The sequence below is a fragment of the Streptomyces uncialis genome (assembly GCF_036250755.1).
GTDB classification, from domain to species: domain Bacteria; phylum Actinomycetota; class Actinomycetes; order Streptomycetales; family Streptomycetaceae; genus Streptomyces; species Streptomyces uncialis.
Map to the genome: position 1 here is coordinate 3,045,606 of NZ_CP109583.1, position 57,671 is coordinate 3,103,276.

Sequence of the window (57,671 nt, forward strand, 5' to 3'; positions counted from 1 at the left end):
GTCGGTGTCGTCCACCGTCTGGACGCTGGGGCTGGCGTTCGTGGTGACGGTCGCCCTCGGGATGCTGATCAGCACCCTCGCGAAGAACGACTTCGACTCGCTGAGCCCGCAGGACCGGCTGACCTTCGACCCGACCCTGGTGAGCTTCGCCGGGATGAGCCTCGGCCAGCTCGCGATGATCGTGTTCGGGGTGCTGGTGGTGTCCAACGAGTACAGCACCGGCATGATCCGCACCTCGCTCGCGGCGGTGCCGCAGCGCGGGACGTTCCTGTTCGGGAAGCTCGCGGTGGCCACGGCACTGGCCCTCGTGGTCGGGCTGATCACCAGCTTCGTGACGTTCTTCCTGGGCCAGATGATCCTCGGCGAGTACCGCGCGGACCTCTCGGACCCCGGGGTGCTGCGGGCGGTGATCGGCGGCGGGCTGTACATGGCGCTGATCGCGATGTTCTCGATGGGGGTGGCGGCGATGCTGCGCAGTCCGATGCTGTCGCTGGGCATCCTGATGCCGTTCTTCTTCCTGATCTCCGCGATCCTCGGCAATGTGTCGGCGACGGAGAAGGTCGGCCGGTTCCTCCCCGACCAGGCGGGCAGCAAGATCATGCAGGTGGTCCAGCCCCTGGACGACGACACCCCGTACGGGCCCTGGGGCGGTCTGGGGATCATGGTGCTGTGGGTGGCCGTGGCGCTGATCGGCGGGTACGTGCTGCTGAAGCGCCGCGACGCGTAGCGGACGGGCACGGTACGGCGGTCCCGGTACGGGCGGTCCTGGTGCGACGGTCCTGGTACGGCGGTCGCGGCCCGGTGGGCGGGGCGGTCGGGGACCGTCGTCCGGGGGGTCCGGCGGGGGCCGGGCGGCGGGGACAGTAGGGACGGACGGGGACAGAAGCCCACGGCCCGGCCCTGTCCCCTGTTTTGGCTGGAACCGTCAGCTCCCGGATATCCTCCTAACCCTTACGGGGGCGTGTGCCCCGACGTCCTGAGAACCTGTGAATGGGTGCGGAGCATGATCGAGGCAGTCGGCCTGACGAAGCGCTACGGTGCCAAGACAGCCGTGTACAACCTTTCCTTCCAGGTGAAGCCCGGCACCGTCACCGGATTCCTCGGGCCCAACGGCTCGGGCAAGTCGACGACGATGCGCATGATCCTCGGGCTCGACAACCCGACGTCGGGCCAGGTCACCATCGGCGGCTACCCGTACCGCAGGCTGCCGAACGCCCCGCGTCAGGTCGGCGCCCTGCTGGACGCCAAGGCGGTGCACGGCGGGCGGCACGCGCGCAACCATCTGCTGTGCCTCGCGCAGCTCTCCGGGATCCCGGCCCGCCGGGTCGACGAGGTCCTCGGGGTGGTGGGTCTCCAGGAGGTCGCCCGCAAGCGCTCCCAGGGCTTCTCCCTGGGTATGGGGCAGCGGCTCGGGATCGCGGCGGCCCTGCTCGGCGACCCCCAGGTGCTGCTGTTCGACGAGCCGGTCAACGGACTCGACCCCGAGGGCATCCTCTGGGTCCGCAATCTGATGAAGTCGCTCGCCGCCGAGGGCCGTACCGTCTTCGTCTCCTCGCATCTGATGAGCGAGATGGCGCTGACCGCCGACCATCTGATCGTGATCGGCCGCGGCCAGCTCCTCGCCGACATGAGCGTGCGGGACTTCATCTCGCACAACTCCGCCGACTTCGCCCGGGTGCGCACCCCCGACAGCGAGCCGCAGCAGCGCGAGAAGCTCACCGCCGCGCTGACCGAGGCGGGCGGCCAGGTGCTGTCCGAGCCGGACGGCGCGCTGCGGATCATGGGGCTGCCGCTGCCGCGGATCAGCGAGCTGGCCCACACCACCGATGTCCGGCTGTGGGAGCTCTCGCCGCACCAGGCGTCCCTGGAGGAGGCGTACATGCGGATGACCCAGGGCGTGGTCGACTACCGCTCCACGGTCGACGCGAAGGCCGGTCTCCAGCAGCAGCTCCCGCCGGGCGCGCAGCCCCCCGTCGCGATGCCCGTCGCGGGCCAGGGCCAGCCCGGCTGGTACGCGCCGCCGCCGCCCCAGCAGGGCGGTCAGCCGTTCGCGATGCCGCAGGCCCCCGCCGGCCCGCCCCAGCCGAACCCGTACGCCGCTCAGCCCGCCGACGCCCCCGCCGCCGCGGGGGCCGCCACCACCGAGATGACGAAGCCCGACAGCGAGGGACCCCGATGAGCACGCCGCCCCAGCAGCAGAACCCCGCGGCCCCGGCGCCCCACTGGCAGCACCCGGAGGGGGCGTACACCTCGCCGATCCCGGTCACCCGCACGCATCTGGGGCACGCGCTCACCTCGGAGTGGACGAAGATCAAGTCCGTGCGCTCCACGATGTGGACGATCGGGGTCTTCCTCGCCCTGGTCATCGGCATCGGTCTGCTGGTGTCCGCGCAGACCACCGGCATGGACTACGAGGACGCGCCCTACACGATCCCCGCGTTCTTCGGGCTGGTGCTGGGACAGCTCTGCCTGATCACCCTGGGCGTCCTGGTCATCTCGTCCGAGTACGGCACGGGCATGATCCGTACGACGCTCACCGCGTCGCCCGCCCGCTGGCGGGTGCTCGCCGCGAAGTTCATCATCTTCTTCGCGCTGGCCTACGTGGTGTCCGCCTTCGCGATCGGTTTCGTGGGCCTGGTGACGGCCGGGATGTACGGGGACGCCAGCAACGTGCCCTGGCTCGGCTCGGTCTTCAAGGGCGCCCTGTACGTGTCGCTGCTCGGTGTCCTCGCGCTGGCCGTCGGCGCGATGCTGCGGCACTCGGCGGGCGCGATCACCGCGATGCTGGGTGTGGTGCTGGTCCCCGCGATCCTGCCCGCGTTCCTGATGATCTCCCCCAGCACCCAGCGGGTCGGCGAGGTCATGATGGACTACGCCGCCCCGAACGCGCTGGCGAAGATCTTCGCCCTCGACACGGAGGGCACCGGCGGCCCCCAGCTGGTGTTCCTGATCATCGTCACCGGTGCCGCGGTCGCGGGCGCCTTCACCCTGCTGGACCGCCGGGACGTGTGACCGCGCCCCGCGTCGAAGTGACGGCTGTGCCCCCGCCCGGACTCCTCCGGGCGGGGGCACAGCCGTACCGGTCAGTAGCGGGGCATGCCGCGGCCCCGCTGCACCCGGGTGGCCCGGCGGTCGCGGGCCGACCAGCACGCCTTGTGCCAGTGCCGGCGGTCGTCCACTCCCGCGTACTGCGGCCAGGTGACGACATGGGGCACCCCGGACGGGATCACCTGGTCGCACCCGGGGCAGCGGTACGTCTTCCCGGCGGTGCTGGCACCCGCCACATGGCGTACCGACCACTCCTCACCACGCCAGGTCTGGGTGGACTCGAACCCCCCGTAGCGCTCATGGTCGTCCCCGGGCCCGGCTCCTCCGGAGTCCGTGGCTCCTTTGGGACGATTACGGCGCGGGGACACGGGCACACCTCACGGATCGCGGAAGAAGTCGGCATCGGGCCCGACCAGCCTACGCGCCGCCCCGGGGGCACACGCCTGGTGCGAGCTCCGCGCAATCCCCCCGCAATACACAGACAATCCGTCAATCTTTCCCGCCGCCCGTGCCTTTGGCACGTGTCGGACGTTGTTGCCGTTGAGCCGGTACCTGGGGGAGCGCCGAGGCCGGTTGCCGAAGGAGGCAGGAGTGCGATGCGTGTAGGAAGTTTCGTCCTGGCGGCGCAGTTCCCGGGACAGGGCCAGGGGGAGGCCCTGCACCGGGCGGTGCGGGCCGCCGAGGTGTCCGAGGAGTCGGGACTGGACTCGGTGTGGCTCGCCGAGCACCACTTCGTCCCGTACGGCACCTGCCCCTCGGCCGTCACCCTGGCGGCGCTGCTGCTGGGACGCACGAGGACCCTGCGGGTGGGGACGGCGGTCAGTGTGCTGCCGACCGTCCATCCGGTGGCCCTCGGCGAGCAGGCGGCCCTGCTGCACATCACCTCCGGCGGACGGTTCTCGCTGGGGGTGGGCCGGGGCGGTCCCTGGGTCGACCTGGAGGTGTTCGGCACCGGGATCGAGGCGTACGAACGCGGATTCCCGGAATCCCTCGATCTGCTGCTGCGCTGGTTGACGCAGTCCCGGGTGGACGCCGACTCGCAGCGGTTCCGCTTCCGCGCGGTCGATGTCGTACCGCAGCCGTCCCAGGCGCTCATCGGCGGGATCGGGCCGGAAGTGGTCGTCGCGTGCACCTCACCGGGCACCGTACGGCTGGCCGCGGAGCGCGGACTGCCGATGCTGCTCGGGATGCACGTGGACGACGAGGAGAAGGCCGCGATGATCGGACTGTGGCGCTCGCACGCCCACGAGTCGGGACGCGACCCCGACGAGGTACGGAACGCCGCTCATGTCTCGGCGGGCGTCGTACAGATCGCCGACCGGGGCCCCGAGGCGTCCGCGGCGCTGCTCAAGGCGATGCCGGGCTGGCTGCGGCAGGGCCTCGCGGCACATGTGACCGTCGACGACCGCGCCCGTACGATGCGCGACCCCGTCGCCTACACCGAACTGCTGTGCTCCCTCCATCCGGTGGGTACCCCGCAGCAGTGCGCCGACTCCCTCGCGGCCACCGCGGAGCGTACCGGCGTCACCCGCTTCGCGCTGCTGGTCGAGGGCTCGGGCGAGCTGGTCGCCACGGAGGAGAACATCCGCAGGCTGGGCGCCGAGGTACTGCCGCAGCTCGGCTGACCCACGGGCACACCGGGGCCCGCCGTCACCGCACCCATGGGCCCCGGTGTGCCAGGGGGCCGGGCGTCCGGCGACGGCGGGCCTGGTGCCGCTGCCGTCAGCAGTCCCGCAGTTCCGGCGACTGGTTCAGGAGCTGGTTGCGCACAGAGGTGAAGCGGACGAGCGTCTCGTCCACCGCCGGGTCCAGCGGGAAGACCGCCAGGCGGTGGCAGTTCTGGAAGGCCAGCCGCACTCCGAAGTGCCGCTGGAGCGCGCCCCGGATCGCGTCACTCGCGAGCGCGCGAAGCAGCTGGCCACGTGCCTGCTCGTCCGGCGGCGGCGTCTCGTTGTCGGCGAACTCTCCACCGTCCACCTTGAGCTGGGCCACCAGGGAGCTGACCATCTCCCACGCGTAGGGAAGGGAGGTCCGGACGCAGTCGACGAAGGCTGCTTCGTCGACCTCGCCTCGCTCGGCCTGTTCCAATAGGGCCGGTGAGACGTCGAGCGACATGGGTTCTCCTCTCGCACCCCCGGAGCCGGGGGCTTGCGGACAGGGAGGGAGTTCGCATACGCAGCGTGCACGCTTCGCGACCTCCCGCGTCCACCGTAAGCATCGCGGCTCAGCGGCACCAGAAGAATGCGGCCACAACCGGCCACGCACGTACGGGGTCCTTCCAGGGCGAATCGCGTGGACCACCGGACGTCCAGTAGCGTTGCCGACCATGCGTCTCGTCATCGCCCGCTGCTCCGTGGACTACGCGGGCCGGCTCACCGCCCATCTTCCGTCGGCCCCCCGCCTGATCCTGATCAAGGCGGACGGCAGTGTCTCCATCCACGCTGACGACCGGGCCTACAAACCGCTCAACTGGATGTCGCCTCCCTGCACCCTCAAGGAGGGCACCGGGGACGAGAGCGGCGTATGGACCGTCATCAACAAGGGCGGCGAGAAACTCATCATCACCATGGAGGAGATCCTTCATGACTCGTCCCATGAACTCGGCGTCGATCCCGGTCTCATCAAGGACGGCGTGGAAGCGCACCTCCAAGAACTCCTCGCGGACCGCATCGACACCCTGGGCGAGGGCTACACCCTGATCCGCCGGGAGTACATGACCGCGATCGGCCCGGTCGACATCCTGTGCCGGGACGCCGAGGGCGCGACGGTCGCGGTGGAGATCAAGCGGCGCGGGGAGATCGACGGTGTCGAGCAGCTCACCCGCTATCTGGAGCTGCTGAACCGCGACCCGCATCTCGCGCCGGTCCGCGGGGTCTTCGCCGCCCAGGAGATCAAGCCCCAGGCCCGGGTCCTGGCGACCGACCGCGGCATCGGCTGCACGGTCCTCGACTACAACGCCCTGCGAGGCATCGAGGACGACAAACTCCGCCTGTTCTGACCCCCGGCCACCCCGCCAGACAACCCCGCGCCCGGCGAACCGCCCAAGGTGGGCGCCCCAAAGGGTCGCGGGGAACCGCGCACCCCCGAGCAACCCGCACAGGAACAAGCACACCCAGCACGGGAGACCTCAGGGGCGCGAGGAACTGCGCGAGCAACCCCGGGCAACCCACAGCCGAACAAGAACCGCAGGCGGCGCGACCCAAGGGGCGCGGGGAACTGCGCACCCCCGAGCGACCCGCACAGGACCAAGTGCGTCCAGCACGGCAGACCTCAGGGGCGCGAGGAACCGCGCACCCCCCGAACGACCCCCACAGGAACAAGTGGGCTGAGCCCCGCGAACCTGGCGGCGCAAGCGGAGGCGACCCGCACAGGGACAAGTGGGCCCAGCCCCGAGAACCCGGAAGCGCAAGCGAAGGCGACCCGCCGGGAACGGGCTAGAGCACGGACTCCCCCGGCCCCGCCCCACCCGAGGGCGTCCCACCGGGCCCCGCGGCGGAATCGGACCCGGACGGCGAGACGGACGCCGTAGGCGTGGGCGCGGGCGGCGACGTCCCGGGGCTGGAGGCACTGGGCGACGGCGCCGTGGGCCGCCCCGTGGGCGACGGCGGCGGCGTGGTGGGCCGCTCGCTGGTCGGCGGACGGCCACTGCTCGGGGGCCCGCTGGAGGGCTCCCCGGGACCACCCGGGCCCCCCGGACCACCGGGCCCGCCGGGCTCACCCGTACCGCCCGGGTCACCAGGCCCGCCCGGGGAACCGGACCCACCGGCCCCGCCGGAACCCCCCGCACCGCTCCCAGGGCCCCCACCGGGCCCACTGGACCCCGGCACGGGCGAGGACGCCCCACCGACCCCGGCGCCCGGCACCGCGTCCGTGGGGGCCGAAGGCACCCCGGACGGACCCGCCCCGCCGGGCCGGCTCGTGGAACCGGTGTCCGCACCCCCGGTGCCCTCGCGCTGCCCGCCCTCGGGCCCCGCCTCGTCCACCCCGGCCGCGTCGTCCACGTCCTGGCTCGCGGACGGGTCGCTGCCGACCCGTCCGGCCGGCGGGTCGTCCGTGTCGGAGATGACCCCGAGCGTCACCACGGTGCCCAGCAGCGCCGCGAGCAGCCCGCCCGCGCCCGCGGCCACCAGATTGCGCCGGGTACCGCTCAGCACCGTCCGGCGGGCGCCCCGCAGCCGGGAGGCGAACCCTCCGGCGGGTCCCCGTCCGGAGACCAGGGTGTCGGCCGGATCAGGTGCCTCCGGGGCGCCGGCGGAGGCGCCGGCGGCGCCGGGAGGCAGCGCGAACACCCGGGTGAGGCCCCCGGGCGGCGACACGGACTCCTCACGCCGCGCCCCGGACATCGCGTCCCCGGCCGTCGCCTTGCCCGCGGCGGAGCGGTCGTCGACCAGGGCGAGGGCCCGGCGGCCCGCGACGGCGCCGCGCTTGTCGGCGACCGCGCCCCGCAGCCCGATGGACGCCTCCAACTCGGCGCGGGCCCGGCCGTCGCGGCCCTCGCACAGCGCGAGGACGCCCAGCTCATGGTGGAAGTACGCCTCGTCGGCCACCTCACCGGTGTGCCGGGCGGCGGCCGTGCCGAGCCGCAGCACATGCTCCCAGGCGTTCCAGTCGGCCCCGGCGGCCAGCGCGGGCGCGGCGGCCCGCGCGAGGCCCACGGACGCGCTGGGCCCGTCGGGTTCACCGGCGGGGTCGAGCAGCGCGGAGAGGGAGTCGGCGTCGGCGGAGCCGTTCTCGGCGGCGTTCAGCGGGGCGGCCAGGACGGCGATGACCGCGTCGGCCTCGGCGGCGACCCGCGCGGGGGTGACCGAGGGGTGGCCCGTCCACCAGGCGTAGTGCCGGGCGGCGGTGAGCAGCCGTTCGGCGGCGTCGTCGGCGTATCCGGCGCCCTCCAGCTGGGTGCGCACCCCGGTGGCCAGCCGGTAGCGGGGGCCGACGGGGGTCACGAGGGCCACCCCGACGAGTTCCGCGAGGGCCGCGTCGGCGTGGGTGTCCCCGATCAGCGCGGGCAGATGCGCCTGGTGCGGGACCTCGCCCTCCAGCGCCACGGCGAAGCGCAGCGTGGCGCGGGCCGCGCCGCTGAGCCGGGACGCGAGCAGCGCGGCGGGCGCGGCACCCTCGGCGAGCGAGGGAAGGGGTACGTCGGGTTCGTCACCGTCGCCGTCGTGGCCGTCGTCGCCGGTCCGGTGGCCGGTCCGGTCGGAGGCGGCTGTGTCCCGGTCGGGGGAGGCGCTGTCGGGGCCGTCGCCGGGGCCGTCGTACGTGAAGGCGTCGGGGTCGGCGCGCAGCGCGTCGCGCTGCCGGAGCAGGGCCGCGGCCTGGACGAACCGCAGGGGCAGGCCCTCCGACTCGAACCAGAGGTCCCCGGCCCAGCTCGCCTCGTCGTCGGAGAGCGGGCGGCCGGTGGCGTGTGCGAGGAGGGCGACGCCCCCGGCGCGGCTGAGGCCGCCGAGGAACACCTCCTCGACGGGCGCGTCCGTGCGGGGCGGGGTGACGTCGGGGTCGGCGGCGAGCACGAAGGCGCATTCGGGGGTGGCGTCGAGGAGTTCGTCGAGCGCGGCGCCGCCGAAGGCGAGGTCGTCCACCACGACGACGGCGCCGATACCGCGTACGTGGTCGAGGACGCCCTGACGGTCGGGGTGCTGTCCGGGGCCGCTGAACACGGCCGCGTACAGGTCGTACAGCAGGTCGGTGACGGTCCGGCGGAAGCCGGTGAGCCGGATGACGCCGTCGGGGGCGAGGTCCGCGCAGTCGTCGGCGACGGCGTCGAGCAGCGCGGTGCGTCCGCATCCGGCGGGTCCGGTGAGCCGTACGGAGCGGCCCCGGGCGATGAGCCGGACGGCGCGTTCGCGTTCCTCCTGGCGTTCCAGCAGCGGCGGCCTGGCGAGTGCGGGACCCGGCGGTACGGGAGGGGTGGCGGCGCGGCGGACCTCTTCGCGGGTCCGCGGGGCGTGCCGTTCGGGGGGCGCCGGGTGGTCTCCCGGCGGGCGCCGCTCGATCTCGCTGCCGTCCACGGGGTTGACGGTCAGGAGGAGTTCGCCGCAGCTGAGGCGGACCGTGCGCGGGGTGGTCGGCGCGCCGGCGAAGTCGGAGGTGAGCGGGTCGCGGGGGGCCCGGGGGCGGGGCGGGGCGCCGGGGTCGGGCAGCGCGGGGAGCGGCCGGTCGCGGTTCTCGCGGAGGGCCGGGAGGTAGGGGTTGTCCCGGGCGTCCGGCGCGGCGGGTCCGGGGTGCGGCCCGGGTATCTCGTCGGCGGCGTACGGCTGGTCGCGGTCCTCGGAGGCCGTCCCGTCCGTGGGGCTCCGGTGCTTCGCGGCGGGGTCGGCGCGGTCGTGGCGGCCGCCGCCGGAGCGGTCGCGCGATTCCCGGGGCCCGGGGTCGTCCTGGCCGTACGGCTCGGGTTCCCGGTCGGTCGGGTCCATGGTCGAAGCCCCCCAAGAGCGTCGTGTGCGGCGGCCCCGGCCGGCCGTGCGCACACCGCGCCGTCGCTTCCGGTCCGCTCCCGTTCCACCGGTCCCGGCGCGGGGAGATCCGGGCCGGGTGTCCGGGCCCTGGGCCTGCCGTCAGTATCCATGAACGGACGGGGTGCCGGACGGCCGTGGACATCACGGTCCGATGAGAATCGGGGCGGTCGCGGGGCGCGGGGGCCGGGGTCAGACCCTGGGCAGGGACTCGACCCCGATCCCGCCCTCGATGGCGAGGATGCGGTGCAGCCGGGTGGCGACCAGCAGCCGCTGCATCTGCGGGGGTACGTCGCGCAGCACGAGCCGCCGTCCGCAGCGCCCCGCGCGGCGGTGGGCGCCCATGATGACGCCGAGTCCGGTGGCGTCCCAGGAGTCCAGTTCCGACAGGTCGAGCACCAGGTCACCGGTGCCGTCGTCGACGGCCGAGTGCAGGACCGTCCGGGCGTCCGCCGCGCTGCGGACGTCGAGGCGGCCCCCGACGACCAGCTCGGCGTGGTCGCCCCTGATGTGCATATGCGCTCCCGGTGTCCGCGTGCGGTGACAGATGGTCGGTGAGAAGTCTGCGTATGGGTGTTCCGTGGGCCGTCCGGCTATGTCACTGCAACTGACGGCCCGTGGGCGACCAGGGTTGCTGGTTGTAAGCGAACCGATATCGAATTCACCCCGAGGGGTGATCCCCGGGGTGACGGAACATCAATGCGGAGCCGGGGGGAAGGACGGCCGCCCGGTGTCCGTCCCCCCGCTCCTGGGCGTGCGCCCGGCACCCTCGCGGTGCTTGATCCGGTGCCGTGCGGGCGCGCTCGCCGTGGATTCGCTCAGTGCTTGTAGAACCCCTGCCCGCTCTTGCGTCCGATGTCACCGGCGTCAACCATCCGGCGCATCAGCTCGGGCGGGGCGAACTTCTCGTCCTGGGACTCGGTGTAGATGTTCTCGGTGGCGTGCAGCAGGATGTCGACGCCGGTGAGGTCGGCGGTCGCGAGGGGTCCCATCGCGTGGCCGAAGCCCAGCTTGCAGGCGAGGTCGATGTCCTCGGCGCTGGCCACCCCCGACTCGTACAGCTTCGCGGCCTCGACCACGAGGGCGGAGATGAGCCGGGTGGTGACGAAGCCCGCGACGTCGCGGTTGACGACGACACAGGTCTTGCCGACGGATTCGGCGAACTCCCGGGCGGTGGCCAGGGTCGCGTCACTGGTCTTGTAGCCGCGCACCAGTTCGCACAGCTGCATCATCGGGACGGGCGAGAAGAAGTGCGTGCCGACGACCCGTTCGGGGTGTTCGGTGGCCGCGGCGATCTTGGTGATGGGGATCGCGGAGGTGTTGGAGGCGAGCACGGTCCCGTCGCCGACGATTCCGTCGAGGGCGCGGAAGATCTCGTGCTTGACCTCCAGCTTCTCGAAGACGGCCTCGACGACGATATCGGCGTCGGCCACCGCGTCGAGGTCGGTGGTGGCGGTGATCCGGGCGAGCGCGGCCTCGGCGTCGGCGGGGTCCAGCCTGCCCTTGGCGACGAACCGGTCGTACGAGGACCTGATGCCGTCGGTGCCCCGGGTCAGCGCCCCGTCGGTGACATCACGCAGGACGACGTCCCAGCCTGCCTGGGCGGATACCTGCGCGATTCCGGAACCCATGAGTCCGGCTCCGATGACGGCGAGCTTCCGTGCCACGTTTCAACCCCTAACCCGCTGTTTACGTTGAAGTTTCCCGTACCTGTGGCGGACCCTAGCGTCAGTGAAGGCCCAAGTGACGGCGAAGAGATGCGCGTCACGTCTCACATGACGGACATCACACCACCACCGCCGCCCGTACGGAGCAGCGGCGGCGGACGGGGTCATCCCCGGGCGCGTACGGCGTAGTTGAGGACCCGTTCGCCGAGCAGTTCCGTGATGTCGTCCAGGGCGTCGAGCGCCTCCCGGGACACGGCCTCGGGGGTGCGGCCCTCGATCAGTCCGCAGCGGATGACACCCATGACCGTCCGGTGCGCCCAGTCGATCTGACCGGCGACCAGGCTGGGCAGCCGGTCGCCGGGCGCGGCCCCGGTCTCCTCGCGCAGCGCCCGGTCCAGGTTCACGAGCACCTCCTGGTCGAGCTCCTGGAGCCGGGAGCGCAGTCCCGCGGCGTCCTCCACGACGACGAGGAAGCGGTCGTATCCCGTCATCAGCCCGACCCGGGGCGACACCGCCTCGATCTCGGCGTGCAGTTCGCGCAGGACGGCCCGCGCGGCGGACTCGCCCGGGGCCCGGCCGCGCACCCAGCCGGCGAGCCGGTCGGCCACCGAGGACGCCCGGTCGAGGAACAGGTCCTCCTTGGCCGGGAAGTAGTTGTAGACCGTGTTGACGGAGACCTCGGCGGCGTCCGCGATCTCGGCGACGGTCACCGCGTCGAACCCGCGTTCCAGGAACATCCCGGTGGCCAGGTCGGAGATGTGCTGCCGGGTCCGGCGCTTCTTGCGCTCCCGGAGCCCTTCGCGGGCCTCCGGCCCACCGGCGCTCCCGCCGCGCCCGGTCGCGGGCGCCGCGCCCCGCGTCCGGTCCTCGCCGTGTGTGCGGTCCGCTGCCCCTTCGCCCATGGCAGCAGCCTAACCGCCCTGGTGGGCGCCCGGATCGGTGCCGTCGGCGGGGAGTCGGAAGGGGTGCCGGAGGGCTGTGCGGGGCGGTCGGCACGGGGCCATGGGGTATTTTTGGAGTCATTGCAAATTTTCAGCGGCTCTGTTTTTCTGGGGGCATGGCAGTCATCACGGTGTCCGGCCTCGCCCGGACCTTCCGCACGCCCCAAGGCCCCGTCGAAGCGGTCCGGGGCATCGATCTGCGGGTCGGCCGGGGCGAGATCCTCGCTCTGCTCGGCCCCAACGGCGCGGGCAAGACCACGACCCTGCGCATGCTCACCACCCTGCTGCGGCCCACCGCCGGCAGCGCCACGGTCGCGGGCCACGACCTCGTCACCGACCCGGCCGGGGTCCGCGCCCGCTGCGGCTATGTCGCCCAGTCGAGCGGCCTGGACCCAACGCTGACCGGCCGCGAGGAACTGGTGACCCAGGGGCGGCTCCACCGGCTCGGCAGGGCCGAGGCGAGCGCGCGGGCCGGGGAACTGGCCGGGCTCCTCGGGCTGGACGGGCTCCTCGACCGCCCCACGGCCGCCCTGTCCGGCGGCCGGCGCCGCCGCCTCGACCTCGCGATGGGGCTCACCCACCGCCCCGAGGTGCTGTTCCTCGACGAACCGACCACCGGGCTCGACCCGGCGGGGCGCGCCGATCTGTGGGAACTGGTCCGCCGGGTCCGCGACGACCACGGCACGACGGTCGTGCTCAGCACCCACCATCTCGACGAGGCCGACGAACTCGCCGACCGGCTGGTGGTCATCGACCAGGGCGCGGTCGTCGCCGACGGCACCCCGGGCGCGCTGCGGCTGGCCCACACCGGGTCGCTCGACTCCTCGCTCCAGGACACCTACCTCGCGATCACCGGACGCGGCCCGCTCACCCCGGACCCGGCACCCGTCGCCGTATGACCGCGCCGCACTCCCCCGCCCCCGCACGCCGCCGCCGCACCCGTAGCCGTCCCCGTCGCCGTCCCTGTTACCGAGGAGCCCCCGTGCCCGCCCTGCTCTCCGACACCGCGCTGATCTTCGGGCGGTACGCCCGCAAGACGCTGCGCTCCCGGTTCCAGATGCTGTTCGGCATGCTGATGCCGCTGCTGTACCTCGTCCTCTTCGGCCCGCTGCTGACGCGGCTGCCGCTGGACAGCGACCGTTCCTCCTGGCAGGTGCTCGCCCCGGGACTGCTGCTCCAGCTCGCGCTGTTCGGGGCGTCCTTCGCCGGGTTCGCGATCATCGTGGAGAAGGGGCAGGGAGTGGTGGACCGGATGCGGGCGACCCCGGTCAGCAGGCTCGCGCTGCTCCTCGGCCGGGTGCTCCTGGACGCAGCCCTCCTCACCTTCCAGGCGGTGCTGCTGATCGCCGCCGCCCTGGTGATGGGGCTGCGCGCGCCGGTGGCGGGGCTGCTCGTCGGATTCGCGTTCGTGGCGGTGCTGACGGTCGCGCTCAGCTCGCTGTCGTACACCCTGGCGATGCGGCTGTCCGTGCCGCACGCTTTCGGGGCCACCGTCAACGCCGTGACACTGCCGACGATGCTGTTGTCCGGGCTGATGCTCCCCATGACCCTCGCCCCGGGCTGGCTCGACACGCTCTCCCGGTTCGCACCGCTGCGCCATCCGGTGGACGCCGTACGCGACGCGTTCGCGGGCCGGTACGCCACCACGCCCATGCTGTACGGGGTGCTGGTCGCCGTCGGGCTCATGGCCCTGGCAGTGACGGTCGGCACACGGGCCTTCCGGGCGGACCGCGCGTAACTACGCTGGGGTCATGGTCAATCTGACGCGCATCTACACCAGGACCGGGGACAAGGGCACCACCCACCTCGGCGACATGAGCCGCACCGCCAAGACGGATCTGCGGATCTCGGCGTACGCGGACACCAACGAGGCCAACGCCGTGCTCGGTACCGCCATCGCGCTCGGTGACCTCGCGCAGGACGTCGTCGCGGTGCTGACCCGGGTGCAGAACGATCTCTTCGACGTGGGGGCCGATCTGTCCACCCCGGTGGTCGAGGAGCCCAAGTACCCGCCGCTGCGGGTGGAGCAGTTCTATGTGGACCGGCTGGAGGCGGACTGCGACCTGTTCAACGACCGGCTGGAGAAACTGCGGAGCTTCATCCTGCCCGGCGGGACCCCCGGGGCGGCCCTGCTGCACCAGGCGTGCACGGTCGTGCGGCGGGCGGAGCGGTCCACCTGGGCGGCGCTGGAGGTGCACGGCGAGACGATGAACCCGCTGACCGCCACCTATCTGAACCGGCTCTCGGACCTGCTGTTCATCCTGGCCCGGGTCGCCAACGAGTCGCGCGGGGACGTGCTGTGGGTGCCGGGGGGCGAGCGGTAGCCGTTGCCGGGGGCCGGGCGGCGGCCCTCGCCGCGGTCGCTCAGCCGGAGGTGCGGGAGGACTCGCGGTCGGGGGACGGCGGCGGGTCCACGGGGGCTTTTTTCGGCCAGATCGCGTAGCAGAGGGCGACCAGGCCGTGGATGCCCACCACCCGCAGCGCGGTGAACTGCCATCCCCGCAGGGACGACACATCGCCGCCGTCGCCCACGTACCAGATCGCGGCCTGGAGGAGTCCGCAGGCCACGGCCGCCGCGACCACGGTACGGCCCCACATCACGCCCTCGTGCCGGGCGCGTGCCGCCCCGTACTTCGGCGGCTTCGGCGGCGGCGGTCCGCCCGCGAACCGGTGCTGGAAGTGCCCGTCGATCCACTTGATCGTGTAGTGCCCGTAGCCGACGGTGTAGCCGATGTAGACGGCGGCCAGCCCGTGCTTCCAGTCCGGTGCCGCGCCGTTCCTGAGGTCGGTCGCGGTGACCACCAGCAGCACCACCTCCAGCACCGGCTCGCACAAAAGCACCGCCGCCCCGGCCCGGGGCATCCTCGCCAGGTACCGCAGGGACAGCCCCAGGGCCAGCAGCACCCAGAAGCCCACCTCGCAGACGATGATCAGTGTGACGATCACGCTGTGCTCCTCCCGTTCGGCCCCGCCGGCTCCCCGCCACCCGCCACCCGCCACCCGCCACCCGCCACCGCTACCAGACTTCCGCACCCGGGGGCCCGGCACGTCGTCACCGACGACGAACCGTGACTGCACCCTTGGATGTACCGGACGCGGGAACCGGTCCGCCCGCGCGTCGACGCGGCCCGGACACGGAGCGTGTTGGATGGACGTATGCCGTCCTCATCCCCTCCGCCCCCCGGGGACACCGCGCGCCCGGCGGCCGAGGCCACCGCCGTCCGGCCTCGCCGCCGGCCGCGGGACATCGGGCTGCTGCCGCACCACGTCGACCGGCTGATCGCGGCCGTCGGTCTGGGCGGCGGCACCGCCATGTGGGCCATCGGCCTCCACACCCAGAACCAGCGGCCCCTCGACGGCGCCTGGGTCCTGCTGCCGCTCGCCGTGATGGCGGGCACGGAGCTCCTGCGCAGGACCCGTCCCCGGATCGCCCTGCCGGTCGCGACCCTCGCCCTGGTCGCCGACCAGTTCACCCAGGGCAGTCTGGCGACGCTGGTGATGTTCACGGACATCGTCTACGCGGCCGTGCTGTACGGGCCGCCCGTCGACGCCCGGCGCATCCCGGTGACCACGGGGCTGCTCTCCCTGGCCGTCACCATCGGGTTCCTGGCGTGGTTCCGGCGGCCCGAGGCGGTCCTGATCGGGGTGGTCACGGCCCTGCTGTCGTTCGCCCCGGCGGCCACCGGTGTCCTGGTCCGCACCCATCGCGACACCGCGGACACCGAACGGCTGCGGGCCGAGCAGACCGCGCTGCTCGCCGAGATGGACCGGGTGCAGGCCGTCGCCGCCGAACGTGCCCGGATGGCCCGTGAACTGCACGACATGGTCGCCAACCATCTGTCCGCGATCGCCATCCACTCGACGGCCGCGCTGTCCCTCGACGACCCCCGCACCACCCAGACCGCGCTCGAGGTGATCCGCGAGAACAGCGTGCAGGGACTCGCCGAGATGCGGCGCCTGATCGGGATCCTGCGCGACTCCTCCGAGGACCGCGAACCCGCCGTCGCCCCCACCCTCGACGGACTGGCCGCACTGGCCGCCGGAGCACGCGTCAACGGGCTGGACGTGGCACTGGAGGACACCCGGGCGGAGGGTTCGGGCAAACTGCCCGCGCCCGTGGAGCTCGCCGCGTACCGGATCGTCCAAGAATCACTCACCAACGCCCTCAAGCACGCCTCTCCCGGCCTGGTGACGGTCCGGCTGACCCAGGACACCACCACCCTGTCCGTGCGGGTGACGAGCCCGTACGGGCACCGGGACGGGCCACGGGCGCCGGGCTCGGGGGCCGGACTGATCGGGATGCGGGAGCGGACGGCGCTGCTGCGCGGGACGTTCGAGGCGGCGCCCCGGGCGGCGGACCCGCGTTCGGGGGACAGCGCCGAGGTCTGGTGCGTGTGCGCCACCCTCCCCATCGACACGGCCGGGAATCCCGGCGAAGGAGTGACAGCGTGATCCGTGTACTGGTGGCCGAGGACCAGTCCGCCGTACGGGCCGGACTGGTCCTGATCCTGCGCAGCGCCCCGGACATCGAGGTCGTGGGCGAGGCCGCGGACGGCGAGCGGGCGGTGGAGCTGGCCCGGGAGCTGCGGCCCGACCTGGTGCTGATGGATGTGCAGATGCCCCGGCTGGACGGGGTGTCGGCGACCCGGCAGGTGGTCGCGGAGTCCCTCGCGGACGTGCTGGTGCTGACCACCTTCGATCTGGACGAGTACGTGTTCGGGGCGCTGCGCGCGGGCGCCTCGGGCTTCCTCCTCAAGAACACCGAGGCCAGGGATCTGCTGGAGGCGGTCCGGGCGGTGGGGCGCGGGGAGGGGCTGATCGCGCCCGCGGTGACCCGCCGGCTGATCGCGGAGTTCGCGCGGCCCGGTCGCCCCGCGGCGGGTCCGGGCACCGATCCGGCGGTGCTGGCGGCACTGGATTCGCTCACTCGGCGTGAGCGTGAGGTCCTCGGGCGCATCGGCGAGGGAATGTCCAACGCGGAGATCGCGGTGCGGCTGGAGATGGCCGAGGCGACGGTCAAAACTCATGTGAGCCGGCTGCTGGGGAAGCTGGAACTGCGCAGCCGGGTGCAGGCGGCGGTGCTGGCACGGGAGTTGGGGCTCACCCCGTAGACCCTTGCGGTGTGCCCTCTTTACGGGGTGCGCGAGGTGACGCCCGACACAGGACGACGGGGTCCGGCAGAGAGAAACCGCAGCTCAGGGGGCCGGTGTCGGGCTGCCGTGAAAGAGCGGCCGCTGGCGGTTCGGCGGCTTCACCGACGGGGCCGAAGGGGCCTGTGGGACAGTGACGGCGCGGGTGAATGCGGGTCTCACGCCACGGAGGATGAGGCTGGGTCAGCTGTCAACTCCTGGGAACACCGGGTGCCTTGACCAGGGGGAACCACCCTCCGATGGTCCAGACCTCTTGACCGATGGTCCAGACCTTTCTATTCTCGCCGCACTGCGGTGAGCGTGTCATGGCCATGAGAGTCGTCACGGCGCGTACTCACGGGCGGCGCAGGTTTGGTTCCACCTCCCCACTGGACCTCACCCAAGGAGGCGCAGAATGCGCTTCAGACACAAGGTAGTGGCAGGGCTCACCACCCTGGTGCTGCCGTTCGCGGCGATGGTCGGCCTGGCGACGCCGGCATCAGCGGCGGCCAACGCCACTGCCACATTCACCAAGACGCAGGACTGGGGCAGCGGCTTCGGCGGAAGCTGGACCGTCAAGAACACCGGCACCACCACGCTCAGCTCCTGGAACGTGGAATGGGACTTCCCCACCGGTACCCGCGTAGCCTCCTCCTGGGACGCCACGATCACCAGCACCGGTGATCACTGGACCGCCAAGAACCTGGCCTGGAACGGGACGCTCGCCCCCGGCGCCACCGTCACCTTCGGGTTCAACGGTGTCGGCCCCGGCTTCCCGAGCAACTGCACCCTGAACGGCGGCTCCTGTGACGGAGGCGTCGTCCCCGGTGACGAGCCGCCCTCCGCCCCTGGCACCCCCACTGCCTCCGGCATCACCGACACCGCGGCGAAGCTGACGTGGGCCGCGGCCACGGACGACAAGGGCATCAAGAACTACGACGTCCTGCGGGACGGCGTGAAGGTCGCGACGGTTCCCCCGGCCACGACCGGTCCCACGTCGTACACGGACAACACGCTGTCCGCCGGCACGGACTACTCGTACACGGTCCAGGCCCGCGACACGAAGGACCAGACCGGTCCCGTCAGCGCGTCGGTCGCCGTCCGCACCACCGGCAACGGCAACCCCGGCGGTGGCGGCAGCAAGATCAAGATGGGCTACTTCACCCAGTGGGGCGTCTACGGGCGCAACTACCACGTGAAGAACCTGGACACGTCCGGGACCGCCGCGAAGATCACGCACATCAACTACGCCTTCGGCAACGTCCAGAACGGCAAGTGCACCATCGGTGACGCTTACGCGGACTACGACAAGGCGTACACGGCGGACCAGTCGGTCGACGGTGTCGCGGACACCTGGGACCAGCCCCTGCGCGGTAACTTCAACCAGCTGCGCAAGCTGAAGGCCAAGCACCCGCACATCAAGATCCTCTTCTCCTTCGGCGGCTGGACCTGGTCCGGCGGCTTCACCCAGGCCGCGCAGAACCCGGCTGCGTTCGCGCAGTCCTGCTACGACCTGGTCGAGGACCCCCGCTGGGCCGATGTCTTCGACGGCATCGACCTGGACTGGGAGTACCCGAACGCCTGTGGTCTCACCTGTGACAACAGCGGCCCGGCGGCCCTGAAGAACCTCGCCGCCGCGACCCGGACCAAGTTCGGCCCGAACTACCTGGTCACCGCTGCGATCACCGCCGACGGTTCCACCGGCGGCAAGATCGACAAGGCCGACTACGCCGGGGCGTCCGCCAGCTTCGACTGGTACAACGTCATGACGTACGACTTCTTCGGCTCCTGGGCGACGAAGGGCCCGACGGCCCCGCACTCCCCGCTGACGCCGTACCCCGGCATCCCGCAGCAGGGCTTCAGCTCCTCCGAGGCCATCGCCAAGCTCAAGGCGCAGGGTGTGCCTGACAAGAAGCTGCTGCTCGGCATCGGCTTCTACGGCCGCGGGTGGACGGGTGTCACCCAGGACGCGCCGGGTGGCGTCGCCACCGGGCCCGGACAGGGTACGTACGAGCAGGGCATCGAGGACTACAAGGTCCTCAAGACCACCTGCCCCGCGACCGGCACCGTGGGCGGCACCGCCTACGCCAAGTGCGGCAACAGCTGGTGGAGCTACGACACCCCCGCCACGATCCAGACCAAGATGGCGTGGGCCAAGAACCAGAAGCTCGGCGGAGCCTTCTTCTGGTCGGCGGACGGTGACACCAGCAATGGTGAGCTGGTGAACGCGATCCACACGGGTCTGCAGTAAGCACATAGGGGTACCGGCGCTCGCCGGTACCCCGGTTCCGAGGCGGTCGGTCCCACACCGGTCGCGCCCGGTACGGAGCCGGGGGGCCAGGAACGCCCCCCGACCCCCCGGCTCACGAGCCCGGTACGCCCCAGACGCGTACCGGGCTCTCCGGCGTCCCGGCTCGCCCGGGGGTCTCCTGTGCTGGACGCACTTCGTTCCTGTGCCGTCGCTCGGTGGTTCGCGGTTCCCCGCGGGTCGCCTTCGCTTGCGCTCCCGAGGTCTGTCCGGCTGGGCGTACTTCGTTCCTGTGCCGTCGTTCGGTGGTTTCGCGCAGTTCCCCGCGCCCCTATCGGGGCGCCGTCTGCTTGTTCTTCGGGTCGGTGCCGGTCGGGATTCTCCGTCCTCGATCCGACACGCTCGGTACGACGTCCAGCGGAGCTACTGAAGAGCATCGGAGTCTGCGAGCAGAGATTCCCGCCCACCCCCTTACGTGAGTCCTGCGACTGCGCGAGGAGGGGGTCAGCACCCAAAGGGCAACCCCAGGAGGCGCCCCCAAAGGGGCGCGGGGAACTGCGCAAAAACGAGGGCAGACCCGCACCCGACGGTCAACGGACCGGGGCAGCATCCAGGGGCGCGAGGAACTGCGCACCCACGAACGACCCGCACAGGAGCAAGTACGCCCCGCACAGGAAACCTAGGGGCGCGGGGAACTGCGCACCCACCGAGCGACGGCACAGGGACAGGTACGTCCAGCCGGACGGAGCTCAGAAGCGCGAGCGAAGGCGTTACGCCACGTTGACGCGTTGGCCGGGGGGCGCGGCCTCCAGCCAGGCCAGGAACCCCGTGAGCGCGTCCTCGCTCATCGCCAGCTCCAGCCGGGTCCCGCGGACAAGACACGCCAGGACCACCGCGTCGGACAGCAACGCCAGCTCCTCCTCGCCCGCCGGCTCCCGCCGGCCCAGCACCTCGATGGCCGACCGGTCCAGGACCCGCCGCGGCCGGTGCGCGTAGGAGAAGACCCGGAACCACTCGATCCGGTCCCCCCCGTAGCGGGCGATCCCGTACCCCCAGCCCTTGCCGGACGAATCGACCGAGCCCTCCGCGGAGGAGGGCTCGGGAAGGTTCCAGCGCAGACTGCAATCGAAGGTGCCTCCGGACCGCTGGATCAGCCGACGGCGTACACCGAAGGCGAAGAGACCGACCACAACCAGTGCGACTACCGCGATACCGCCTACAAGCAGAGCGAGGATCATCGGCACCGACCTCCTCGCCTCATCAGTAACGTGAACAGCGGAACGTATCCAGCAATCGCCTCAGCCGCGGACCGGGCCGGAGAGTATCCGGACCGCGCCGCGGCTGAGTCACTTCCTACAGTGCGCCAGGTCAGCGCACCGCCACCGCACGCAACCGCACATCGGCGCGGCGCTCGGCGGCGGCATCCGCGTCGCCCTGCGCCCGCTCCAGTGCCCGCTCCGCGCGCTGGACGTCGATCTCGTCCGACAGCTCGGCGATCTCCGCCAGCAGGGACAGCTTGTTGTCGGCGAACGACACGAAACCACCGTGAACGGCGGCGATGACGGTCTCGCCGTCACTCGTACGGATCGTCACCGGGCCCGACTCCAGCACACCGAGCAGCGGCTGGTGACCGGGCATGACGCCGATGTCGCCGGAGGTGGTGCGCGCGACGACCAGGGTGGCCTCGCCGGACCAGACATTCCGGTCCGCGGCGACCAGCTCGACGTGCAGCTCAGCAGCCAAGGGTGCTCCTCGGGTCACCACCCGGCGGGCAGGCCGGGTGTTGGGTCAAAAGTGTAGAGGCGTGGGCGAGGGGGCCGGTCGGGGCCCCCTCGCTCAAGGGCGCGGGGCTCAGCTGACGCCGAGCTCCTTGGCGTTCTTGCGGAGGTCCTCAAGACCACCGCACATGAAGAACGCCTGCTCCGGGAAGTGGTCGTACTCACCGTCGCAGATCGAGTTGAACGCGGCGATCGACTCGTCCAGCGGCACGTCCGAACCGTCCACACCGGTGAACTGCTTCGCCGCGTGGGTGTTCTGGGACAGGAACCGCTCGACACGACGGGCGCGGTGGACAGCGAGCTTGTCCTCCTCGCCCAGCTCGTCGATACCGAGGATCGCGATGATGTCCTGGAGGTCCTTGTACTTCTGGAGGATCGTCTTGACGCGCATGGCGGCGTCGTAGTGATCCCGCTCGATGTACCGGGGGTCCAGGATGCGGGACGTGGAGTCCAGCGGGTCCACGGCCGGGTAGATGCCCTTCTCCGAGATCGGACGGGAGAGCACCGTCGTCGCGTCGAGGTGGGCGAACGTGGTGGCCGGGGCCGGGTCGGTCAGGTCGTCCGCGGGGACGTAGATCGCCTGCATCGAGGTGATCGAGTGACCACGGGTCGAGGTGATGCGCTCCTGGAGGAGACCCATCTCGTCGGCCAGGTTCGGCTGGTAGCCCACCGCGGAGGGCATCCGGCCGAGCAGGGTCGAGACCTCGGAACCGGCCTGGGTGAAGCGGAAGATGTTGTCGATGAAGAACAGCACGTCCTGCTTCTTCACATCGCGGAAGTACTCCGCCATGGTCAGACCCGCGAGGGCCACGCGCAGCCGGGTGCCCGGGGGCTCGTCCATCTGGCCGAAGACCAGCGCCGTCTTGTCGAGGACGCCGGACTCCTCCATCTCGTCGATGAGGTCGTTGCCCTCACGCGTACGCTCACCGACACCCGCGAAGACGGAGACGCCCTCGTGGAGGTTGGCGACACGCATGATCATTTCCTGGATCAGCACGGTCTTGCCGACACCGGCACCACCGAAGAGGCCGATCTTTCCACCCTTGACGTACGGGGTGAGCAGGTCGACGACCTTCAGACCGGTCTCGAACATCTCGGTCTTCGACTCGAGCTGGTCGAAGGCCGGCGCCTGGCGGTGGATCGCCCAGCGCTCACCGACGTTGGCGTTCTCCTCGGGGTGGTTCAGCACCTCGCCGAGCGTGTTGAACACCTTGCCCTTGGTGAAGTCGCCGACGGGCACCATGATGCCCTTGCCGGTGTTCGTCACCGCGGCCTGGCGGACCAGACCGTCGGTGGGCTGCATCGAGATCGCGCGGACGATGCCGTCGCCGAGGTGCTGGGCGACCTCAAGCGTCAGCAGCTTCTTCTCGCCCTCCTTCGCCGGGTCTGCGACCTCGACGTGCAGGGCGTTGTAGATCTCCGGCATGGCGTCGACGGGGAATTCCACGTCGACGACCGGGCCGATGACCCGGGCGACGCGGCCCGTGGCAACGGCCGTCTCAACTGTCGTCGTCATTACCTGTCACTCCCCGCGTTCACGTCGGACAGGGCTGCGGTGCCGCCGACGATCTCGCTGATTTCCTGGGTGATTTCGGCCTGGCGGGCCGCGTTGGCAAGTCGGGAGAGCGTGTTGATCAGCTCACCCGCGTTGTCGGTGGCCGACTTCATCGCGCGTCGCGTGGCGGCGTGCTTGGAAGCGGCCGACTGGAGCATCGCGTTGTAGATCCGGCTCTCGACGTACCGCGGCAGCAGGGCGTCGAGGACGTCCTCCGCCGACGGCTCGAAGTCGTACAGCGGAAGGATCTGGCCCTTGGTGGACGCCTCCTCGGCGACCTCCTCCAGGCTCAGCGGCAGCAGCCTGCTGCCGATCGCGTTCTGCGTCATCATCGACACGAACTCGGTGTAGACGACATGCAGCTCGTCGACCCCACCGTCGGCCGTGTCCCGCTCGATCGCGGCGATGAGCGGTGCGGCGACCGTCTTGGCATCCGCGTACGTCGGTTCGTCGGTGAAGCCGGTCCACAGCTCCACGACGGTCCGCTCGCGGAAGTTGTAGTGGGCCACACCGCGGCGGCCGACGATGTACGTGTCGACCTCCTTGCCCTCCGCCTCAAGGCGAGCGGTCAGCTGCTCCGCCGCCTTGATCGCGTTGGAGTTGAAGGCGCCGGCCAGTCCGCGGTCGCTCGTGAGGAGCAGCACCGCGGAACGGCGAGCCGTCTCCGCCTCCGTGGTCAGCGGGTGCTTGGTGTTCGAACCCGTTCCCACCGCCGTGACCGCGCGTGTCAGCTCGGTCGCGTACGGCGCGGAGGCCACCACCTTGCGCTGTGCCTTGACGACACGCGAGGCGGCGATCATCTCCATCGCCTTGGTGATCTTCTTGGTCGCGGTGACGGATCGGATGCGACGCTTGTAGACCCGGAGCTGGGCTCCCATGAGTCAGGTCCCTTCCTTACGTCACTTGGAGACGTTGACGGCAGGCGCGTCCTCGCCGAGGAGCTTGCCGTCCGAGGTCTCGAACTCCTTCTTGAACTCCGCGACCGCGTCGGAGATGGCGGTGATGGTGTCGTCCGACATCTTCGCGCCCTCCTTGATCGAGGTCATCAGGCCCTGCTCGTTGCGGTGCAGGTAGGAGAGGAGCTCGGTCTCGAAGCGGCGGATGTCGACGACGGGGACGTCGTCCATGCGGCCCGTGGTACCGGCCCACACGGAGACGACCTGGTCCTCGGTGGCCATCGGCTGGTACTGCGGCTGCTTCAGCAGCTCGACCATCCGCTGACCGCGCTCCAGCTGCGCCTTCGACGCGGCGTCCAGGTCGGAACCGAAGGCGGCGAACGCCTCCAGCTCACGGAACTGGGCCAGGTCGACACGGAGCCGGCCCGACACCTGGCGCATCGCCTTGTGCTGGGCGGAGCCACCGACGCGGGAGACCGAGATACCGACGTTCAGGGCCGGGCGCTGGCCGGCGTTGAACAGGTCGGACTCCAGGAAGCACTGGCCGTCGGTGATGGAGATGACGTTGGTCGGGATGAACGCCGAGACGTCGTTCGCCTTGGTCTCCACGATCGGGAGGCCCGTCATCGAGCCCTTGCCCATCTCGTCGGAGAGCTTGGCGCAGCGCTCCAGCAGCCGGGAGTGCAGGTAGAAGACGTCACCGGGGTACGCCTCACGGCCCGGCGGACGGCGCAGCAGCAGGGACACGGCGCGGTAGGCGTCGGCCTGCTTCGACAGGTCGTCGAAGATGATGAGGACGTGCTTGCCCTCGTACATCCACTGCTGGCCGATGGCCGATCCGGTGTACGGCGCGAGGTACTTGAAGCCGGCCGGGTCGGACGCCGGGGCGGCGACGATGGTCGTGTACTCCAGCGCGTTGGCCTCGTCCAGCGAGCGGCGCACCGCGGCGATGGTCGAGCCCTTCTGGCCGATGGCGACGTAGATGCAGCGCACCTGCTTGTTCACGTCACCGGTGCGCCAGTTGTCGCGCTGGTTGATGATGGTGTCGACGGCCAGGGCGGTCTTGCCGGTCTGGCGGTCGCCGATGATGAGCTGACGCTGGCCACGGCCGATCGGCGTCATCGCGTCGACGGCCTTGTAGCCGGTCTCCATCGGCTCGTGCACGGACTTGCGCTGCATGACCGTGGGGGCCTGCAGCTCAAGGGCGCGGCGGCCGCTGGTCTCGATCTCGCCGAGGCCGTCGATCGGGTTGCCGAGCGGGTCGACGACGCGGCCGAGGTAGCCCTCGCCCACCGAGACGGAGAGCACCTCACCGGTGCGCTGCACCGGCTGGCCCTCCTCGATGCCGCTGAACTCGCCGAGGACGACGGCACCGATCTCACGCTCTTCGAGGTTCAGCGCGAGACCGAGGGTGCCGTCCTCGAACTTCAGCAGTTCATTGGCCATGGCCGAGGGCAGTCCCTCGACCTTCGCGATGCCGTCGCCGGCAACGGTGACCGTACCGACCTCCTCGCGCGAGGCCGCGTCCGGCTTGTACGACTGGACAAAGTTCTCCAGCGCGTCCCGGATCTCCTCCGGCCGGATCGTGAGCTCCGCCATCTTGGGTTCCCTGCTCTCCTTGTTGGGCCCGAAGTTCTTTGGGGGTCTGGGGGCGACCCCCAGGAATCCTTCTGCACGGCCCAACCAGGGCCGTCGGACGTACGTTGTTCTGTTGCTCAGCCGGCCATGCGGCGGCTGGCTTCGTCGATGCGGTCCGCGATGCTGCCGTTGATGATCTCGTCGCCGACCTGGACCCGGATTCCGCCGAGGACCCCGGGGTCCACGTCCAGGTTCAGGTGCATCGCACGGCCGTAGAGCTTCGCGAGGGACGCGCCCAGGCGCTGCTTCTGCTGATCGCTCAGCGGTACGGCCGAGGTGACGATCGCGACCATGCGGTCACGGCGCTCCGCGGCGAGCTTGGAAAGGGATTCGAGTCCCGCCTCCAGGCTACGTCCCCGCGGGCGGGTCACGAGTCGCGTGACCAGCCGGGTGGTCTCCGCCTTGGCGCGGCTGTCGAGCAGGGTGCCCAGCAGCTCGCTCTTGGCGGCGGCCGTCGCGGACCGGTCGGTCAGCGCGGCGCGCAGCCCGGGGTCCGAGGCGACGATCCGGCCGAACCGGAAGAGCTCGTCCTCGACGTCGTCCAGCGTGCCCGCACGCTGGGCGGCCGTGAGGTCGGCGGTGTCCGCCAGCTCCTCCAGGGAGTCCACCAGGTCACGCGAGCGTGACCAGCGGGAGCGCACCGTACCGGCGACCAGGTCGGCGGCTTCGCCGCCCACCTGGGTGCCGAGGAGGCGGCCGACGAGGTCGGCCTTGGCCTCACCGGTCTGCGCCGGGTCGGTGAGGACCCGGCGCAGCGAGACCTCGCGGTCCAGCAGCGCGGTGACGGAGGCCAGGTCGGCGGCGAGCCGCGTCACGTCGACGGACGTGTTGTCCGTCAGCGTGTCGAGCCGTTCGCGCGCCGCCGCCAGGGCTTCGCGGCTGGCTCCGTGCAGCGCACTCATCGAGCGGCCTCGGCCTTCACGTCGAGCTCGTCGAGGAACCGGTCGATGGTGCGGCTCTGCCGGGCGTGGTCCTCAAGGGACTCACCGACGAGCTTGCCGGCCAGTTCGGTGGCGAGCTGACCGACGTCCTGGCGCAGCGCCTGAGCGGCGGCCTTGCGGTCGGCCTCGATCTGGGTGTGACCGGCGGCGACGATCTCCTCGCGCTGCCGCTGGCCTTCCGCGCGCATCTCGGCGATGAGCGTGGCGCCCTGCTCCTGCGCGTCCTGCCGCAGCCGGGCGGCCTCGTGCCGGGCCTCGGCCAGCTGCGCCTTGTACTGCTCAAGGACGCTCTGGGCCTCGGTCTTGGCGGCCTCGGCCTTCTCCATGCCGCCCTCGATGGCCTCACGGCGCTCTTCCAGAACCTTGTTGATGTTCGGGAGGAGCTTCTTGGCGAGGATGCCGAAGACGATGACGAAGGCGATCAGGCCGATGACGAGCTCAGGGATCGGCGGGACGAGGGGGTTCTGGACCTCCTCGGCCGCCAGGATGAGCGACTGGCTCATGTCAGTGCCTTTCGTCTAGTGGTCTGGTCGTGTTCAGATCACACGCCGTAGACGAACGGCATGACCAGGCCGATGAGGGCGAGCGCCTCACAGAAGGCGAAGCCGAGGATCTGGTTGGCGCGGATCAGACCGGCGGCTTCGGGCTGACGGGCCAGCGCCTGGGTGCCGTTACCGAAGATGATGCCGACGCCCACGCCGGGGCCGATGGCGGCGAGGCCGTAACCGATGGAGCCGAGCGAGCCGGAAACAGCGGCAAGGGTCTGGGACATGCCAGTTCTTCCTTTTCTTTACCGGACCGGTGGGGGTTGGCCACCGGACGAATATTGGAGAGGAGGGGTGCTCAGTGCTTCTCGGCGAGCGCGCCCTGGATGAAGCTGCAGGTCAGGAGTACGAAGACGTACGCCTGAAGGGCCTGGACGAAGAGCTCGAAGGCCAGCATCACCAGGACCATGACGAACGAGACACCCGCGTACGCGATACCGATGCCGTTGAGCAGGTACCAGGTCGCGATGGTGAAGAGCACGAGCAGGGTATGGCCCGCGAACATGTTCGCGAAGAGTCGCACGGCGTGGGTGAACGGCCGGACGAGGAGGTTCGAGAAGAGCTCGATGGTCATGGCCAGCGGCAGGACCGCGCCGAGCGACTTGTCGTAACCGGTGAAGTTCTTGAAGGCGCCCACGAAGCCGTGACGCTTGAACGTGATCGAGACCCAGACGATGTAGACGATGAGCGCGAGGACCGCCGGGTAGGCGATGATCGAGGTCACCGGGAACTGGGCCAGCGGGATGATCGCCCAGAGGTTCATCATCCAGATGAAGAAGAAGAGGGAGACGATCAGCGGGACGTACTTCTCGCCCTCCCGCTTTCCGATGGTCTCGTAGACGATGCCGCGACGGACGAAGTCGTATCCGGTCTCGGCGATCATCTGGAGCTTGCCGGGGACGACCTTGGGCTTGGCGAAGGCGGCCCAGAAGAACCCGATGATGATGATCGACCCGAGCAGGGCGAGCAGCATCGGCTTGTTGAAGTACAGGTTGCTGTCCGCGTCGCCCCAGATGGGCTTGAACAGGAACGAGTGCAGGCCGGGAGCCGGGAAGCCACAACCGTCGAAGATGTGGCAGTCGGTCTCGAAGGCGAGCACCTGCGTCGGATCAGCACTCACCGCGGGCTCCTTCGTGGCGCATAGGTACGGCAACCTCGTTGTGTCGGCGCGGCGCGCAGCCGCGGTTCGGCACTGGACTGGTGTAACGGATGTGAGGGCGGCGATCGGGCATCAAGCCTCGCGCTGCAGGCGTCAGCTTGGATGCCCGCGCCCGCGATGCCGCAGTTGGCACCGGACGATAGCAGTAAGTCGATCGTGCCCTTATACCGGCCCTACCCCTCACGTCGAAGACCCGGACTTCGCGGGCTTGTCAGCCTTCGAATCCTCGGGTTCCACGTAGAGAATCTTGGCCTTCATATGGGCGCGGGCCTGGGCCCCGATCCACACGAGGGTGGCGGCGACGAGTGTGGCCGCGAACGTCCTCGCGTTGAACAGGGTGGTGTCCTTGAACGCCGCCATGAAGATGAAGAGCAACAGGATCTGGGCCGTGTACAGCATCAGGCCCATGGCCTGGAACAGGTGCGGCAGGGACCTGGCGGTGCGTTCGAGCACCACGAGCCCGATACCCATGAAGAGGATCACGATCACGGTCGCCACGACCGCCCCCAGCGCTCCCTTGCCGCCCGCGACCACTCCGCTGATCACAGCGGCTACCGCGCCTACGGCAGCGGTGGGTACGGCGGTCTGGATGACGGTGCGTGCGTCTTGGGACGGCATGGCGGCAGCTCCGCTTACTTGATGGGGGCGTGTGTCGTCATGGACGAGCGTAAACCCGGAAATCGAGAGGGAACCTCGGTCCAATGGGCCGTCGCACTACGGTCCTTCGGCGCTATCCCGGGTTCTCGTGAACGGTATCACAAACTATTTGATGAGGTCTTTACCTATGAAGTGTGCCCACTGTCACACATGAGAGTGACCTTGCCCACCTGTGCATGACAGGCGGGGAGTTGTCTGCTATTGGCGCGGTATGACCGCACGGGACGCCTCGTTCCGCACCCACGTGCACGCGACCCACTGTCAACGGACACTCACACAGGGCTCGTACGGGTCACGTCCGGCAACGCGAAGCGGCCCGTACCGTCGACGATACGGGCCGCTGGAAGGTGTCTCAGCGACGGCTGCCGGCCCGCCCGCGGTCACGCAGACGGGAGCGCAGACCGGACGCTGTCGAGCCGTTGACGCCGCCGGCCCGGACAGAGTCGGAGGAAGCGGACGAACTGCCCGGCTTTCCGGCGCTGTTGGCGATCTTGGACCCGTTGTCCGCACCGGGCTCACGCGCGTCGTCCGTGTCACGGGCGCCGCCCGCGCCGGTGAATGTGCCGGAACCGTTATGTCCACCGGGCGCTGAGCCGTCGCGCGCGCCCCGGGAGAGCGCTCCCCCCGCCGCCACACCCGCCGGCACCGGGCCGTCCGCCGCCGTGCCGGACTCCTCAGGAGAGCCCGACTCACCTTCGCCGTAAGGGAGTTGACCGTCCAGCGGGCGCTTGCGGCGCCGGTAGCGGGGCGGGACGAAGCTCTCCGCCCAGCGGGGCGCGCGCGGGGTGAAGCGGGGCAGCAGGAGCAGTACCAGGCCGACCGCGCTCAGTGCCGCGACGGCGAGGACGATCCACATCGACGCGGCGTTGACGGAGTACGCCAGCGTCCCGAACGAGATCAGGGCCGCCCAGAAGTACATGATCAGCACCGAGCGGCTGTGGGAGTGCCCGATGTCGAGGAGCCGGTGGTGCAGATGCCCGCGGTCGGCGGCGAACGGCGACTGCCCGCGCCAGGTGCGGCGCACGATCGCGAGGACCAGGTCGGCGGCCGGGATGGCGATGATGGTCAGCGGCAGCAGCAGCGGGATGTACACGGGGACGGTGGCGTGCACGACCTCGCGCAGCCCGACGTCCCCCTCGGTGAAGAGGCTGTCGGGGTCGACCTGGCCGGTGATGGAGATGGCGCCGGCGGCCAGCACCAGGCCGATGAGCATCGATCCCGAGTCGCCCATGAAGATCCGGGCGGGGTGCATGTTGTGCGGCAGGAAGCCGAGGCACATCCCGATCAGGATCGCGGCGAACAGCGTCGCGGGCGCGGCGGGCTCCAGCCCGTAGCCGTACCAGATGCGGTAGGCGTACAGGAAGAACGCCACCGAGGCGATGCACACCATGCCGGCGGCGAGGCCGTCGAGGCCGTCCACGAAGTTGACGGCGTTGATGGTGATCACGACAAGGGCGACGGTCAGCAGCGTCGACTGCCACTGGGTGAGCGCGACCATGCCGACACCGGGGACCGGCAGCCACAGGATGGTGAGGCCCTGCATCACCATGACGCCGGCGGCGATCATCTGGGCGCCGAGCTTGATCAGCGCGTCGATCTCGAACTTGTCGTCCAGGACCCCGACCAGCCAGATCAGCGCGGCCCCGGAGAGCAGGGCACGCGGCTCGTTGGAGCTGGTGAAGACCTCGGAGAGGTTGGTCAGATGGTCGGCGACGAGAAGACCCGCGCACAGCCCGAAGAACATCGCGATCCCGCCGAGCCGGGGCGTGGGCTCCCGGTGCACGTCACGGGCACGGATCTCGGGCATCGCTCCGGCCACGATCGCGAACTTCCGCACCGGACCTGTCAGCAGATAGGTCACCGCGGCCGTGATACAGAGCGTCAGCAGGTATTCACGCACAGGCTTCCCCACAGGAGTCTTCGGCCAGCTCAGCCCCACAGCCTAGCCTCGGGTGCATATGGATGGGGACTTCCGGGTAGCGAGCATGGTTGCACGGAGAACGTACGCTCCCCGTATGTCCCTGCCCGGCTACCCGCCCCGGCCGGAGGTACGTCACCCCGGGGCATCCGGGTACGGCGGGCACCCGTGGACGGGTTCCCGCACCTCCGCGCGGACGGATCTGCCGGCGATCTTGCCACGCAGCGCCGCGGCGAACAGTACCGCGATCCTCACCACCCCCGGTTCCGCCCCCGCCCCGAGCGGTCACCGCGGCCCTGCCGGGCGCGACCCGCGGCCCGCCGCGCCGGGCCGGGCGCAGAGTGCCCAGGACGGTCCCCGCAGCCGCGGACAGGCCCCGGCCGGGCCCCGGGCGGAGCCGCGTACGGCCCGGCGGCCCGTGCGCGGATCACCGGGCACGGGCGGCGGCGTCACATCCGGGCGGTGACACCCGTCAGCGCGGTGACGACCGGGTCGAGGGCCTCATGGATCTCGTCGCCGATGGACCGGAAGAACGGCAGCGGCGCCCCGTACGGGTCGTACACCTCGTCGGCCTCGGCGGACGGGGCGAGCCGCCAGCCGCGCAGCGCGGCGGCGGCCCGGACCAGGGCGCGGGCGCGTTCCACGACACCGCCGTCGAGCGGATCGGGCAGGGTCGCCGGGTCGATGGCCCGCACCAGCCGGGTGAACTCCTTCAGGGTGAAGGTCCGCAGACCCGCCGAGTGACCCATCGAGATGACCTGGGCACGGTGGTCCCGGGTCGCAGTGAGCACGAGGTCGGCGCGGATCACATGGTCGTCGAGGAGTTCCCGTCCGGTGAACCCGCTGGCGTCGGCGCCGAAGTCCGCGAGGACGGTCTCGGCGTTGGACTCCATGGGCGCGCCCTCATGGCCCCAGGTGCCCGCGCTCTCCACGACGACACCGCCGCCGAGCGGGTCCCCGAGACGGTCGATCAGGGCATGACGGGTCAGCCGCTCGGTGATCGGTGAGCGGCACACATTGCCGGTACTGACGTGGAGGATGCGGAACGTGTCCCCGATACCGGTGACCCCCGTGCCTATGCCACGCCCCTCAGGGGCCGTCAATTGGCCACCTCGAGGTCGGGTACGACCTTGCGCAGCTCGTCCGCGTCGAGGGCACCGGCACGCAGCAGGACGGGCACCTTCCCGGTGACGTCCACGATGGACGAGGGCACGATGCCGGGGGTCGGACCGCCGTCGAGATAGACGGAGACGGCGTCGCCGAGCATCTGCTGGGCGGCGTCGCAGTCCTCGGGCGCGGGGTGCCCGGTGAGGTTCGCGGAGGACACGGCCATCGGGCCGACCTCGGTGAGCAGTTCGATGGCGACGGGGTGCAGCGGCATCCGCACGGCGACGGTCCCGCGGGTGTCCCCGAGGTCCCACTGGAGCGACGGCTGGTGACGGGCGACGAGGGTGAGGGCGCCCGGCCAGAACGCGTCCACGAGCTCCCAGGCCCGCTCGGAGAAGTCGATGACGAGACCGTGCAGGGTGTTCGGGGAGCCGACGAGGACGGGGGTGGGCATGCTGCGCCCGCGGCCCTTGGCGTCGAGGAGGTCGGCGACCGCCTCGGAGCTGAAGGCGTCGGCGCCGATGCCGTACACGGTGTCGGTGGGCAGCACGACCAGCTCGCCACGGCGGACGGCGGACCCGGCCTCACGCAGACCGGTGGTGCGGTCGGTCGCGTCGTTGGTGTCGTATCGCCGTGCCATCTAGCGGGCCTCCTCGTGCGCGTACTGGGTCGGGGTGCGGGGCCGGGACGTCACGGTCGTGCCTTGCGCGCGGTCGCGAATCGGGGCCGGTTGTTGAGGTCGGGGTGATCTGCGGCGTCGGCCCAGCCCGCTTCCTCGCTGAAGATCCACGGCACCTGGCCGCCCTGGGTGTCGGCGTGCTCCACGACGACGATGCCGCCGGGACGCAGCAGGCGGTGCGCGGTGCGTTCGAGGCCGCGGATGGTGTCGAGGCCGTCGTCGCCGGAGAACAGCGCCATCTGCGGGTCGTACTCGCGGGCCTCCAGCGCGACGTACTCCCACTCGGTGAGGGGGATGTACGGGGGGTTGGAGATGACGAGGTCGACCTGGCCGTCGAGTTCGGGCAGCGCGGCGAGCGCGTCGCCCTGGTGGACGGCGACCCGGGAGCCCTCGGCGTTCTTGAGGGTGTACTTCAGGGCGTCCTCGGAGAGCTCGACGGCGTGCACCTTGGAGCGGGGCACCTCCTGCGCCATGGCGAGGGCGATCGCGCCGGAGCCGGTGCACAGGTCGACGATGAGGGGTTCGACGACGTCCATCGCGCGTACGGCGTCTATGGCCCAGCCGACGACGGACTCGGTCTCCGGGCGGGGCACGAACACCCCGGGTCCGACCTGGAGCTCCAGATAGCGGAAGTAGGCGCGTCCGGTGATGTGCTGGAGGGGTTCGCGGGCCACCCGGCGGTTGATGGCCTCCCAGTAGCGGGCGTCGAAGTCGGGGTCGGGGACGGAATGCAGCTCGCCCCGCTTCACGCCGTGCACGAACGCGGCGAGCTCCTCGGCGTCGTTGCGCGGCGAGGGCACGCCCGCGTCGGCGAGGCGCTGGGTGGCCTGGGCCACCTCAGCGAGCAGCAGACTGCGGGGGCCTGGGGGTCGACCCCCAATGGGTGGCTGCACGCGAGGTCCTCCGGGGCTGGGCTGTTCTGGGGCGTCGGGCTGGGCGCCCCTCGGGTGTTACGCGGCCGCCAGCTTGGCGGCGGAGTCCGCGTCGACGCACGCCTGGATGACGGCGTCGAGGTCCCCGTCGAGCACCTGGTCCAAGTTGTACGCCTTGAAACCGACGCGGTGGTCGGAAATCCGGTTCTCGGGGTAGTTGTAGGTGCGGATCTTCTCCGACCGGTCGACGGTGCGCACCTGGCTGCGGCGGGCGTCGGCGGCTTCCTTCTCCGCCTCCTCCTGGGCCGCGGCGAGCAGTCGTGAGCGCAGGATACGCAGGGCCTGCTCCTTGTTCTGGAGCTGGCTCTTCTCGTTCTGGCAGGAGGCGACGACACCGGTCGGCAGATGGGTGATGCGCACGGCGGAGTCGGTGGTGTTGACGGACTGCCCGCCGGGGCCCGAGGAGCGGTAGACGTCGATGCGCAGATCGTTGGGGTTGATCTCGACGTCGATCTCCTCCGCCTCCGGGGTGACGAGCACTCCGGCGGCCGAGGTGTGGATACGGCCCTGCGACTCGGTCGCGGGCACCCGCTGCACCCGGTGGACGCCGCCCTCGTACTTGAGGCGGGCCCAGACGCCCTGGCCGGGCTCGGTGGCGCCCTGGCCGCCCTTGGTCTTCACGGCGACCTGGACGTCCTTGTAGCCGCCGAGCTCGGACTCGGTGGAGTCGATGATCTCGGTCTTCCAGCCGACGCGCTCGGCGTAGCGCAGATACATCCGCAGCAGGTCCCCGGCGAACAGCGCGGACTCGTCGCCGCCCGCGCCCGCCTTGACCTCAAGGATCACGTCCTTGTCGTCGTTGGGGTCCCGGGGGACGAGCAGCAGCCGGAGCTTCTCGGTGAGCGCGTCGCGCTGCTTCTCCAGGTCCTTGACCTCGGCGGCGAAGTCGGGGTCCTCGGCGGCCAGCTCGCGGGCGGTGGTGATGTCCTCGCCCGTGCGCTTCCAGGAGCGGTACGCGCCGATGATCGGGGTCAGCTCGGCGTAGCGCTTGTTGAGCTTGCGCGCGTTGGCCTGGTTGGAGTGCACCCCGGGGTCGGCGAGCTGATGCTCCAGGTGGGTGTGTTCGTCGACGAGTTCCGCGACGGCCTCGAACATCTCCGGGCTCCTGATCTGCCTACGGCTGTGGTGGCCGGGGTTGCCTGCCGGGGTGGTGGTGCGGGTCTGCTGGGGCGCGGGGCGGTGGACGGCGCCCGGCCAGGAAAAAAACGCCGGTCCCGGCCCGCCCGGGGGCGGCCGTGGACCGGCGCTGTCGGCTCGCTACTTCTTGGCGGCCTTGCCGAAGCGGGCCTCGAAGCGGGCCACGCGGCCACCGGTGTCGAGGATCTTCTGCTTGCCCGTGTAGAACGGGTGGCACTCGGAGCAGACCTCGGCGCGGATGTTGCCGCTCTGGATGGTGCTGCGGGTGGTGAACGACGCGCCACAGGTACAGCTGACCTGGGTCTCGACGTACTCGGGGTGGATCTCGCGCTGCAAGGTGACTCCTAGGTTCGGGAGGGCTCCGGGTCGCCGACGCCTGCTGCGCGGGCGTGAACCGGGGCCGACGTACCAGTCTGCCAGGACTGGCCGCATCCCCCAAAACCGGGAGGGGGCCGCCGGTATTCCCGGGCGGCGCCCGGGGGCGGTCGCGGTGGTGCTCAGGGGGCGCCGGGGTGGTGCCCGGGGGCGGCCGGGCGGGGCTCAGAGGCGGCCGGGGCGGGGCTCAGAGGCGGCCGGGGCGGGGCTCAGGGCGGGTCGCCGACGATCCCGGCCGTGTCCCGCTGGTCGGCGGCCGAGCCGTCGACGGCGGCGGCGGGGATGGGCCGGTCGGCCTTGAGGGCGTTCCAGACCATGGTGTCCTGCCTGGTCAGCGGCAGGACGCGGTTGGGGTCGGCGGGGTCGTAGCGGACCGGGAGGGTGATCATCGTCAGATCGTCGGAGCCGATGTTCTTGAGGCCGCCGGCGAATCCGGCGAGCTTGGTGACGGAGTCGAGGTCGGAGTCGGTGGTGACCGCGCCGGTGGCGGCGTCCGCGACCCCGAAGAGCTTCGTGGGGTCGGAGAACAGGCCGACGCCCTTGATCCGGTCGAGCAGTGCCCCGAGGAACGCCTGCTGGAGTTCGATCCGGCCGAGGTCGCTGCCGTCGCCGACGCCGTGCCGGGTGCGGACGAGCCCGAGGGCCTGTTCCCCGTCGAGGGTGTGGGTGCCGGCGGCGAGGGTGAGACGGCTCTTGGGGTCGTCGATGGCGCGGGTCGTGGTCACCTTCACCCCGCCGAGGGTGTCCACCAGCTTCTTGAAGCCGGTGAAATCCACCTCGACGTAGTGGTCCATCCGGATGCCGGACATCGCCTCCACGGTCTTGACCGCGCAGGACGGGCCGCCGACCTCGTACGCGACGTTGAACATCTCGCCCGACGCGGCGGGCACCGTGCGCCCCTTGCCGTCGGCGCACGCGGGCCGGTCCACGAGGGTGTCGCGGGGGATGGACACGACGCCGGCCGTCCGGTGGCCCTTGTACACATGCACGACCATCGCGGTGTCGGCACGGGCCGCCCCGTCCTCATGGCCGTACTCGGCGTTGGCGCCGGAGCGGGAGTCGGAGCCGAGGAGCAGCAGGTCCATGGAGCCGTCGGGCTTGTCGCGGGGGCGGTCGGTGCCGAGGACGGAGTTGATGTCGATGCCCTTGATGTTGCCGTTGAGCGTGACGTACACGTAGCCGAGGCCGATCCCGCCGAGGAGGGTGAGGCCCGCCGCCGTCCACGCCGTGACGACCAGTGCCCGGTGGTGCCGGCCGCGCGGACGCCGCCGGCGCCCGGGGGCGGGCGGCGGGGGCTGGCCGGCCGCGCTCTCGTCGGGCATCGGCACCTCGGCTCTCGGTGGGGACTCGTCCCCTCCAGGGTCGGCCGGGCGCCCCGGATCCACCAGTCGGGCGAACACCACGACGAAACCGTCCGTGACCCTGGGTGACGGGAGCGGGTCGCGCGGTCACGGAGGGTGCCGTCGTAGGAGTCTTCAGCCGAGCAGGTCGTAGCGCTGGTAGCCGCCGCCGACCCGGATACGGGGGGCGAAGATGTCGCGCGACGCCTTGCCGGTGCCCGGGTACAGGAAGAGGTTCCCGGCGCGGGAGCGGGCCAGGAAGTCCGCCCTGCCGTCCCCGGTCACATCGCCGGGCGCCGCGAAGCCGTTGTACTCCACCCAGTCCCGCACATGCCGCGGTACGGCGAACGGGTGGGTGACGCTCCCGGTGCCCTCCAGCAGGTACAGCTTGCCGTCCTTGGTACGGGCGAACAGGTCCGTGCGGCCGTCGCCCGTGAAGTCGCCGTGCCCGCGCAGCGAGTTGTACACCTGGTACCCGCCGCCCGCGGCGACCGGACGGGCCAGCGAGCCGTCCCCGTTGCCCCGGTGGATATACAGCGTGCCGCTGGCGGTGACGGTCAGCAGATCGGGGAACCGGTCGCCCGTGACATCGCCGGGCACCACGAGGAAGCGGTGCGCGGACCAGTCCCGCGCGATACGGGTGTCCCGCCAGGCCCCGCCGGGTGTGTCCTGCCGCCGCCACAGGACGGCCCCGTCGTCGGTACGGCGCATGACGAAGTCCTGGAGGCCGTCCCGGTCGAGATCGCTCTGGAGGACGACGTCGTACGCGTGCCACGCGCCCGGCACGGGGACGGGCGCCGCGAAGCGGTGGCCCGCCGAGGCGTGCGCGTATCCCCCGCCGCCGGTCCGGGTCCGGGCGAAGAGGTCGGCGCGGCCGTCCCGGCCGAGGTCGGTGTCGTCGACCTGGGCCCGCAGCTGCGGCTGGTACGCGGAGACCTTGCCGAACACCTCGTGCGTACCGGAGACATGGCACACCTGCTCACCGCGGCTCATCCCCCAGGACACCACCCCGACGACCTTGTTGCCGGTGACCAGCGGGCCGCCGGAGTCCGCCGGACAGCTCGTCAGCCCGGTCACGTCGTCGCCGGTGCCGAGCTGTCCCGCGCAGAACATCCCGTCGGCGGCGCGGAAACCGGTACCGAGGTTGACGCGGCAGACCGGGTCGGCGTTCAGCGGCACGGTGACCTTCTGGAGGACCGGCGCGATACGCGCGGTGTCCTCGCGTGAGGCGGTCAGGCCCCAGCCGTAGGCGACGGCGTCGGTCCCGGCCTTGTACAGCGCGGTGTCGGCGGGGCCCGCGAGTTCCAGGGTGGTGTGGGCGACCGGCCGGGCCAGGGTCAGCAGCGCGATGTCATGGGTGAACGTGCGCGCGTCGTAGCGGGGATGGACCCAGGCACGGGTCACGTCGATCCGCCGCGCCGCGTTCGGGGCGGTGACGCTCCGGTTGGTGCCGACGGCCACCTCCCCGCGGCGCTCCCAGTCCTGACGGGCGCCGGTACGCGGATCGTCCAGGCAGTGCGCGGCGGTGAGGACCTTGTTGGGGGCGACAAGCGTCCCGGCGCACACGAAGTGCTTGCCGTACCCGGGGGCGTCGTACACGAGCTGCGCCATCCAGGACGCGGTGCTGTTGCCCGCGACGGTGACCCGGGGGGACGCGGTGGTTCCCGGTGAGACGGTCGGGGCGGGGGTGGCGGAGGCCGTGTCGGTGCCGGGCGGCGGCTTCACCGTCTCGCCCGTGAGAGCGGCGGCCTCGGGGGCCGCCGGGCTGTCGTAGGAGGTGACGGCGAAGGCCGCGCCGCCCAGCAGCGCGAGCGCGGTGGCCATGGCCGGCAACAGCCGTCCCACCCGCCGCCGTCGCCCCTGTCCCGTGCCCACGCGCGTCCCCCGTGTCCCGTCCCGTGTACCGTCCCGCGATCGTACCGACGCCCGCGGGCCGCCCCGTACCCGCACCGGCCCCGCGATCGCTGCCGCGGCCGCCCCGGGAGCCCCCGCGCCACCCCGGGACACGACAGGGCCCCGACCGGTGGACGCGAACGTCACCGGGCGGGGCCCTGTACCCGACCGACGGATCAGTCGTTGTTGTTGCTGCCCTGGGAGGGCGTCGTCTTCTGGATCTGGAGCAGGAACTCCGCGTTGGACTTCGTCTGCCTCATCTTGTCCAGCAGCAGCTCGATCGCCTGCTGCTGGTCCAGCGCGTGCAGCACCCGGCGCAGCTTCCAGACGATGCCCAGCTCGTCGGGGCTGAGCAGGATCTCCTCCTTGCGGGTACCGGACGCGTCGACGTCCACCGCGGGGAAGATGCGCTTGTCGGCGAGCTTGCGGTCGAGCTTGAGCTCCATGTTGCCGGTGCCCTTGAACTCCTCGAAGATCACCTCGTCCATCCGCGAGCCGGTGTCGACCAGCGCGGTGGCGAGAATGGTCAGCGAGCCGCCGTCCTCGATGTTGCGCGCCGCGCCGAAGAACCGCTTCGGCGGGTAGAGCGCGGTCGAGTCGACACCACCGGACAGGATGCGGCCGGAGGCGGGCGCGGCCAGGTTGTAGGCGCGGCCCAGACGGGTGATGGAGTCCAGCAGCACGACCACGTCGTGACCGAGCTCGACCAGGCGCTTGGCGCGCTCGATGGCGAGTTCGGCGACGGTGGTGTGGTCCTCGGCGGGCCGGTCGAAGGTCGAGGAGATGACCTCGCCCTTCACCGACCGCTGCATGTCGGTGACCTCTTCCGGACGCTCGTCGACAAGGACGACCATCAGGTGGCACTCGGGGTTGTTGTGCGTGATGGCGTTGGCGACCGCCTGCATGATCATGGTCTTGCCGGTCTTCGGCGGGGCCACGATCAGACCGCGCTGGCCCTTGCCGATCGGCGACACGAGGTCGATGATCCGGGTGGTCAGCACCCCGCCCTCGGTCTCCAGCTGGAGCCGGTCCTGCGGGTACAGCGGCGTCAGCTTGTTGAACTCGGGGCGTCCGCGGCCGAGTTCGGGCGCCATGCCGTTGACGGAGTCGAGGCGGACGAGCGCGTTGAACTTCTCGCGGCGCTCGCCGTCCTTGGGCTGGCGGACCGCGCCGGTGATGTGGTCACCCTTGCGCAGCCCGTTCTTGCGGACCTGCGCCAGCGACACGTACACGTCGTTGGGGCCCGGCAGATAGCCGGAGGTCCGGATGAACGCGTAGTTGTCGAGGATGTCCAGGATGCCCGCGACGGGGATCAGGACGTCGTCCTCGTTGATCTGCGGCTCGCTGGTGCTGCCGCCGACCATCTCGTCACGGCCGCGCCGGCCGCGCCGGTCCCGGTAGCGCCCGCGGCGGCCACGGCGGCCGCCCTCGTCGTCGAAGTCGTCCTGCGGGCCGTTGCCGCGGTCGCGGTCGGGGCCGCGATCGCGGTCCCGGTCCCGGTCACGGTCCTGGCGCTCCTGGCGGTCCTGACGGCCGCCGCCCTGCTGCTGACGGTCCTGGCGGCCGCTCTGCTGCGGGCCCTGCTGGTCGTCGGCCTTGCCACGGCGGTCACGGTCGCGGCCACGGCGGTCACGGCGGTCCCGACGGCCCTCCGCGTTGCCGTCGGAGCCGTCGGTGCCCTTGTGGTCGGCGGGCGCGTCGGTGCGCGCCTCGGCGGTGACCGTCTCGGGGCTGCCGGCGTCGGCGGTGGCGCGGCGCCTGCGGCGCTCGCCCGCGGGGGCGTCGTCGCTGGCGGGCTGGCCGGGGATCTCGATCTGCTGCTGGGCGGCGGCGGGGGCCTCGGCGGCCTGCTCGGCGCTGTCCGTCTTGGCGGCGCGGCTCGCGCGGGTGCTCTTGGGGGCCTCGGCGGCGTCGTCGTTGCCGGTGTCGTCACCGGTACGGGCCTTGGAGGCGGCGCGGCGCTTCGGCTTCTCGGCACCGGCGGGGGCCTCGGCCTTCGCGGGGGCGGCTCCGCCGCCCGCCTGGGCCTCCTTGATGACCTCGATCAGCTGGCTCTTGCGCATCCGCGCGGTGCCCCTGATCCCGAGGCCGGAGGCCACCTGCTGAAGCTCGGCCAGCACCATGCCCTCAAGGCCGGTGCCGCGGCGGCGCCGTCCGGAGGTAGCACCGGTGGCAGGCGCGGCAGAGGCGTCCGTGGCGGGCGCGGCAGCGGTATCGACCGTGCTGTCGGCACTCACGCCCATCAGATCGGTGGTGTCGCTCACGAAGGGTCCTTCCCTGGAGCGGACGTCGGCCTGTCTGGCTCGGCGACCGGTTGTGCTGTCCGGCGGTGGTCCTCGCTGTGTGGACCGTGCCGGGGCGGTGGTCCGCCAAACGGCGGAGGGAGATTTCTGGTGATGGCGCTACCCGGAGCCGTGCCACGGACGTGCTGTGTCACGCGGCTCGGTCGCGCCGGTTCCGGAGCGTGTAACGCAAACCGTTCGGTGCGGGGCACAGAGCGGTTCGGGAGGCTCCCGGAAGGATGGTTGTCCCTGACGGGGACACGAAGCACCTCGCCATGGTGGGGTCGGGTGCAGACTTGAGATTAACACTACCGGACCCAACAAACATTCCCCCTCTCCAAATCCGGCATGCCTGTCAGTGGGCGAGCGGCAGCACGCTCGCGCCCGCCGCGTCGAGGGCCAGCCGGTTGGCCGCCCACCCGTCGCCCGCCAGCCGGGCGACCTTGTCGGCGGACGCCTCGTCGGCCAGCGCGAGGACCGTGGGACCCGCGCCGGAGATCACCGCGGGGATGCCGTCCGAGCGCAGCCGTTCGACCAGCGCAGCGCTCTCGGGCATGGCCGGGGCTCGGTAGTCCTGGTGGAGCCGGTCCTCGGTGGCGGGCAGCAGCAGCTCGGGACGGCTGGTCAGGGCCGCGACGAGCAGGGCGGCACGGCCCGCGTTGGCGGCGGCGTCGACATGCGGGACGGTACGGGGCAGCAGCCCCCGGGCGGTCTCGGTGAGGACGGGCTTCCCGGGGACGAAGACCACCGGAACGATGGAACGGTCGGCCTCCAGTCGCAGGGCGCGGGCCGCGCCGCCCTCCATCCAGGAGAGCGTGAAGCCGCCGAGGAGACACGCGGCGACGTTGTCGGGGTGGCCCTCGATCTCGGTGGCGAGCTCCAGCAGGGCGGTGTCGTCGAGCCTGCTGTCGCCGCCGGTCGTCACCGCGCGGGCGGCGACGATACCGGCGCAGATGGCGGCGGACGAGGAACCGAGGCCCCTGCCGTGCGGGATGCGGTTGGCGCAGACGACCTCAAGTCCGCGCGGCTGTCCGCCGAGCAGGTCGAAGGCGGTGCGCAGGGAGCGCACGAGGAGATGGCTCTCGTCACGGGGGAGCGTCTCGCTGCCCTCGCCGGCGATGTCGACGTGCAGTCCGGAGTCGGCGACCCGGACGACGACATCGTCGTAGAGCCCCAGTGAGAGGCCCAGAGCGTCGAAACCCGGGCCGAGATTGGCGCTGGTGGCGGGGACGCGCACCCTGACGGCGGCGGCGCGGAAGGCTGGACCGGCCATCGCTCGATGACTCTCCTTGAGCTGCGTGGTGGCATTCGATGTGCTGCGTGGTCGTTCTCGGTCGCACCGCACCCGGGGGCCGTCGAGCGGCGCGCCGCGGCATATGCGGCGGGGGTTGGGTACAGCCTATCGAAGGAAGGTTGCGCGGCGACATAGGGCGCACAGGAGGCGCACGATGCGTGTCGTAGGCCCGTCGTGCACCCCGCCCCACCGGCTCCCCCCGCCGGGATGGGGGGACCGGCGCACCTCGCCGCCGGTACGGGAGGCCACGCGGGGGACGCGCGCCCCCGTGCGGTCTCCGCGCTGTCGCCGGACTGTCTTTCCGGACCGTCTTTTCCGTACTGTCGCCGCGCGGGTCCGGTGCGGGCCCCGGTCGGGCCCGGCGCGGGTCGGGTACGGCTGTGCGCATCCCCGGGCCCTGGTCGGACGGGGCCCGGGGTGTGCGGTCTACGCGAGGCCGAGGCGCTCGGCCGCGACCTCCGCGTCGACGGGTACGGTCACCGGCTGCGGCGCTCCGGCGACGGCCCAGTCGGGGTCCTTGAGGCCGTTGCCGGTCACCGTGCAGACGATGGTCTGGCCGGGGTCGACCTTCCCGGCCTCGGCGGCCTTCAGCAGACCGGCGACCGAGGCGGCCGACGCGGGCTCCACGAAGACACCCTCACGAGACGCCAACAGCTTGTAGGCGCGCAGGATCTCACGGTCCGTCACCTCGTCGATGAACCCGCCGGACTCGTCCCGCGCGTTCAGCGCGAGCTGCCAGGACGCCGGGTTGCCGATCCGGATCGCGGTGGCGATGGTCGAGGGGTCCTTGACGATCTCCCCGCGCACGATGGGCGCGGAGCCGGACGCCTGGAACCCCCACATGCGGGGCGTACGGGTGGCGGGGCCGTCGGCGAGGTATTCGCCGTAGCCCTTCCAGTACGCGGTGATGTTGCCCGCGTTGCCGACCGGGAGCACATGGAGGTCGGGGGCGTCACCGAGGGCGTCCACGATCTCGAAGGCGGCGGTCTTCTGGCCCTCGATACGGACCGGGTTGACCGAATTGACCAGCGCGACCGGGTAGTTGTCGGACAGCGCCCGCGCGAGCGTGAGGCAGTCGTCGAAGTTCCCGTCGACCTGGAGGATCTTCGCGCCGTGGACGAGGGCCTGGCCCATCTTGCCGAGCGCGATCTTGCCGCGCGGCACGAGCACCGCGCTGACCATCCCGGCCCGTACGGCGTAGGCCGCGGCGGACGCGGACGTGTTGCCGGTGGAGGCGCAGATGACGGCCTGGGCGCCTTCCTCCTTGGCCCGTGTGATGGCCATGGTCATGCCCCGGTCCTTGAAGGACCCGGTGGGGTTCGCCCCCTCGACCTTGAGGTGGACCTCGCAGCCCGTGCGCTCGGAGAGCAACTGCGCGGGTACGAGCGGCGTACCGCCCTCACGGAGCGTCACGATCTCCGTGGTGCCGGTGACCGGCAGCCGGTCCCGGTACTCCTCGATGATTCCGCGCCACTGGTGGGTCATTGCTGCTTACTCTCCTTCAACCCGCATGATGCTGGCGACTCCCCGCACCGTGTCGAGGCGGCGCAGCGCCTCGACGGTGCCGCTGAGCGCGGCGTCGGCGGCGCGATGGGTGACGACGACGAGAGACGCATCCCCGCCCCCGTCCATTCGGCCCTGCTGGCGAACCGTATCGATGGACACACCGTGCTCGGCGAAGACCGTCGCGACCTGGGCGAGGACGCCCGGCTTGTCGGCCACGTCGAGGCTGATGTGGTAACGCGTGACGACCTCGCCCATGGGGCTCACCGGCAGCCGGGTGTACGCGGACTCGCCGGGGCCCTTGGCCTCGCCGAGCCGGTTGCGGCAGACGGCGACCAGATCGCCGAGGACGGCGGACGCGGTGGGGGCGCCGCCCGCGCCGGGGCCGTAGAACATGAGCTGTCCGGCGGCGTCGGCCTCCACGAAGACGGCGTTGTAGGCGCCGCGCACGGAGGCCAGCGGGTGGCTGAGCGGGATCATCGCGGGGTGCACCCGGGCGGTGACGGACCCGCCGTCGGCCGCGCGCTCGCAGATGGCGAGGAGCTTGATGGTGCAGCCCATCGCCCTGGCGGAGGCGAAGTCCGCGGCGGTGACCTCGCTCATGCCCTCGCGGTACACGTCGTCGAGGCGGACCCGGGTGTGGAAGGCGATACCGGCGAGGATCGCGGCCTTGGCGGCGGCGTCGAAGCCCTCGACGTCGGCGGTCGGGTCGGCCTCCGCGTAGCCGAGCGCGGTGGCCTCGTCCAGGGCCTCCTGGTAGCCGGCGCCCGTGGAGTCCATCTTGTCGAGGATGAAGTTGGTGGTGCCGTTGACGATGCCGAGGACGCGGTTGACGGTGTCCCCGGCGAGCGACTCGCGCAGCGGCCGGATCAGCGGGATCGCCCCGGCGACGGCGGCCTCGTAGTAGAGGTCGCGGCCGTGCTCCTCGGCGGCGGCGTGCAGCGCGGCGCCGTCCTGGGCGAGGAGCGCCTTGTTCGCGGAGACGACGGAGGCGCCGTGCTCGAACGCGGTCATGATCAGGGCGCGGGCGGGCTCGATACCGCCGATGACCTCGACCGCCACGTCGATGTCACCGCGTTTGACGAGGGCGGTGGCGTCGGTGGTGATGAGCGCGGGGTCGATCCCGGCACGGACCTTCGACGGCCGCCGTACCGCGACCCCGGCGAGCTCCACGGGGGCGCCGATACGGGCCGCGAGGTCGTCGGCGTGCGTCGTCATGATGCGCGCCACCTCTGAGCCGACTACCCCACAGCCCAGCAGCGCCACCTTCAGCGGACGCGTACGCATCATCCGACCTCGCTTCTCGTACTTCTACGGTTGGTCCAGTCTCACTCACCGGACGGGAGTTTCTGCCCATTGTCCGCATCATGAGACACTTATTTCATTTTTCCGGCGGTCCGGAACGCAGATCTTTCAGCGCCCCCGGGACCGCCCCGCCGCCGTGGTGACCGAAGTCACCCGGGGCGGGTCCCCCGGCCCGGCCGGTCATCCGACGTCGAGCGCGAGCAGGTCCTCCTCGGTCTCCCGCCGCACGATCACCCGCGCCGAACCGTCCTGGACGGCGACGACCGGGGGGCGCGGTACATGGTTGTAGTTGCTGGCCATGGAACGGCAGTAGGCGCCGGTCGCGGGTACGGCGATCAGATCGCCCGGGGCGAGGTCGGCGGGCAGGAAGGCGTCACGTACGACGATGTCGCCGCTCTCGCAGTGCTTGCCGACGACGCGTACCAGCAGGGGTTCGGCGTCGGAGGTCCGGGAGACCAGCGCCACGCTGTACTCCGCGTCGTACAGCGCGGTGCGGATGTTGTCCGACATCCCGCCGTCGACGGAGACATAGGTACGCAGTCCGTCGAGGGGCTTGACGGTGCCCACCTCGTACAGGGTGAACGCGGTGGGTCCGGCGATCGCGCGGCCCGGCTCGACGGAGATCCGGGGGGTGCGCAGCCCGGCCGACGCGCACTCCCGGCCGACGATCTCGCGCAGCGCCCGCGCGATGTCGTGCGGCTCGGCGGGGTCGTCGTCGGAGGTGTACGCGATACCGAGGCCGCCGCCGAGGTCGATCTCGGGCAGTTCCACCCCGTGCTCGTCACGGACCTCGGCGAGCAGTCCGACGACCCGGCGGGCGGCGACCTCGAAGCCGGCCATGTCGAAGATCTGCGACCCGATGTGCGAGTGGATGCCGATCAGTTCCAGACCGTCGAGCTTGAGCGCCCGGCGGACCGCCTCGGCGGCCTGTCCCCCGGCCAGCGCGATACCGAACTTCTGGTCCTCGTGGGCGGTCGCGATGAACTCGTGGGTGTGCGCCTCGACGCCGACGGTCACCCGGATCTGCACCCGCTGGCGCACCCCGAGCCGGTCGGCGATGTGCGCGACGCGCACGATCTCCTGGAACGAGTCGAGGACGATCCGGCCGACCCCGGCGGCGACGGCCCGCTCGATCTCGTGGGCCGACTTGTTGTTGCCGTGGAACGCGATCCGCCCGGCGGGCATCCCGGCGGCGAGCGCGGTGGTCAGCTCCCCGCCGGAACAGACGTCGAGGTTCAGTCCCTCCTCGTGCAGCCAGCGCACGACGGCCCGGGACAGGAACGCCTTGCCCGCGTAGAACACGTCGGCGTCGGCGCCGAAGGCGTCCCGCCAGGCGCGGGCACGGGCCCGGAAGTCGCTCTCGTCCAGGATGTACGCGGGGGTACCGAACTCCTCGGCCAGCCGGGTCACCGGCAGCCCGCCGACGGTCACCACCCCGTCCGCGCCGCGCGCGACGGTACGGGCCCACACCTTGCCGTCGAGGGCGTTGAGGTCGGCGGGCGGGGCGGAGTAGTGGCCCTCGGTCAGGACATCGGCGTGGCGGGGCCCGGCGGGGTGGGCGGAACGGCTCATGTCTGCGTGCGCTCTCTCAGAGGTGTTCGGGTGCGTGGATGCCGAGCAGGGTCAGACCACCGGCGAGCACCGTCCCGACGGCTTCGGCGAGCGCGAGCCGGGCGCGGTGGGCGGCCGAGGGTTTCTCGTCACCGCTGGGCAGCACCCGGTACTCGCCCTGGAACCGCAGATAGGCGTCGGCGAGGTCCACGAGATGGCGCGCGAGCCGTTCCGGCGCCTGGTGCGTGGCGGCGGCGGTGAGGGTGCGCGGGTAGGCGGCGAGCAGCCGTACCAGCGTCTGACCGCTCGCGCCGTCCCGGGCCTCGGGCAGCTCACCGGGCTCGGCGGCGAAGCCGAGGTCACGGGCGTTACGGCGCAGCGCGTGGGTACGGGAGTGCGCGTAGCGCACCCGGAACAGCGGGTTCTCGGCGCGCAGCGGGGCGTACGCCGTCCAGGGCCGGGGGGTGTCGTGCGGCGCGGCGTGCAGCAGCGACCAGCGCACGGCCTGCGGGTCGCCGTCGGCGGTCCCGTCCGGCGCGGGCACGGGACGGATCACCGCCCGCTCCCCCGGTGCGGCACGCCGCACCGCGCTCCGGCCGCCCTGCGCGGCGATCAGCCGTACGACGGCGTGCCCGACGGCCTCGGCCCGCGCCTCATCGGCCACGGCCTGCTCGGTCGTCCGCCCGGCGAAGGCGTCGCCGTGCCCGTACGCGCCGCCCTCGCGCAGGATCAGCGCGATCAGCTCGCGGGCGCCCCGCTCGGGCCGGTCGAGGGTGAGGTTCAGAAAGCCGGGCCCGGTGATGTCGACCCGGGCGAGTCCGCGGGTGCCGGTGAGCCGCCGCCGGATCACCTCGGCGACCTGCGGCGCGGGCCGCCCGGCGGACCGCGCGAGCCGCAGCGCGACATTGGTCGCGTAGTCCCCCCGCCCCCCGGGCCGCGACGGCTCGACCACCACCCGGACCGGTACGTCGACCTGGAGCTCCCCGGCGTCCACGGCGGACCGCACTGCGCACAGCACGGTCCGGGACAGCTCGACGGGAGTCACACGACAAGGGTAGGGGAGCCGGGCCCCACCCCGCGCGGGAGTTCCGGGGTGTGGGACGGGGGCGGGGTGGGGGGCCGTGCGGCGGTGGGCGCGGATTCCGTACGCGCTACGGGCGTGGGGCCGGGGACGGGGACGGGGCGGGGTGAGGCCGGGGGTCGTCGCGGGTGCACGTACGTGCTCGGGGGCGGGGGTGGGGGCGGGGGTGGGGGTGGGGGCCGTGCGGGGGTGGGGCACGTGGTGCGCGTACTCGCCCGTGCGCGGCTCGCCGGGTTCGCGCGGTTCACCGTGCCTCTCAGGTGCCGCGGGCGGATTGCCGCGGGCGGGCCTCGCGGTGGCCGTCGAGGGCCCGCGCGACCGTGTGCGACCCGCACCCGAACCGTGAGCCGGAGATGGGCGCCCCAAAGGGGCGCGGGGAACTGCGCACCCACGGACGACCCGCACCCCCGGGGAAAACGCCCACGCGTGACGACCGACGGGGCGATGGACGCCGAGAGGAAAACCGCGCGGGCGGGGAGGGCGACGGGACGTACGGGGACCGGTTTTAGTACGCAGCGAGTGCCGACGTAATACGTGGCGGGGGCCGAGGTAATGCGTGCCGAGGCCGAGGCACACGGCCGGGTACGGACCACCTGCCACCGACGGGCGCCGCCGGCACTACTCGTGTTCGCGGCCGACGGGCGCGGGCTCGGGCTCCTCGGGCTCGGGGTCCGCCTCGCGCCGGCGTTCCCGTCCCATCAGGGTGCGCACGATGCTCACGAGCTCGCCCGGTTCGAAGGGCTTGGAGAGGAAGGCGTCGACGCCGACGTCCAGACCGCTCTCCACCTCGTGCTGGGTGCAGGCGCTGACGATCATGAGGGGCAGATGCGCGGTACGGGGGTCGGCGCGCAGCCGGGCCGCCGTCCGCAGCCCGTCGAGCCGGGGCATCACCACGTCGAGGGTGACGACATCGGGTCGGACGTCGTGCACGACGTCCAGGCACTCGGCACCATCAGCCGCGGTCACGACCTCGAACCCCTCCAGTTCGAGATTGACCCTGATCAACTGCCGGATGACCTTGTTGTCGTCCACAACAAGCACCCGGCCCGAGGCGCCTGGCACAAGTCGAGAGTAGGCGCGGGGCGCCCACCGCGTCCGGCTTTTCCCCACTTCCACCCCACCGGGGTACACACCCCGCCACGCCACCCCCGAATCACCCCCCGCCCCCGCCTCCGACCCGCCGAAACCCGTTCCGGACCACCCTGGCCGAGCTGGTAGTGTTCTACCCGTCGCCAGGCGAACACCGAACGACACCGCCCCCGTAGCTCAGGGGATAGAGCAACGGCCTCCGGAGCCGTGTGCGCAGGTTCGAATCCTGCCGGGGGCACTTCGCGAGAAGTGCCAAAGAAGCCCCTGACCTGCAGAAATGCAAGTCGGGGGCTTTCTTGTTCCTTTTTATGGACAGACGGCCCATGCGGCCATCGCACTCATCACCCTCCGCTCACCTCTGACCCCCTGCCTTTCTCGCGAGGCGCCTACGGGATCAGGTCTGCAAGCCCCCTCGAAACCGTCTCGCGCGGGACGTGCGCGGGACGCGAGGTCCACGCGGACCGCCCGGTGCGCCACAGGGCATGACGTCCCCTCAGTTTCATTCGTCCAGCGACGCGTTGACGCACCTGTTGGCGAAGGTCTGTCGCCCGTAGCGGCACTTGGCGTCCGGGTGATGAGCACTTCGAGCTGCTGTCGTCGTCACGGGACTGACAGGCCGTGGTCGTCCATCAAACGCATCAGGTTCCGCTTGCGCTTCTGGGTGGTACGCAGGTCGGTGAGGTACGCGGTGAAGTCGGCCGGTGTGCCCAGGCGGTGATGGCAGTCGCGGATGCTCAGGAGCAGGCCGACGAGCTGTTCGTAGGCGTGATTGCCGGTCTCACGGGTGAGGCGGGCGGCCAGACGGAGGTAGACGGCGAGGGCGTCGGCGGGGCGGGTAGGGCGGGACCGGTCGGCGAGGGTGAGCCACTGACCGTCGTGGGTGCCGAACTCACCCGCTGCCCGCCAGGCGGCGTCGACGTCCTTCTCGTCAAGGAGGACCTCGACGAGAGCGCGGGCACCGTGCGCACCCGTCCGTTCGGCATCGGCGCGGAGACGTGCCAGGGCCTTCTCGCGCTCGGCCGGCCAGCATGCGGCGGCCTCGGCGGCGGCACGCAGCTGTTGGTAGGTGAGCGGGGTACGGCGGGCGGCGAAGTGGTCCCGGCGCAGGGTGACGGTGTCGGCGAGCCGGTCGGTCCGGGCGTAGCGGTCCGCGAGATCGTCGACGAGAGCGGTGTCGACCGTGGTGAGGTCCTCGGTCTCGTGGATGCCGCGCTCGGCCCATTCCAGGGCTTCGGCGGTACGGCCTGCGGAATCGAGTTCGCGGGCGATGAGCAGGTGGGTGTGACCGTTCGGCGCGAGATCGGCGGCGTGCACGGCGATCACCGTGTCGATGTCCCGACCCGACTTCGTGAGGCGCCGCATGAGGTGCTTCTCCGCCCAGCCGGTCCGGTTCGCCTTCCATGCTTCCGTCGCGTACCGGCGCAGGGCGGCCATTCCCCGCTCGCCGAGCAGGTCCTCGTAGTCGAGCGGGTCGATGTCCGTCAGATCGGCCGCGTCGTCGAGCGCGTGCGTCACCAGCCAGTGCGCGAGTTCGTCCGGGTCGGGGCGGGCCGCGCGGCAGGCGTCGTGGTGGGCCTCGGCGAGGTCCCCACCGATCCGCCCGAGCCGTCCGTCGGAGTCGTCGACGCTCTCGACCACGGCGGCCAGGAACCCGATCGCCTCCCGGGTCAGGGCCATCGCGTCGGCCGCCCGGCCTGACGTCGTCAGCGACCGGATCGCGGTGACCGCCTGCCCGGCCTGGTCGGCGTAGGCACGTGCGTCGGCGTACTCGACATAGCCGTCCTGCGCGAAAGGTCCGATGTCGAGCAACTCACGTATGCGGGAGCGGACCTCGGCCAGATCTCCGCGAGCGCTCGCCGCTCTCAGTTCCAGGCGGCGCCGCAGCTGCCGGTCCTCGGCCATCTCCTCGCGCACGAGCGCGACCAGGTCCTCCCGGGACAGGCCCGTAAGCCAGGTATCGAGGCCACGCGCCCTGCCCCGGGCCGACGTACGCCGCTGGGTGAGGTCTGTCTCCTGGCCGATCACGCTCAGGCCGAGCGCGACCAGATGCTTGCAGAAGTTGCCCTCCTGGCCGTACGGGCAGTCGCACGTCCCCGTGGGCTTCCCGCGCCCGCCCAGGCGCAGCTCCACCTCGTACCGTTCCGTGCCGCGTACCGACGCCCTGATCCAGCCGTCACCGACCTCGACCCCGGACACCGCGTCGACGTAGGCGAGCCCGCGCTCGAACGAACGCTCCCCGGCCAGCGCCCTCAGCTTCGCTTCGTCAAGACCGCCCACGACTCTCCGCACTCCGATCCGACTCGGGCTCCGCCCAACGGCCCTCACTCTAAAGGGCGCCGCGACGGACGACTCCGCCGTGTGCGTCGGCGCCCGGGCAGACGCGGCTGTAGCCGCAGCGCACACCATCCTCGACCGTCTCGGGCTCCGGGAGGCCGAAGTGGGCGAAGCCGTGCGGTTCGACGTCGTTCGCCGCCGTGGGCTTCAGCCGCTTGCCCTCATCAGTCGGCGCCCCTCCCCCGCCTCCGGGGTTGCACGGTATCGCTGTTGCTCGCGGCCGGGATTCATCCGTCCGTCCCCGCTCTTTAGGATCGGCCCATGCCCGGAGAACACAGGGTCGAGCGGACCGCGGAAGCCTGGCAGGCTCTGACTGAATGGCTCGCCGTACATGCGTCCTTGTCCTTCGCGTCGCTCCTGCCGCCGGTACCGGAGAAGGACATCACGAATGCCGATGCGGCCCTACGGCAGCGACTCGGGTTCGGACTGCCGCCCGAACTGGCGGCCTTGTGGCGACTGTGCGGTGGCGTGGAGCACCAGCTCATCGAAGCCGATGAGGAAGGCGAGGTCGGCTCCGGGGCGTTCCTGCCCGGCGGGGTGATCCTCCCTCCGGCACAGGCACTGGGGCTGCGGCTGCCCGCGTCCGGGGGCGGGGACGGCTGGGGCGGCGCCCAGGTGGTGCCGTGGCTGACCCGGGACGAGGCGGGGCCCGAGCACGGTCTCTACGCGAGCAAGCGCGGTGTCGGCGAGTGGTCGATCGTGGACGAGCCCGCGGGCGGACCCGCCTATCCGTCGGTCGCCGCCTACCTGGAGACAGTCCACCGCACCCTGACCGCGGGGCCCCCGGACCTGATGGGTTCCGACGTGCCCGGTCTGGTGTGGGACTGCCTGGTGTGGGACGACCCCGGGAACCCGGGCCTGGACGAGGCCGGCGAGCTCTGGCGGCGGATCCACTGAAACGCCGTGGCCCCCGCCCCGGTACGAGAGGGGCGGGGGCCACCCGCTGTGCTTGTTCGTCAGGCTTCGTCAGGGCTTCGTCATGGTGCGGACATGGTCGGGCTTGGACGTGTCGCCCTACGCCGTCAGCTCGGCCAAGCCCCGGACCGGGCATGTGCACCTTCGGCGCCCGCCACGACGCAAGCTGAGACGCCGCACTTCGGCGAGCAGGAGGGCAAGAGGTAGGATAAGTGGCATGAGCGAACCTACCGGCAAGTACTCGATCACCATGCCGCGTGATGTCGCCGAGGCCGCCAAGGTCCGCAGCGGGCCCTCAGGTCTGTCCGCGTACGTGGCCGCCGCCGTCGCCCGTCAGATCGAGCGCGACAACCTGAACGAGGTCATCCAGGTCGCCGAGGCCGAGCACGGACCCATCACCGACGAGGAGATCCAGTCCGTGCGCGATCAGCTCCACCGGGCCCGGAGCGAGCAGGCGCGGAGCGGGGCGGACGCCGCGTGACACGGGGTCCCGCCGTTCCCGGCGGCACTCTCGTCCTCGACAGCGAAGGGCTGGCCAAGGCCGTCCTGCGGGACCGAACGGTGACCGGCTGGCTCGCTCTGGCCCGCGCCGATGACCTGCGTGTGATCACGTCGGCGGCCGCCCTGGTCGAGGTCGTCCACCCGCGTATCAACCGTCCCGCGCTGGAGTGGACACTTTCCCGCATCGTGGTCGAGCCGATCAGCGAGGCCGTGGCCCGGCAGGCCGCCGCGCTGCTCGCGGATGCCGGTCTGCACGGCCACAAGTACGCCATCGACGCCATGCTCGGCGCCACCGCCCTCGCTGCCCCCGGCCCGGTCACGGTCCTCACCTCCGACCCCGAGGACATCACCATGCTCTGCGGCGGGCGAGTCACCGTCATCAAGGTCTGACCACGAGCGCTGCCCTCGGAGCCGAGCCGCGCGCCGGTGGTCCGTGAAGCACCACGACCTGGGCGGCGCCACCCCGAACCACGGCCCGCTGCCGCAGCCGGACGAGCCCGGGCGTGCGGGTGACCGTACGGATCCCGGTCGTGAACAGCAGAAGGGGCGGTAGGCACCGCGGATGGACAGTTCCAGCTCCCAGGCCGGCGGGTGGCGGGCCGAGCGGCGGCGGGGGCGGCAGATCGTCGCCGGGCTTGCCGTGGGGTTCCTCGCCTTCGGCGCCGCCGTGTTCGGGGTGCTCATGTGGGGCGCCGAGGAAGCGACGTCGGACCTGATCGACCAGGAGATGAACTGCTGCTGGGAGAAGGGCGCCACCCCCGCCTGGACCAGCGAGCTGATGGGCATCCGGATGCCGGACTCGGCCACGGACCGGCGGTCGGGGTACAAGGTCGGGCAGCGGTACGACTCCGCGCTGCTGGCCTTCGTGCTGCCCAGTGAGGAGGCGGACGCCTACCTCGGTCAGCTGACGCGGGAGGGAACCAGCATGATCGGGAACCTCCATCCGAAGGAGAAGGACTACCGGCCTGCCGACGCCTTCGGCCGTCTTGGATTGGCCGAGCCGGAGACCCTCGTCCGGGGGCTGCGGCAGACCGGGGTCTGCGAGGACGATGTGGACACCCCTGAAGGCCGGCGTGTGCAGCGCTGCCTCGATCTCTTCGTCCATGAGTTCGAGCCCGGCACCACCCGGGTGTACGTCCGGTCGGCCATCGAGCCGTCCGTCACGCCGCCTCCGGTGAGTCCCGGTAAGTAGAGGGATGCGGGGGGGGACCTGTGGGGGCAGGTCCCCCCGGGGTCAGAGGCCCAGGCCGCTGAGGCGGTCCTCGTACTCGATGGTGACGTCCTCCAGGTCGTCCTTGGGGTCCTCCCAGAGGGCTTCCAGTTCCGCCCTGACCGTGGCGGGGAGGGCCTCCCAGCGTTCCGTCCAGGTGTCGGCGTTGGGGGCCCAGTAGCCGACGACCTTGAAGCGTTCCGAGGGGAGGGAGAGGGTCTTGCGGAAGTGTTTGCGGACGGTGCGCAGGGCGGTGGTCTCCCCCGCCGTCCAGAGGTAGGTCCCCGTGAGGTCGCTGTCCTCGGGGAGGGCCGTGGTGACCAGCTCCGCGAGCCTGCTCGCGGAGTGGCCGTTGCCGCCGTACGTCCAGGTGACCTTGGCCCGGGGGTGGTCCGGGAGGGGCTGCACCGACGTCTCGTCCGGGACCTCGACGATCACCCGGGTGGTGACGTGCTCCGGGGTGTTCTCCAGCAGCCGCGCGACGGCGGGCAGACCCGTCTGGTCCGCGATCAGGATCTGCCGGGTCAGGTCCGCGGGCGGGTCGTAGAGCCCGGTCGGCGTGTTCAGACCCAGCGGGTCGCCCGGCTGGGCCGCCGCCGCCCAGGTCGCGGCCACCCCGTGGTCGTGCAGGACGAAGTCGATGTCGATCTCATGGAGTTCGGGGCGCACCGCGCGGATGGTGTACGTCCGCATGGGGGCGGTCGGACGGCCCTCCGGCGTCTCCCAGCTCGTCTCGGTGGCGACCGGCAGCGACAGGTCGTGCCGGTCGGGGCCGTGCGGGAAGAACAGACGGACGTACTCGTCGCCCACGCCCGTCGAGGTGAACGCCGGGAGGTCCCCGCCGGTCAGCGTCACGCGGACCATGGTGGCGGTGAGGGGCTGCACCCTCGCGACGGCGGCTCGGTAGATGTCCACGGTTCAGTGCTCCTTGTCGGTTCCGGGGGTGACCGCGCCGGTGCTCGGTCCCGGTGCGGTGCGGTGGTCGGTCTCGTTCGTGTAGGCCCGCCACAGCGACGCGTACTCGCCCGCCGCGGCCAGGAGCGCCGTATGGGTGCCCTGTTCGGTCACCTGCCCGTCCCGCAGCAGGACGATGTGGTCGCAGTCGCGGGCCTGTTCCAGCCGGTGGGCGACGATCACGCTGGTCCGGTCCCGGGTGACCCGGGCGAGTGCCTCGCCGAGGACGGCGCCGGTCGCGGGGCCCGACTCGGCGGTGGGCTCGTCGAGGACGAGGACCGGCGGGTCGGCCAGCAGGACCCGGGTCAGCGCCAGGTGCTGGACCGAACCGTCGTCCAGGGGTGTGCCGTCGGGGCCGCCCAGTACGGCTCCGAGGCCACGGCCCGGTTCCAGCGCCCAGTGCGCGCCCGTCTCCTTGAGCGCGGCGGTCAGTTCGGTGTCGGTGGCGTCCGGCCGGGCCAGCCGGAGGTTGTCGGCCAGCGTGCCGCCGAAGAGGTGGACCTCCTGCGTGACGAGGTACCGGGACCCCGTCCCCGCTCCGGCCGTGATCCGGCCCCGGTCCGGGCGGCCGACGCCCGCGACCAGCCGGGCCAGGGTGCTCTTGCCCGAACCACTGGCGCCCACCAGGGCGACGGTCGTGCCGCCGGGGATCGTGAGGTCGATGTCCCGCAGCGCCTGCCGGGTGGCACCGGGGTACGTGTACGAGACCCCGGTCACGGCGATGTCCGGGGGCGGGACGTGGCCGGGTGCCCGGTCCGCGGTGGCCTCGCGCGGGACGGGGACGGGGACGGGGTCAGGTGCGGGTGCGGGTGCGGGTACGGGTACGGGGGTCGTTACCAGGGAGTGGTCCCGTACCGGGGCGAGGTCGGTGACGCCGACCAGGCGGGCCAGGCCGACCGTGGCGCGCTGGATGTCGTCCAGGCTGGTGAGCAGCACGCCGACCGGGTCGAACAGCCGGTGGAAGTACAGTGCCGCCGCCGTCGCCGTGCCGAGGGTGATGGCGTCCCGCCCGAGCAGGACGTACCCGGTGGCCAGGACGGCCGCCAGGCCCACGAACTCCGCCGCGTTGAGCCAGCCGTAGAACCGGTTGCGCAGCCGTACGCCGTCGCGCTGGCGGGCTATGGCCTTCTCGCTGCGCCCGGCGAGTTCGGCCAGGTGCGTGCCCTGGGTGCGGTAGGCGCGGATCGTCTCGGCGCCCCGGACCGCCTCGATGACCGTCTGCCCCCGGGTGGACTCCAGCCGGCGGATGTCCCCGTACACCTCGTGCGAGCGGGCGAGGAAGCGGCGGGTGGCGTGCCACTGGAACGGGACGCAGACGAGTCCGGCGAGCGCCAGACGCGGGTCCAGGACGGCCAGTCCCGCCACGGTCAGGACGATGGTGAGGGCCGCGCCGGTGATCTGCGGCAGCACCCCGGACGCCGCCTCGGAGACCGCCTCCACATCGCCCGTGACCCGGGAGACCACGTCCGAACTGCCCGACGACTCCAGGGTGTCGGCGGGCAGCCGGACCGCCGCGTCGAACACGTCCTCACGCAGTCCGGCCAGGGTGTCCTGGACCAGCCCGACCAGCATCCGGCCACCGAGGTAGGTGAGACCGGCGCCGACGAGGGTGGCGGCGACGAGTCCGGCGCCGAGGGCGGTGATCCGGCCGCGTCCCGCCTGGCCGGCCACCGCGTCGACGATCGCGCCCAGCAGCGGCGGGGTGGTGAGGGTGATCGCCGTACCCGCGAGCAGCACGAGAAGGGTGAGCGTCAGCCGCTTGCGGTGCAGACCGAGCCGCTGGACGATCTCCTGCCGGGTACGGGCCGGGGTCGCGACGGGGAGCCGCCGGGTTTCGTCGGGTGCGGTGTCGCCGGGTGTGGTGTCGCCGGGTGCGGTATCCCCCGGCCCGGTGCCTTCGGGTGCGGTGTCGCCCGGCCCAGCACCTTCGGATGCGGTGTCCTCGCCGGTGCCTCCGCCGGTGCCTCCGGCGGAACCTTCGGCGGTCTCCTCGGCCGCAGGCTTGACGGTGGTGTCCGTGGTGCGGGTGGTGCGGGTGGTGCCGGGGGGCGGGGTGGTGGTCGGGTCGTCGGGGGGCGTGGCCATGTCCGGCTCCGTGTCGGTGTCCGGGTCGGGTACGGGTCCGGGTGCGGGGGTCGTCGACGTCACCGGAGAGCCCCTTCCCGTGCGTCGTCCGGGGTGCCGTCGTCGTGCGCGGCGGGGTCGTCGTCGGCCGCGTCCGTGAGGTCCACGACGTGGTCGCAGGTGGAGAGCAGGATGCGGCTCGTGGTGATCAGCAGGGTGGTGCCCGGGAGTTCCCTGAGCCCTTCCGCGATCCGCCGTTCGGTCACCGGGTCGACCGCGGTGGCCGGTTCGTCCAGGACGACGACGGGGGCGTCCGCGTGCAGCGCCCGCGCGAGGAGCAGCCGCTGGCGCTGGCCGCCGGAGAGTCGGCTGCCGTGCTCGCCGATGTCCGCGTCGGGGCCGCCGATGTGCTCCAGCACGTCGTCCAGCATCGCCGCGCGGACGACGACGGGGTCGGGGGTGCCGCCCGGCGGGGTCAGATTGGCGCGCAGCGTGCCGGAGAAGAGGGTGCCCTGGTGGGGCGGCGCCGCGATATGGGCGCGGACCGCCTCGGGGCCGAGGTCGACGGCGTCGGCCCCGTCGATCAGGAGCTCGCCCCTGACCGGCGGGACCCGGCCGGCCAGCCGGTCGCTGAGGGACCGCGCGTGCGCGGGATGCCGGGGGACGATCCCGACGAGCGCGCCGGGCGGTACCTCCACCGGGGTCGGGTGACCCGGCGGGCACCAGACCACCGGGGCGGTACGGGGACGGGGTACGGCACCGGGCGGGAGTCCTACGCCGGTGTCCGTGGTGCCCGTGCGGGTGCCGGTGCCCGTGGTCGAACCGGTGGCCGTACCCGTACCCGTACCCGTACCCGTGCCGGTGGCTGTACCCGTACCCGTCCCGGCGGCCGGACCCTGCTCCCCCGCGTCCCCCCGCGAGGTGACCGGCGGAGTGATGAGCGGCGGCTCGGCCAGGAAGGTCCCGATACGGCGGGCGGAGGCGCGTTTGTGGGCCCAGTTGGAGGCGAAGGTGCCGACGTGGGCGAGGGAGCCCTGGAGGAACTGGGCGAGTCCGAGGACGGTCACGAGCTGGCCGATGGTGAGCTGTCCGTCGAGCGCGAGATAGCCGGACGCGGTGGCCAGCGCGGCGAGGAAGACACCGGACAGCAGCAGGCTGAGGGCCGAGTAGGCGAGGACGGCGCGGGACGCGGCGACCGCGCCCCGCCGGGACGCGTCGCTCGCGGTCCGGTACCGGGCGGCGGCCTCCCTCTGGGCGTTCATCCCGGCGAGCACCCGCAGCCCGGTGATCATGTCGGTGGCGACCTCGCCGGCGCGGGCCGCGGAGCCCTGTTCGGTCAGACCGCGGGCCTCCAGCGGCATCGCGAGCCGCCGCATCAGCAGCAGCACGAGCACCGTGCTGACGATCACCCCGACCCCGAGCGGGACGGAGATGAGCAGCAGCGCGGTCGACGCCGTCAGGATCGCCGTGATCGTGGCGGCCTGTTCGACGACGCTCCACGAGACGCCCGCGACCCGGTACGTGTCGGAGGTGACCAGCGACAGCGCCTC

51 protein-coding genes and 1 tRNA gene (2 of these 52 cut by a window edge) are annotated in these 57,671 nt (G+C 71.7%); 16 read left to right on the forward strand and 36 right to left on the reverse strand.

Going from position 1 to position 57,671, the window contains the following annotated elements; translation table 11 throughout:
• The 3 genes from OG711_RS12305 to OG711_RS12315 form a co-directional block, all read left to right on the forward strand.
• A protein-coding gene (locus tag OG711_RS12305; protein WP_329559255.1) for an ABC transporter permease subunit crosses the window boundary here: on the forward strand, positions 1–727 show its 3' portion. The gene continues 44 nt to the left of window position 1, outside the view; the window shows 727 of its 771 coding nt (coding positions 45–771); its start codon lies beyond the left edge, outside the window; its stop codon occupies positions 725–727.
• Positions 728–1,003: 276 nt separating this feature from the next.
• Positions 1,004–2,179 (forward strand): ABC transporter ATP-binding protein, encoded by a 1,176-nt coding sequence (locus tag OG711_RS12310; protein ID WP_073785018.1) that lies wholly within the window; start codon positions 1,004–1,006, stop codon positions 2,177–2,179.
• Entirely contained in the window at positions 2,176–3,012 is an 837-nt protein-coding gene (locus OG711_RS12315; RefSeq protein ID WP_266507935.1) for an ABC transporter permease, read from the forward strand. Before OG711_RS12310 ends, OG711_RS12315 begins: the two co-directional genes overlap by 4 nt.
• Positions 3,013–3,083: 71 nt before the next feature.
• Here OG711_RS12315 and OG711_RS12320 read toward each other — a convergent pair whose 3' ends face one another.
• The gene (locus OG711_RS12320; protein ID WP_073785014.1) at positions 3,084–3,416 is read right to left on the reverse strand and encodes an ATP/GTP-binding protein; all 333 of its coding nucleotides are present in this window, start codon (positions 3,414–3,416) and stop codon (positions 3,084–3,086) included.
• A gap of 228 nt (positions 3,417–3,644) precedes the next feature.
• On the opposite strand from OG711_RS12320, the gene OG711_RS12325 reads away from it, so the two are divergent.
• A complete protein-coding gene (locus OG711_RS12325; RefSeq protein ID WP_266507936.1) occupies positions 3,645–4,673 on the forward strand; it encodes an LLM class flavin-dependent oxidoreductase in 1,029 nt (342 codons plus the stop codon).
• A 97-nt stretch (positions 4,674–4,770) separates the two neighbouring features.
• On the opposite strand, the gene OG711_RS12330 is transcribed toward OG711_RS12325, so the two are convergent.
• The gene (locus tag OG711_RS12330) at positions 4,771–5,163 is read right to left on the reverse strand and encodes an SCO5389 family protein (protein ID WP_266507937.1); all 393 of its coding nucleotides are present in this window, start codon (positions 5,161–5,163) and stop codon (positions 4,771–4,773) included.
• Between the two features lie 211 nt (positions 5,164–5,374).
• On the opposite strand from OG711_RS12330, the gene nucS reads away from it, so the two are divergent.
• Entirely contained in the window at positions 5,375–6,046 is a 672-nt protein-coding gene (nucS, locus tag OG711_RS12335; protein WP_266507938.1) for an endonuclease NucS, read from the forward strand.
• 436 nt (positions 6,047–6,482) lie between these two features.
• Here nucS and OG711_RS12340 read toward each other — a convergent pair whose 3' ends face one another.
• From OG711_RS12340 to OG711_RS12355, 4 genes are all read right to left on the reverse strand, one after another.
• Positions 6,483–9,464, reverse strand: coding sequence for an ATP-binding protein (locus OG711_RS12340; RefSeq protein WP_329559256.1), 2,982 nt, complete (start codon positions 9,462–9,464; stop codon positions 6,483–6,485).
• Positions 9,465–9,695: 231 nt separating this feature from the next.
• On the reverse strand, positions 9,696–10,019 hold the full coding sequence (locus OG711_RS12345; RefSeq protein ID WP_073785006.1) for an STAS domain-containing protein: 324 nt from the start codon (positions 10,017–10,019) through the stop codon (positions 9,696–9,698).
• 302 nt (positions 10,020–10,321) lie between these two features.
• Positions 10,322–11,170 (reverse strand): 3-hydroxyacyl-CoA dehydrogenase family protein, encoded by an 849-nt coding sequence (locus tag OG711_RS12350; RefSeq protein WP_329559257.1) that lies wholly within the window; start codon positions 11,168–11,170, stop codon positions 10,322–10,324.
• Positions 11,171–11,334: 164 nt separating this feature from the next.
• Positions 11,335–12,072: a TetR/AcrR family transcriptional regulator gene (locus OG711_RS12355; protein WP_266507940.1), complete on the reverse strand. Its 738-nt coding sequence runs from the start codon at positions 12,070–12,072 to the stop codon at positions 11,335–11,337.
• A 155-nt stretch (positions 12,073–12,227) separates the two neighbouring features.
• On the opposite strand from OG711_RS12355, the gene OG711_RS12360 reads away from it, so the two are divergent.
• The 3 genes from OG711_RS12360 to OG711_RS12370 all read left to right on the forward strand — a co-directional run bounded on the left by OG711_RS12360 (position 12,228) and on the right by OG711_RS12370 (position 14,435).
• The gene (locus tag OG711_RS12360; RefSeq protein WP_329559258.1) at positions 12,228–13,010 is read left to right on the forward strand and encodes an ABC transporter ATP-binding protein; all 783 of its coding nucleotides are present in this window, start codon (positions 12,228–12,230) and stop codon (positions 13,008–13,010) included.
• A gap of 83 nt (positions 13,011–13,093) precedes the next feature.
• Positions 13,094–13,849 (forward strand): ABC transporter permease, encoded by a 756-nt coding sequence (locus tag OG711_RS12365; RefSeq protein WP_329559259.1) that lies wholly within the window; start codon positions 13,094–13,096, stop codon positions 13,847–13,849.
• A 13-nt stretch (positions 13,850–13,862) separates the two neighbouring features.
• Positions 13,863–14,435, forward strand: coding sequence for a cob(I)yrinic acid a,c-diamide adenosyltransferase (locus OG711_RS12370; protein ID WP_073785000.1), 573 nt, complete (start codon positions 13,863–13,865; stop codon positions 14,433–14,435).
• 40 nt (positions 14,436–14,475) lie between these two features.
• On the opposite strand, the gene OG711_RS12375 is transcribed toward OG711_RS12370, so the two are convergent.
• The gene (locus OG711_RS12375) at positions 14,476–15,057 is read right to left on the reverse strand and encodes a hypothetical protein (RefSeq protein ID WP_266507942.1); all 582 of its coding nucleotides are present in this window, start codon (positions 15,055–15,057) and stop codon (positions 14,476–14,478) included.
• Between the two features lie 210 nt (positions 15,058–15,267).
• Between OG711_RS12375 and OG711_RS12380 the strand changes: the two genes are divergently transcribed.
• The 3 genes from OG711_RS12380 (at position 15,268) to OG711_RS12390 (ending at position 19,491) form a co-directional block, all read left to right on the forward strand.
• Positions 15,268–16,563: a sensor histidine kinase gene (locus OG711_RS12380; protein WP_329559260.1), complete on the forward strand. Its 1,296-nt coding sequence runs from the start codon at positions 15,268–15,270 to the stop codon at positions 16,561–16,563.
• A complete protein-coding gene (locus OG711_RS12385) occupies positions 16,560–17,222 on the forward strand; it encodes a response regulator (protein ID WP_073784998.1) in 663 nt (220 codons plus the stop codon). Before OG711_RS12380 ends, OG711_RS12385 begins: the two co-directional genes overlap by 4 nt.
• Before the next feature lie 433 nt (positions 17,223–17,655).
• Positions 17,656–19,491 (forward strand): glycoside hydrolase family 18 chitinase, encoded by a 1,836-nt coding sequence (locus OG711_RS12390; RefSeq protein ID WP_073784996.1) that lies wholly within the window; start codon positions 17,656–17,658, stop codon positions 19,489–19,491.
• 767 nt (positions 19,492–20,258) lie between these two features.
• Here OG711_RS12390 and OG711_RS12395 read toward each other — a convergent pair.
• The 25 genes from OG711_RS12395 to OG711_RS12515 all read right to left on the reverse strand — a co-directional run bounded on the left by OG711_RS12395 (position 20,259) and on the right by OG711_RS12515 (position 48,170).
• The gene (locus OG711_RS12395; RefSeq protein WP_073784994.1) at positions 20,259–20,726 is read right to left on the reverse strand and encodes a DUF2550 domain-containing protein; all 468 of its coding nucleotides are present in this window, start codon (positions 20,724–20,726) and stop codon (positions 20,259–20,261) included.
• A gap of 130 nt (positions 20,727–20,856) precedes the next feature.
• On the reverse strand, positions 20,857–21,231 hold the full coding sequence (locus OG711_RS12400) for a F0F1 ATP synthase subunit epsilon (RefSeq protein WP_073784992.1): 375 nt from the start codon (positions 21,229–21,231) through the stop codon (positions 20,857–20,859).
• Between the two features lie 108 nt (positions 21,232–21,339).
• The gene (gene atpD, locus OG711_RS12405) at positions 21,340–22,782 is read right to left on the reverse strand and encodes a F0F1 ATP synthase subunit beta (RefSeq protein WP_073784990.1); all 1,443 of its coding nucleotides are present in this window, start codon (positions 22,780–22,782) and stop codon (positions 21,340–21,342) included.
• Entirely contained in the window at positions 22,782–23,699 is a 918-nt protein-coding gene (locus OG711_RS12410; RefSeq protein ID WP_073784988.1) for a F0F1 ATP synthase subunit gamma, read from the reverse strand. Before OG711_RS12410 ends, atpD begins: the two co-directional genes overlap by 1 nt.
• 21 nt (positions 23,700–23,720) lie before the next feature.
• Positions 23,721–25,316, reverse strand: coding sequence for a F0F1 ATP synthase subunit alpha (gene atpA, locus OG711_RS12415; RefSeq protein ID WP_329559261.1), 1,596 nt, complete (start codon positions 25,314–25,316; stop codon positions 23,721–23,723).
• Positions 25,317–25,432: 116 nt separating this feature from the next.
• Positions 25,433–26,248: a F0F1 ATP synthase subunit delta gene (locus OG711_RS12420; protein ID WP_329563762.1), complete on the reverse strand. Its 816-nt coding sequence runs from the start codon at positions 26,246–26,248 to the stop codon at positions 25,433–25,435.
• Between the two features lie 5 nt (positions 26,249–26,253).
• Positions 26,254–26,799 carry a F0F1 ATP synthase subunit B gene (locus tag OG711_RS12425; protein WP_073784984.1) on the reverse strand — a complete coding sequence of 182 codons (546 nt, stop codon included), beginning with the start codon at positions 26,797–26,799 and terminating at the stop codon, positions 26,254–26,256.
• Positions 26,800–26,837: 38 nt separating this feature from the next.
• The gene (gene atpE, locus OG711_RS12430) at positions 26,838–27,068 is read right to left on the reverse strand and encodes an ATP synthase F0 subunit C (protein ID WP_031039373.1); all 231 of its coding nucleotides are present in this window, start codon (positions 27,066–27,068) and stop codon (positions 26,838–26,840) included.
• A 71-nt stretch (positions 27,069–27,139) separates the two neighbouring features.
• Positions 27,140–27,961 (reverse strand): F0F1 ATP synthase subunit A, encoded by an 822-nt coding sequence (gene atpB / locus OG711_RS12435; RefSeq protein WP_073784982.1) that lies wholly within the window; start codon positions 27,959–27,961, stop codon positions 27,140–27,142.
• Between the two features lie 219 nt (positions 27,962–28,180).
• Positions 28,181–28,618 (reverse strand): hypothetical protein, encoded by a 438-nt coding sequence (locus tag OG711_RS12440; RefSeq protein ID WP_073784980.1) that lies wholly within the window; start codon positions 28,616–28,618, stop codon positions 28,181–28,183.
• A gap of 391 nt (positions 28,619–29,009) precedes the next feature.
• Positions 29,010–30,557, reverse strand: coding sequence for an undecaprenyl/decaprenyl-phosphate alpha-N-acetylglucosaminyl 1-phosphate transferase (locus OG711_RS12445; RefSeq protein WP_329559262.1), 1,548 nt, complete (start codon positions 30,555–30,557; stop codon positions 29,010–29,012).
• 467 nt (positions 30,558–31,024) lie between these two features.
• A complete protein-coding gene (locus OG711_RS12450) occupies positions 31,025–31,678 on the reverse strand; it encodes an arsenate reductase/protein-tyrosine-phosphatase family protein (protein WP_073784978.1) in 654 nt (217 codons plus the stop codon).
• Positions 31,675–32,322, reverse strand: a complete 648-nt coding sequence (locus OG711_RS12455) for an L-threonylcarbamoyladenylate synthase (protein WP_073784976.1) — start codon at positions 32,320–32,322, stop codon at positions 31,675–31,677. Before OG711_RS12455 ends, OG711_RS12450 begins: the two co-directional genes overlap by 4 nt.
• 50 nt (positions 32,323–32,372) lie before the next feature.
• Positions 32,373–33,254, reverse strand: a complete 882-nt coding sequence (gene prmC, locus OG711_RS12460) for a peptide chain release factor N(5)-glutamine methyltransferase (protein WP_099280054.1) — start codon at positions 33,252–33,254, stop codon at positions 32,373–32,375.
• Positions 33,255–33,311: 57 nt separating this feature from the next.
• Positions 33,312–34,388, reverse strand: a complete 1,077-nt coding sequence (gene prfA / locus OG711_RS12465; RefSeq protein ID WP_073784972.1) for a peptide chain release factor 1 — start codon at positions 34,386–34,388, stop codon at positions 33,312–33,314.
• A 162-nt stretch (positions 34,389–34,550) separates the two neighbouring features.
• On the reverse strand, positions 34,551–34,766 hold the full coding sequence (gene rpmE / locus OG711_RS12470) for a 50S ribosomal protein L31 (protein WP_073784970.1): 216 nt from the start codon (positions 34,764–34,766) through the stop codon (positions 34,551–34,553).
• Positions 34,767–35,014: 248 nt separating this feature from the next.
• Entirely contained in the window at positions 35,015–36,127 is a 1,113-nt protein-coding gene (locus tag OG711_RS12475; protein WP_329559263.1) for an LCP family protein, read from the reverse strand.
• A 153-nt stretch (positions 36,128–36,280) separates the two neighbouring features.
• Positions 36,281–37,969: a trypsin-like serine protease gene (locus tag OG711_RS12480; RefSeq protein WP_329559264.1), complete on the reverse strand. Its 1,689-nt coding sequence runs from the start codon at positions 37,967–37,969 to the stop codon at positions 36,281–36,283.
• 245 nt (positions 37,970–38,214) lie between these two features.
• Positions 38,215–40,302, reverse strand: a complete 2,088-nt coding sequence (rho, locus tag OG711_RS12485) for a transcription termination factor Rho (protein ID WP_073784966.1) — start codon at positions 40,300–40,302, stop codon at positions 38,215–38,217.
• A gap of 373 nt (positions 40,303–40,675) precedes the next feature.
• Entirely contained in the window at positions 40,676–41,593 is a 918-nt protein-coding gene (gene thrB, locus OG711_RS12490) for a homoserine kinase (RefSeq protein WP_073784964.1), read from the reverse strand.
• Between the two features lie 447 nt (positions 41,594–42,040).
• Positions 42,041–43,099 carry a threonine synthase gene (thrC, locus tag OG711_RS12495; protein WP_073784962.1) on the reverse strand — a complete coding sequence of 353 codons (1,059 nt, stop codon included), beginning with the start codon at positions 43,097–43,099 and terminating at the stop codon, positions 42,041–42,043.
• A 6-nt stretch (positions 43,100–43,105) separates the two neighbouring features.
• The gene (locus tag OG711_RS12500) at positions 43,106–44,407 is read right to left on the reverse strand and encodes a homoserine dehydrogenase (protein WP_178390950.1); all 1,302 of its coding nucleotides are present in this window, start codon (positions 44,405–44,407) and stop codon (positions 43,106–43,108) included.
• Positions 44,408–44,602: 195 nt separating this feature from the next.
• On the reverse strand, positions 44,603–45,994 hold the full coding sequence (lysA, locus tag OG711_RS12505; RefSeq protein ID WP_329559265.1) for a diaminopimelate decarboxylase: 1,392 nt from the start codon (positions 45,992–45,994) through the stop codon (positions 44,603–44,605).
• 16 nt (positions 45,995–46,010) lie between these two features.
• Positions 46,011–47,018, reverse strand: coding sequence for an ArgS-related anticodon-binding protein NrtL (gene nrtL / locus OG711_RS12510; protein WP_329559266.1), 1,008 nt, complete (start codon positions 47,016–47,018; stop codon positions 46,011–46,013).
• A 654-nt stretch (positions 47,019–47,672) separates the two neighbouring features.
• A complete protein-coding gene (locus OG711_RS12515) occupies positions 47,673–48,170 on the reverse strand; it encodes a response regulator (protein ID WP_079184432.1) in 498 nt (165 codons plus the stop codon).
• A 139-nt stretch (positions 48,171–48,309) separates the two neighbouring features.
• Between OG711_RS12515 and OG711_RS12520 the strand changes: the two genes are divergently transcribed.
• Positions 48,310–48,381 (forward strand) — tRNA-Arg (locus tag OG711_RS12520).
• A gap of 362 nt (positions 48,382–48,743) precedes the next feature.
• Here the strand turns inward: OG711_RS12520 and OG711_RS12525 are convergent.
• A complete protein-coding gene (locus OG711_RS12525) occupies positions 48,744–50,420 on the reverse strand; it encodes an SWIM zinc finger family protein (RefSeq protein ID WP_329559267.1) in 1,677 nt (558 codons plus the stop codon).
• A gap of 318 nt (positions 50,421–50,738) precedes the next feature.
• Between OG711_RS12525 and OG711_RS12530 the strand changes: the two genes are divergently transcribed.
• The 4 genes from OG711_RS12530 to OG711_RS12545 all read left to right on the forward strand — a co-directional run bounded on the left by OG711_RS12530 (position 50,739) and on the right by OG711_RS12545 (position 53,085).
• The gene (locus tag OG711_RS12530; protein WP_329559268.1) at positions 50,739–51,374 is read left to right on the forward strand and encodes an SMI1/KNR4 family protein; all 636 of its coding nucleotides are present in this window, start codon (positions 50,739–50,741) and stop codon (positions 51,372–51,374) included.
• Positions 51,375–51,609: 235 nt separating this feature from the next.
• Positions 51,610–51,873: a CopG family transcriptional regulator gene (locus OG711_RS12535; protein ID WP_073784951.1), complete on the forward strand. Its 264-nt coding sequence runs from the start codon at positions 51,610–51,612 to the stop codon at positions 51,871–51,873.
• Positions 51,870–52,283, forward strand: coding sequence for a DNA-binding protein (locus OG711_RS12540; RefSeq protein ID WP_073784949.1), 414 nt, complete (start codon positions 51,870–51,872; stop codon positions 52,281–52,283). The genes OG711_RS12535 and OG711_RS12540 overlap by 4 nt, the downstream gene beginning before the upstream one ends.
• A gap of 172 nt (positions 52,284–52,455) precedes the next feature.
• Positions 52,456–53,085, forward strand: coding sequence for a hypothetical protein (locus OG711_RS12545; protein ID WP_329559269.1), 630 nt, complete (start codon positions 52,456–52,458; stop codon positions 53,083–53,085).
• Positions 53,086–53,127: 42 nt separating this feature from the next.
• Here the strand turns inward: OG711_RS12545 and OG711_RS12550 are convergent, their stop codons facing one another.
• The 3 genes in view from OG711_RS12550 to OG711_RS12560 are tightly spaced (at most 3 nt apart) and all read right to left on the reverse strand, a layout consistent with a single transcriptional unit that may run on beyond the window.
• On the reverse strand, positions 53,128–54,018 hold the full coding sequence (locus tag OG711_RS12550) for a siderophore-interacting protein (protein WP_073784947.1): 891 nt from the start codon (positions 54,016–54,018) through the stop codon (positions 53,128–53,130).
• A 3-nt stretch (positions 54,019–54,021) separates the two neighbouring features.
• Positions 54,022–56,205, reverse strand: a complete 2,184-nt coding sequence (locus tag OG711_RS12555) for an ABC transporter ATP-binding protein (protein WP_329559270.1) — start codon at positions 56,203–56,205, stop codon at positions 54,022–54,024.
• On the reverse strand, positions 56,202–57,671 hold the 3' portion of the coding sequence (locus OG711_RS12560) for an ABC transporter ATP-binding protein (RefSeq protein ID WP_329559271.1). It continues 387 nt past the right edge of the window; the window shows 1,470 of its 1,857 coding nt (coding positions 388–1,857); its start codon lies beyond the right edge, outside the window; it ends in the stop codon at positions 56,202–56,204. Before OG711_RS12560 ends, OG711_RS12555 begins: the two co-directional genes overlap by 4 nt.

Coding starts and splice junctions, on each gene's coding strand:
- OG711_RS12310 (WP_073785018.1), top strand. CDS start 1,004: ATGATCGAGGCAGTCGGCCTGACGAAGCGCTACGGTGCCAAGACAGCC.
- OG711_RS12315 (WP_266507935.1), top strand. CDS start 2,176: ATGAGCACGCCGCCCCAGCAGCAGAACCCCGCGGCCCCGGCGCCCCAC.
- OG711_RS12325 (WP_266507936.1), top strand. CDS start 3,645: ATGCGTGTAGGAAGTTTCGTCCTGGCGGCGCAGTTCCCGGGACAGGGC.
- OG711_RS12330 (WP_266507937.1), bottom strand. CDS start 5,163: ATGTCGCTCGACGTCTCACCGGCCCTATTGGAACAGGCCGAGCGAGGC.
- nucS (WP_266507938.1), top strand. CDS start 5,375: ATGCGTCTCGTCATCGCCCGCTGCTCCGTGGACTACGCGGGCCGGCTC.
- OG711_RS12340 (WP_329559256.1), bottom strand. CDS start 9,464: ATGGACCCGACCGACCGGGAACCCGAGCCGTACGGCCAGGACGACCCC.
- OG711_RS12345 (WP_073785006.1), bottom strand. CDS start 10,019: ATGCACATCAGGGGCGACCACGCCGAGCTGGTCGTCGGGGGCCGCCTC.
- OG711_RS12355 (WP_266507940.1), bottom strand. CDS start 12,072: ATGGGCGAAGGGGCAGCGGACCGCACACACGGCGAGGACCGGACGCGG.
- OG711_RS12360 (WP_329559258.1), top strand. CDS start 12,228: ATGGCAGTCATCACGGTGTCCGGCCTCGCCCGGACCTTCCGCACGCCC.
- OG711_RS12370 (WP_073785000.1), top strand. CDS start 13,863: ATGGTCAATCTGACGCGCATCTACACCAGGACCGGGGACAAGGGCACC.
- OG711_RS12380 (WP_329559260.1), top strand. CDS start 15,268: ATGCCGTCCTCATCCCCTCCGCCCCCCGGGGACACCGCGCGCCCGGCG.
- OG711_RS12390 (WP_073784996.1), top strand. CDS start 17,656: ATGCGCTTCAGACACAAGGTAGTGGCAGGGCTCACCACCCTGGTGCTG.
- OG711_RS12395 (WP_073784994.1), bottom strand. CDS start 20,726: ATGATCCTCGCTCTGCTTGTAGGCGGTATCGCGGTAGTCGCACTGGTT.
- atpD (WP_073784990.1), bottom strand. CDS start 22,782: ATGACGACGACAGTTGAGACGGCCGTTGCCACGGGCCGCGTCGCCCGG.
- OG711_RS12410 (WP_073784988.1), bottom strand. CDS start 23,699: ATGGGAGCCCAGCTCCGGGTCTACAAGCGTCGCATCCGATCCGTCACC.
- atpA (WP_329559261.1), bottom strand. CDS start 25,316: ATGGCGGAGCTCACGATCCGGCCGGAGGAGATCCGGGACGCGCTGGAG.
- OG711_RS12425 (WP_073784984.1), bottom strand. CDS start 26,799: ATGAGCCAGTCGCTCATCCTGGCGGCCGAGGAGGTCCAGAACCCCCTC.
- atpE (WP_031039373.1), bottom strand. CDS start 27,068: ATGTCCCAGACCCTTGCCGCTGTTTCCGGCTCGCTCGGCTCCATCGGT.
- OG711_RS12440 (WP_073784980.1), bottom strand. CDS start 28,618: ATGCCGTCCCAAGACGCACGCACCGTCATCCAGACCGCCGTACCCACC.
- OG711_RS12455 (WP_073784976.1), bottom strand. CDS start 32,322: ATGGCACGGCGATACGACACCAACGACGCGACCGACCGCACCACCGGT.
- prfA (WP_073784972.1), bottom strand. CDS start 34,388: ATGTTCGAGGCCGTCGCGGAACTCGTCGACGAACACACCCACCTGGAG.
- OG711_RS12475 (WP_329559263.1), bottom strand. CDS start 36,127: ATGCCCGACGAGAGCGCGGCCGGCCAGCCCCCGCCGCCCGCCCCCGGG.
- OG711_RS12480 (WP_329559264.1), bottom strand. CDS start 37,969: ATGGCCACCGCGCTCGCGCTGCTGGGCGGCGCGGCCTTCGCCGTCACC.
- thrB (WP_073784964.1), bottom strand. CDS start 41,593: ATGGCCGGTCCAGCCTTCCGCGCCGCCGCCGTCAGGGTGCGCGTCCCC.
- thrC (WP_073784962.1), bottom strand. CDS start 43,099: ATGACCCACCAGTGGCGCGGAATCATCGAGGAGTACCGGGACCGGCTG.
- OG711_RS12500 (WP_178390950.1), bottom strand. CDS start 44,407: ATGATGCGTACGCGTCCGCTGAAGGTGGCGCTGCTGGGCTGTGGGGTA.
- lysA (WP_329559265.1), bottom strand. CDS start 45,994: ATGAGCCGTTCCGCCCACCCCGCCGGGCCCCGCCACGCCGATGTCCTG.
- OG711_RS12530 (WP_329559268.1), top strand. CDS start 50,739: ATGCCCGGAGAACACAGGGTCGAGCGGACCGCGGAAGCCTGGCAGGCT.
- OG711_RS12535 (WP_073784951.1), top strand. CDS start 51,610: ATGAGCGAACCTACCGGCAAGTACTCGATCACCATGCCGCGTGATGTC.
- OG711_RS12545 (WP_329559269.1), top strand. CDS start 52,456: ATGGACAGTTCCAGCTCCCAGGCCGGCGGGTGGCGGGCCGAGCGGCGG.